Source organism: Mycolicibacterium diernhoferi (assembly GCF_019456655.1).
Taxonomy (GTDB): domain Bacteria; phylum Actinomycetota; class Actinomycetes; order Mycobacteriales; family Mycobacteriaceae; genus Mycobacterium; species Mycobacterium diernhoferi.
Window position 1 is genome coordinate 2,231,695 of record NZ_CP080332.1, and the last position, 56,085, is coordinate 2,287,779.

Genomic DNA, 56,085 nt, shown 5'->3' on the forward strand with positions numbered 1-56,085 from the left:
TCCACCATGGAGATCGGCCGGTGGGTGCACATCGGGGACAAGAACACCATCCGCTGCCACGAGGGTTCGCTGCGCATCGGGGACAAGGTGGTGCTGGGTCGCGACAATGTGATCAACACCTATCTGGACATCGAGCTCGGCGACTCGGTGCTGATGGCCGATTGGTGCTACGTCTGCGATTTCGATCACAAGATGGACAGCCTGGAGCTGCCGATCAAGGATCAGGGCATCATCAAGAGCCCGGTGCGGATCGGCCCGGACACCTGGGTCGCGGCGAAGGTGACCGTGCTGCGCGGCACCTCGGTCGGCCGCGGCTGCGTGCTGGGGGCGCACGCGGTGGTCAAGGGCGAGATCCCGGACTACTCCATCGCGGTCGGCTCCCCGGCCAAGGTGGTCAAGAACCGCAAGGTCGCCTGGGATGCGTCGGCCGCCGCGCGGGCCGAGCTGGCCGCCAACCTCGCCGACATCGAACGCAAGAAGGCCGCCCGCTCGGGTCGCTGACCCCGGCGGGTTCAGCCGTAATCGGGGAGCGGGCGCTCCTCGATCAACCGGCGCGGCTGCGGTTGGCGTTCGGCCCGCTTGGCGGCCAGGTACACCTGACTGGTGTTGTCGGCCACCGTCGGCCAGGCGAAGTCGGAGGTGAGTCGTTCCCGCGCGGCGACGGCACGGCGCTGCGCGGCGGCCGGGTCGTCCAGGACGCGCCGTACGGCGTCGGCCAGACCCGCCACACTGCGCGGCGCACACGACACACCGGTGATGCCGTCGATCACGGCCTCACCGAGTCCGCCGGCGGTCGAGGTCACCAGCGGGGTGCCGGTGGCCGCGGCCTCCAGGGCGACGATGCCGAACGGCTCGTAGTGCGAGGGCAGCACCGCGGCGTCGGCCCGGTGCAGCAGCTCGACCAGACCCGAATGGTCGGTACGGCCAACGAATCTGGTGGCCTTGAGCACCTTGTGCTTGCGGGCCTGCTCGACCAGGAAATCCAGCTGGGTGCCGTCACCGGCGATGGTCAGTGTGGTGCCCGGGTGGGTCTTGCGGATCCGGGGGAGCGCGGCGATCGCGTCGTGCACGCCCTTCTCGTACTCCAGCCGGCCGAAGTACAGCAGCTCGGCCGGCCCGGTGTGCGGGCGCCGGGGCGCGAAAGGCCATCCCTCGGTGTCGATCCCGTTGGGGATGACGGTGGTCTCGGCCAGCCCGGGGCCGAACAGCGCGTCGATCTCCTCACGCATGGAGGCCGAACAGGTGATCAGCGAGTCGGATTCGTGCACCAGCCAGGATTCCAGAGCATGCACCTGACGGCTCACCTGTCCGGACAGCCAGCCGGAATGCCGTCCCGCCTCGGTGGCGTGGATGGTGGAAACCAGTGGCACATCGAAGTATTCGGCCAAGGCGATGGCCGGGTGCGCGACCAGCCAATCATGGGCGTGCACCAGATCGGGCTGCCAATCGCGCAGCGTCAAGCCGCACCGCACCATCGAGTGGCCCATGGCCAGTGTCCACGCCATCATGTCGGTGCCGAAGGTGAACTCGTGCGGGTCCTGCGCGGCGGCGATCACCCGCACGCCCTCGGTCACCTCGTCGGTGGTCGGGTGGGTGCAGGGGTCGGTGCCGGTGGGGCGCCGGGACAGCACGACGACCTCGTGCCCGGCGAGCACCAGCTCGGTGGCCAGATGATGCACGTGCCGGCCGAGGCCGCCGATGATCACCGGCGGGTACTCCCAGGACACCATGAGGATCTTCACGCACACGCACCTTCGACGGCGCACGACGGTGCGCAAACTGCGGGGGAGGGGCGGCGTGTCGCGCAGCAGACGCGCACGCTCGCGGCAAAGGGGGTCATCGGGGGAGCCGCCGGGCGTCCAGGGCGCCGAACAGGCCGTCGGCCCGGTTCCAGTCGGCAGCGAGTCGCTCGGCCTGCTCGCGCCGGCCCGAGGCCAGCGCCGCGGAGATCTCGCGGGTGGCGTGCGCGTGCAGATGGGCGCGGTAGCGCGCGTATTCGGCGGCCGAGTCCTTGCTCACCATGAACGGCCAGTCGCTGGAGACCGTCAGCAGCGTCTCGCGCAGGATCTGGTCGGCGACCGCGTCGCGGCCCGCGCCGCGACCGCGGTGCGTCAGCGCCTTGTCCACCGCCGACAGTGCGGTGTCGACCACCTCGGCGTTGAGCGCCACCAGATCGGAGACCTTCTCACCGTTCCAGACCTGCCAGTCCTTGCCCGAACCCCAAGAGCTGGGCGGCAATTCGACTGTGGACCCGACGTAGCCCTCGGCGATGGCATCCGACAGCGTGCCGACCCGGACACCCGCCTCCGGCAACGCGCGCAGCAGGCGTTCCAGCCACCGCGGGCCCTCGTACCACCAGTGCCCGAACAGTTCGGTGTCGAAGGCGGCCACCACATGCGCGGGCCTGCCGATGCGATCGGACTCCGTGCGCAACCTGCGCCGCACCATCCCGACGAAGTCGGCGACGTGCTTGTCGATGGCCGCGTCGGCCCGTTCGGGTTCATACGGCGCCTTCGATTCCGAGGGCACATTGCGGCCGGTCACCCGGGCCGGTTTCAGACCGGTCCGATGATCGTAGGTGTGGAAGTCCCGGTAGGCGGCGTGCCCGGGGTAGCCGGATTTCGGTGACCACACCCGGTAGCTGACCTGCAGATCGCGCCCGAACGCCACCACATCGGTGTCACCCACCGGGCGGCCGAGTGCGGTGTCCCCGTGCAGGGACGGGCCGTCGACCATGAAATGCCCGACACCGGCTGCGGCGTAACCGATCTCCATGCCGGGTGCGTACGCGCATTCGGGGGCCCAGATGCCCGTCGGCGTGTGCGCGAAGCGCTGCCGGGCATCGGCCAGGCCTTCGCGCAGCGCGAACTCACGCAGCCGGGGGTTGAGCAGCGGCTGGAACGGATGCGAGAGCGGCCCGCCGAGCAGTTCGATGGTGCCCGCGTCGACGAGTTGGCGCAGCAGCGGGCTGCCGCCGTGGCGCCACAGGGTGGTGAAATCCTCCAGCGCCTCGGTGGCGGCCGCGTATTCGCGAATACCGAACTGGCGCATGGCCTCCGGTGAATTGAAGGTGCCTTCCGCACCGGCTTGCGCGGTGCCGGCCGCAGTGCTCGCTTCCAAAGCTCGCAACTGCCAGTTGGCCAGCCAGTGGTGCATGCCGGTCAGGCAGTACGGGTCGTCGAGCTGGGCGGTGACCACCGGGGTCATGCCGAGGCTGACGAGGTGGCTGCGGTCCTCGGCGGCCAGGGTGCGCAGCACCCGCATCAGCGGCAGGTAGGCCGCGGCCCAGGATTGGTACAGCCATTCCTCGCCGACCGGCCAGCGACCGTGGTGGGCCAGCCACGGCAGGTGCGTGTGCAGCACCAGCGTGAACATCCCGGGAGTGGCGTCACCGGTCGGTTTGCCGGTCACGTTCGTACCGCAATCGCCACCAGATCGAGGCTGGCATCGATATCGGAATCTTTCGCGTCGAGCAGATCGAAATCCTCGGCGCGCACGGCGGCGACGTCGGCCAGCAACTCCGGCGACCACGGGGCATCGGCGACGGCGCGGGCGATCTGGGCGTCGATGATCGAGCCGTCGTGGCGGGCGTCCATCGCGGCCAGGCCGGCGCCGTGGAACACCCCGTACACGCCCTCGATTTCGAAGCCGCCCTGCTCCAGCAGCTCGGTCAGATCGGCCGCGTTCAGCTCACGGGTGTGGAACGGGTTGAGCGGGGTGTCCCGGCCGGGGGAGAAGGTGATCCGGTTCGGGGTGGACATCAGCAGCAGTCCGCCCGGGCGCAGCACCCGCGCGCATTCGCCGACGAACTGGCCCTGGTCCCAGAGGTGCTCGATGACCTGGAAGTTCACCACCACGTCGACCGAGCCATCGGCTAATGGCAGATCGGCCAGATTGCCGAGATGCATCTGCACCCGCGGATACTTCGCCCGGATGTGGGCGACGGCCTGCTCGTCGTAGTCGACCCCGACGACGCTGCGGGCAACTCCGGCGATCAGATCGGCGCCGTAGCCCTCGCCGGGCCCGGCTTCGAGGACGTCGCGACCGGCGCACCGGTCGGCGAGACGCTGATAGACCACCTCGTGGCGGCGGAACCAGTAGTTCTCCTCGGCCAGGCCGGGGATGGTGCGCTCGCCGGTCAAGGGCAGGGAAGCGTCAACTCCCTCGTTGGAGCCGGTGCTGTCGACGGAACCGATTGTGCTCATTGGAAGGCAGGCTAACCCGTAATGGCCGGTTCGCGAACGGATGCCCTAGTGACCGTGTGGTCTGAGCGAACGGATTGACCAGTTATGGTGTCCTTGCGTGCCGTCAAAGTTACTCGCGGGTAACATGGTGGCCGATTCGTAAATCGTGATATGCCCAGGCCGGCTGCCGGCCTCATCGAGGAGGACGAACCACAGTCATGACGAACATCGTGGTCCTGATCAAGCAGGTCCCTGACACCTGGTCGGAGCGCAAGCTCACCGACGGCGATTACACGCTGGATCGCGAGGCGGCCGATGCCGTGCTCGACGAGATCAACGAGCGCGCCGTCGAAGAAGCGCTGCTCATCAAGGAGCGCGAGGGCGGCGACAGCACGGTGACCGTGCTGACCGCGGGCCCGGAACGCGCCACCGAGGCCATCCGCAAGGCGCTGTCCATGGGCGCCGACAAGGCTGTGCACCTCAAGGACGACGGCCTGCACGGCTCCGACGTCATCCAGACCGGCTGGGCGCTGGCCCGCGCGCTGGGCACCATCGAGGGCACCGAGCTGGTCATCGCCGGTAACGAGGCCACCGACGGTGTCGGCGGCGCCGTGCCGGCCGTCATCGCCGAGTACCTGGGTCTGCCGCAGCTCACCCACGTGCGCAAGCTGAACGTCGAGGGCGGCAAGGTCACCGCCGAGCGCGAGACCGACGAGGGCGTCTTCGGCCTGGAGGCCACCCTGCCGGCCGTGGTCAGCGTCAACGAGAAGATCAACGAGCCGCGCTTCCCGTCCTTCAAGGGCATCATGGCCGCCAAGAAGAAGGAAGTCACCGTCCTGACGCTGGCCGAGATCGGCGTGGAGCCCGACGAGGTGGGTGTCGCCAACGCCGGCACCAAGGTGCTGTCCTCGACCCCGAAGCCGCCGAAGACGGCCGGCGAGAAGGTCACCGACGAGGGCGACGGCGGCACCAAGGTCGCCGAGTACCTGGTTGCCCAGAAGCTGATCTAGCCCACCTCTCCCAGACACTCACGAAGGACATAAGACATGGCTGAAGTACTTGTGCTCGTCGAGCACGCCGAAGGTGCGCTGAAGAAGGTCAGCACCGAACTCATCACCGCCGCCCGCGTGCTGGGCGAGCCGTCCGCGGTCGTGGTCGGCGCCGAAGGCACCGCCGCCGCCCTGACCGACGGCCTCAAGGCCGCCGGCGCGGCCAAGATCTACGTCGCCGAGTCGGCCGACGTGGACAGCTTCCTGGTCACCCCGAAGGTCGACGTGCTCGCCGCGCTGACCGAGACGGCCGCCCCGGCCGCCGTCGTGATCGCCGCCAGCGCCGAGGGCAAAGAGGTTGCCGGCCGGCTGGCCGCGCGGCTGGGCTCGGGCCTGCTGGTCGACGTCGTCGAGGTCAAGGACGGCGGCATCGGCGTCCACAGCATCTTCGGTGGCGCGTACACCGTCGAGGCTCAGGCCACCGGCGAACTGCCGGTGATCACCGTGCGTCCCGGCGCGGTGGAAGCCGCCCCGGCCGACGGTGCGGGCGAGGTCATCTCCGTCGAGGTTCCGGCCCAGGCCGAGAACGCCACCAAGATCACCTCCCGCGAGCCGGTCGTCGCCGGTGACCGTCCGGAGCTCACCGAGGCCAACGTCGTCGTCGCCGGCGGCCGTGGTGTCGGCAGCGAGGAGAACTTCAAGATCGTCGAGGAGCTCGCCGACTCGCTCGGTGCCGCCGTCGGTGCCTCGCGTGCCGCCGTCGACTCCGGCTACTACGGCGGTCAGTTCCAGGTCGGTCAGACCGGTAAGACCGTGTCGCCGCAGCTGTACATCGCGCTGGGCATCTCCGGCGCCATCCAGCACCGCGCCGGCATGCAGACCTCGAAGACCATCATCGCGGTCAACAAGGACGAAGAGGCTCCGATCTTCGAGATCGCCGACCTCGGCATCGTCGGTGACCTGTTCAAGGTCACCCCGCAGCTGACCGAGGCGGTCAAGGCCCGCAAGGGTTAAGCAACTCCTGTGAAGGCCCCCGGACACGCTGTGTCCGGGGGCTTTTTCGTGTCAAGGCTCCGCGAGAGGGACGTTTCTGCGCTCTCAACGGCCCGCAGACCGCAGAATCGTCGCTCTCGGCACGGATCTTCGAGCCCGGGATGTTCATCCGTCGTGCACGGACACGTCACACCGGCGATGCCCTGCGGAGATCCGGACCCGCAACCGTGCTCGGTATGAGCGACGCCTGCGGAGCGAATCAACTGGTGACATGCGGGACCCGAGCCTGCGAGGGGGCCGCATGAGCGACGCATCTGTACTCATACCCGCTGACAACATCGACCGAGCTGCGCCCGGACCGCGCTACACCCTGTTGCTGTCCACCGATCCGGCCCATATCGAGGCCGCCCAACGCCTGCGCCACGACGTGTTCACCGCCGAGCCCGGCTTCGCGCTCAACCCGGCGCGCCCCGGTTTCGACGTGGGACTCGACGCCGACCACTTCGACCAGTTCTGCGACCACCTGCTCGTCCGCGAGGACATATCCGGCGAACTCGTCGGGTGTTACCGGATGCTGCCGCCGCCGGGCGCGATCGCCGCGGGCGGGCTCTACACCGCCACCGAGTTCGACGTCCGGGCGCTGGACCCGCTGCGCCCCTCGCTGGTGGAGATGGGTCGCGCCGTGGTGCGCACCGAGCACCGGCACGGCGGCGTGGTGCTGCTGATGTGGGCCGGGATCCTGGCCTACCTGGACCGTTACGGCTACGAGCACGTCACCGGCTGCGTGTCCGTGCCGACGCACCCGAGCCGTCAGACGCCGGGCAGTCTGCTGCGCGGGGTGCGCGACGCCGTGCGGCGCCGGCACAGCGCACCCACCGAACTCACCGTGCGGCCCTACCGGCCGGTGGTGATCGACGGCCGCAGCCTCGACGAGATCGAACCCCCGGCCCGGCTCACACTGCCCGCCCTGATGCGGGGGTACCTGCGCCTCGGCGCACAGGTGTGCGGTGAACCCGCCCACGACCCGGACTTCGGGGTCGGGGACTTCCCGGCGTTGCTGGACAAGAGCCGGGTCGACGTCCGCTACCTGTTGCGGTTGCGCTCGGTCTCGCAGGCCGCGGACCTGGCGGCCGGGCAGTGAGCGTCACACCGCACCCGTGGCTGCCGAAGGCGTCCTGCGACGCCGCCTGCATGCACGCCGGCGCCGCCCCGAAGGGCTCCCGACCCGCGGTCTGGGCGCGCAGCGCCGTGCGCATCACCGGGGCGGTGCTGCTCCTGCTCGCGGTGCCGGTGCTGGCGGTGCCCCTGCCGGGGCGCTCCCATCTGCAGCGCGGCTACTGCCGGCTGATGCTGCGCTGCGTCGGGGTCCGGATCACGGTGTCGGGCGGACCGATCCGCAACCTGCGCGGGGTCCTGGTCGTCAGCGGCCACGTGTCCTGGCTGGACGTCTTCACCATCGGGGCGGTGCTGCCCGGATCCTTCGTCGCCCGTGCCGACCTGATCGACTGGCCGGCGCTCGGCGTCATCGCACGCCTGATGAAGGTTATCCCGATCGAACGGGAGAACCTGCGTCGGCTGCCCGCCGTGGTCGGCGCGGTGGCCGCCCGGCTGCGCAACGGCCAGACCGTGGTGGCCTTCCCGGAGGGCACCACCTGGTGTGGGCTGGGCCACGGCCCGTTCCGGCCGGCCATGTTCCAGGCCGCGGTCGACGCCGGCCGCCCGGTGCAACCGCTGCGGCTGACCTACCATCACCGCGACGGCAGGCTGTCGACCGTGCCCGCCTACGTCGGTGAGGACACCCTGGTCGACTCCATCCGGCGGCTGGTGACCGCGCGGCGCACGGTGGCGCACGTGCAGGTGCAGTCCCTGCAGTTGCCCGGCGACGACCGACGCGACCTGACCGCCCGCTGCGAGGCGGCGGTGCGCGGCGCCGGGGGACGTGACGTGGCACACGCCGGGCAGGCGCCCGCGCTGGTGGCCTGACCTCGACGGACAGGGCCGGGCACACCGGCGGCTATCCTGGATGGGCCATGACCGCCGCATACCTGGATCACGCCGCCACCACCCCGATGCACCCGGCTGCAATCGAGGCGATGGCCGCTGCGCTGGCCACGGTGGGCAACGCGTCCTCGCTGCACACCTCCGGGCGGGCGGCGCGCCGCCGGATGGAGGAGGCGCGCGAGACGCTGGCCGGATTGCTGGGCGCCCGGCCGTCGGAGGTGATCTTCACCGCCGGTGGCACCGAGTCCGACAATCTGGCGGTCAAGGGCATCTTCTGGGCCCGCCGCGGCGCCGAACCGCAGCGGCGCCGGATCGTGACCACCCCCGTCGAACACCACGCGGTGCTCGATGCCGTCGAGTGGCTGGTCGACCACGAGGGCGCCGAGGTGACCTGGCTGCCCGTCGCCGCCGACGGCTCGGTGTCGGCCGCCGCTCTGCGGGAGGTGGTGCAGGCCCACGACGATATTGCGCTGATCTCGGTGATGTGGGCCAACAACGAGGTCGGCACCATCCTGCCGATCCCCGAATTGGCAGCGGTGGCAGCAGAATTCGATATTCCTATGCACAGTGACGCGATCCAGGCGGTCGGGCACGTCCCGGTGGATTTCGCCGGCAGCGGGTTGTCGGCGATGAGCGTCGCGGCGCACAAGTTCGGTGGCCCGGTCGGCATCGGCGCGTTGGTCCTGCGTCGCGACACCGCGTGTGTGCCGATACTGCACGGAGGCGGTCAGGAACGTGACGTGCGTTCGGGCACACCGGATGTCGCCGCCGCAGTGGCGATGGCGGTCGCGGCCGAGGTTGCGGTGGGCGGACTCGTCGAGACCAGCGCGCGGGTGTGTGCGCTGCGGGACCGGTTGATCTCCGGGGTGCAGGCCCTGATCGAGGACGTCGACCTCAACGGTGCGACCGGTCACGCCCGGCTACCGGGCAACGCCCACTTCACTTTTCGCGGCTGCGAGGGCGACGCCCTGCTGATGCTGCTGGACGCCAACGGCGTCGAATGCTCGACCGGTTCGGCATGCACGGCCGGGGTGGCCCAGCCGTCGCATGTGCTCATCGCGATGGGCGCCGACCCGGCCGCCGCACGTGGATCGTTGCGACTTTCGCTGGGGCACACCAGCACCGAGGCTGACGTCGATGCGGCACTGGACGTGCTGCCGGCTGCCGTGGAGCGGGCCCGGCAGGCGGCGCTGGCCAGTGCGGGGACCAGGCGATGAAGGTTCTGGTCGCGATGAGCGGTGGCGTCGACTCCTCGGTGGCCGCCGCGCGGATGGTCGATGCGGGCCATGAGGTCGTCGGGGTGCACCTGGCGCTGTCGGCCGCACCGGGAACCCTGCGCACCGGATCGCGGGGCTGCTGCTCCAAAGAGGACGCCGGTGACGCGCGCCGGGTCGCCGACATCCTCGACATCCCGTTCTACGTATGGGACTTCGCTGACCGATTCAAGGCCGAGGTCATCGACGACTTCGTCGACTCCTACGCGCGCGGGGAAACCCCCAACCCGTGTGTGAAGTGCAACGAGACCATCAAGTTCTCCGCCCTGTCGGCGCGGGCGCTGGCGCTGGGCTTCGATGCCGTGGCCACCGGCCACTACGCCCGGCTGGCCGACGGACGGCTGCGACGTGCCGTGGACATCGACAAGGATCAGTCCTACGTGCTGGGTGTGCTGACCGCCGAGCAGTTGCGGCACGCGTTGTTCCCGATCGGGGACACCCCCAAGACGGAGATCCGCGCCGAGGCCGCCCGCCGGGGATTGGCCGTCGCCGACAAACCCGACAGCCATGACATCTGCTTCATCCCGTCCGGGGACACCCGCGCGTTCCTGGGCGCGAAGATCGGGGTGCGTCGCGGCGCCGTCGTCGACGCCGCCGGTGCCGTGCTCGCCGAACACGACGGCGTGCACGGCTTCACCATCGGCCAGCGCAAGGGGCTTGGCATCGAGGGGCCGGGTCCCGACGGGCAGCCCCGCTATGTCACCGGCATCGACGCCGAGACCGGTGTGGTGCGGGTCGGGCCGGCCGAGGATCTCGACGTGTCGTCGCTGACCGGGCAGGACCCGGTGTTCACCGCCGGCACCCCGCTCACCGGGCCGGTGGAGGGCGTGGTGCAGGTGCGTGCGCACGGCGGACTGGCCGAGGCGGTCGTGGAGCTACGCGAGGGCAAGCTGATCGCCGACCTGCGCACCCCGCTGCGCGGGGTGGCGCCGGGCCAGACGATGGTGCTCTACCGGCCCGACCGGGCCGGCGACGAGGTCCTCGCGAGCGCCACCGTCACCCGCTGATCCGCCATCGAATACGGTTGGCCACGTGAGTGTTTTCGCCGCCGCCACCGGCATCGGATCGTGGCCAGGAACATCCGTACGCGAGGCCGCCGAGATCATCGTCGGTGAACTGCACACCCTGCCGCACCTGGTCGAGCTTCCGGCCCGTGGTGTCGGCGCGGACCTGATCGGGCGCACCGGTGCGCTGCTGGTCGACATCGGCATCGACACCGTGGCACGGTCCTACCGGATCGCGCCGGGCCGCAGTTCGGTGCTGCGGCGTGCGGTCAGCATGCTCAACGAGGACCTGGATGCGCTCGAAGAAGCCTGGGAGAAGGCCGGGCTGCGGGGGTCGGGGCGGCCGGTGAAGGTGCAGGCCGCCGGACCGTTCACGTTGGCCGCGCACCTGGAGCTGGCCAACGGGCACCGCGCCATCTCCGACACCGGTGCGTTGCGGGACCTGGCCGGTTCGCTGGCCGAGGGGCTGGGCGCGCACCGGGCAGAAGTCGCCCGGCGGCTCGGCACCGACGTCGTGGTGCAACTCGACGAGCCGTCGTTGCCGGACGTCCTGGCCGGTCGGCTCACGGGGGTGACCAGCCTGTCGCCGGTGGCCCCGCTCGACGAGCAGTTGGCCGCGGCCCTGCTCGATGACTGCGTCGGCGCGCTGGGCGGTGAGGTCGCGCTACACAGCTGCGCCGCCGAACTGCCGTGGAAGCTGCTGCAGCGCAGCCGTTTACAGGCATTGTCGGTAGATGTATCGACGCTGCAGGCCGCAGATCTGGACGGGGTGGGGGAGTTCGTCGAATCCGGGCGGACCGTGCTGCTCGGGGTGATTCCGGGCGGCGCACAGCAACAGCGCTGGGAGCCCGAACACGTCGCCGAAGCGGCGGCGGCGATCACCGATCGGCTGGGGTTCGGGCGTTCGGTGCTGCGCGAGAGGATCGGCATCACACCTGCCTGCGGGTTGGCCGGAGCCACCGAAGCATGGGCCCGCACGGCGGTCGGACTGGCGCAGAAGGCCGCCGACGGATTGGCCGTCGATCCGGACGGAATCTGACCGGCAAACATCGCGGGGGCGTAAGCTGAGCCCGGCGGTGAGGGGGCACGTGTACTTGCGGAAGCAGTTGATGACAGCCGGCGCCGGGGCGGCGTTTGCGTTGACGCTGCTCATCGGGCCGGTCCCGGTCGCCGCCTCCGACCCGGGGTCACGCGGATCGCACTCCGGTCAGTCCAGCGCCCGGGATGACCCGAGAGGCCGCGGCGGCGACACGCCACGCGGGCGCGCTTCCAGCAATGAATCGGGCGGCGCCGGCGGGCGTAAGCCCGAAGGGGTCGAGACGCGCGACCCATCGGCACCGATCGAGACATCCACCCAGGGCGTGTTGCGCAGCACCGGTTCCGGCGCCCCCGAGACCTCCCGCACCGCCGAGTCGACGACCGCCCCCACAGGCGGATCGACGACCGCCCGCACCGGCGGATCGACCACCGCCCGCACCGGCTCGGGGGAGGCCGATCGGCCATCGGTGACCACCGCTGACGGCGCCAGAACCGTGCGGACGGCCAGATCCGCCCGTGGCTCCGACACCACCACCGGTGGTTCGGACCGGCGTCCGGTCGCCGAGCCCGGGACGGCGGGGCCGGGCCGGCCGGAACCCGTGAGTGCCGACGACCTGATCGCCGATCCCGCATCGCAGCCGCCTCGTCCGCAGCCGTTGGCCGATACACCCGGCGGCATCCCCGCCGTCGTCCCGGCGGTGCCGCCGGCGCCGGCTCCCGTCCTGCTGTCGCCGGGGCGGATCTGGGCCCCGCAGGTCGTCGGGGTACCACGGCTGACGGCGCCACGGCTGGCGTCGGATCGGCGCCCGGGCCAACCCATGACCTCGCTGTTCGGTGTTCTGGGGTTGCTGCTGATCCCGCTGGCCGGCGCGGCGCTGGGCTACCGGCAGGCCCGGGCGGCGCGCTCGGTCGGCGCGCTGCCGCACGTCTAGCGGTTACCTGCTCCGCAAGTCCTTGCGCAGAATCTTGCCCGCCGCCGATTTCGGGATCGCATCGATGAACGCCACCTGCCGGACCTTCTTGTACGGCGCCACCTGCTCGGCGACGAACGCCATCACGGCGGCTTCATCCACCTCGGCGTCGGGCTGACGCACCACGAACGCCTTGGGCACCTCCTCGCCCGACTCCGGCTCGGTGACCCCGACGACGGCCGCGTCGGCGATCGCGGGGTGGGCCAGCAGCACAGCCTCCAGCTCGGCCGGCGGCACCTGATAACCCTTGTACTTGATCAGCTCCTTGAGCCGGTCGACGATGAACACACAGCCGGTCGAATCGATCCGGGCCAGGTCACCGGTGTGCAAGAAGCCGTCCGCGTCGATCGTCTCGCGGGTGGCCACCTCGTTGTTCAGGTAGCCGACCATCACGTTGGGCCCCCGGAACCACAGCTCACCGGTCTCACTCAGCCCTGTCTCGGGCAGCCCGATCTCCTCCCCGGTCACCGGGTCGATGAGCTTGGACTCCGAGTTCGGCACCGTCCACCCGCACGAGCTGACCGGCGCGGCCGCACCCACCAGCGCCCGGCCACGGTCGAACGGTGTGACGTGGCTGACCGGGCTGAGCTCGCTCATCCCGTAGCCCTGCACGAGCGCGCAGCCCAGGCGGGCGGTGACGGCGGAGCCGAGCTCCTCGTCCAACGGCGCGGCGCCGGACATGATGGCGCGCAACGAGGACAGGTCGAATCGGTCGACCATCGGATGCTTGGCCAGCGCCACCGCCACCGGTGGGGCGATGAAGACGTGCGTGCACGAGTGCTCGGCGATATTGGTCAGGAAGTCGGTCAGGTCGAACGCGGGCATGATGACCAGTCGGGCGCGGGCGTGCAGCGCGGCGTTGAGCAGCACCGTCATTCCGTAGATGTGAAAGAACGGGAGCACGGCCAGCACCACGTCATCGGCGGTCATGCTCTGCAGCGGCCGGATCTGCGCGACGTTGGACACCAGATTGCGGTGGGTGAGCATCACCCCCTTGGGGTTGCCCGTCGTCCCCGAGCTGTACGGCAGCACGGCCAGGTGGGTGGCCGGGTCGAAGCTCACCCGCGGCGCCGGGTGCCCGGCCCCGAGCAGATCGTCGGCGTTGGGGTGCCCGTCGGTGGCCGCCCCCGGGCCGTCGAGCACGATGACCGCCGACTCGGCCAGGCCCGCACGTGCGGCGCCCTCGACGGCCTGCGCGCGCAGCGCGGTGACGGTGATCAGCAGCGTCGCCCGGGAGTCGGTGAGCTGCTTGGCGATGTCCTTGGCGGTGAAGAGCGCATTGATGGTGGTCGCGGTCGCCCCGGAACGCAGAATGCCGTGGAACGCGACGGCGAACGCCGAGCTGTTCGGGGCGAGCAGACCCACCACGTCCCCGGGTCCCAGGCCGCGGGCCGCCAAGGCTCCGGCGAAGGCGTCGATCCGCTGGACCAGCTGCCGGTAGCTGATGGTGTTGCCGGTCGGGGCGTCCACCAGTGCGATCTGGTCGGCCACCGTGGGGTCGAGGTCTGCGAACAGATAGTCGTAGACGCTGGCTGAGGGGATCTGGACCGGGGGATACGGGCTCTCGATACTCATGGCACTCCTTATCGAACCACGCCGTCGGGGCGGGTGGGCGAGCCGAGAACGCCCAACGCGTTACCAGCGGTACTGGATAACGTACATTGTCGTCATGGACAACCCGCCCGACCTTCCCGGGGTGACGCACCACTTCGTCGACCTCGGTGCCGGCGTGATCATCCACGTGGCCGACGCCGGTCCGGCCGACGGCCCGCCGGTGATGCTGGTGCACGGCTTCCCGCAGAACTGGTGGGAGTGGCACGAGCTGATCCGGCCGCTGGCCGAGGATGGGTACCGGGTGCTGTGTCCGGACCTGCGCGGCGCGGGCTGGAGCTCGACACCCAAGGACCGCTACCTCAAGAACGACATGGCCGACGATCTCGCCGCGGTGTGCGACCGGCTGGGGGTCGGGCCGGTCAAACTGGTGGCCCACGACTGGGGCGGGCCGGTCGCCACCATCTTCATGCTGCGCCATCCGGAGAAGGTGGCCGCGTTCATGGGTCTCAACACCGCGGTGCCGTGGCTCAAGCACGACCGCACGGCGCTGATCAACATCTGGCGGATGTGGTACCAGATTCCGATGCTGCTGCCGGTGATCGGCCCGAAGGTGATCGCCGACCCGAAGGCCCGGTTCTTCAAGATGCTCGCCTCGTGGGTGGGCGGCGATTTCGAGACCCCGCCGGAGGACATCGCGTTCTACGTCGCCTGCATGCGCCGACCTGGCTACGCCGAGGCGGGTTCACGCTGGTACCGCACCTTCCAGACCCGGGAAGCGGCCCGCTGGATGCGCGGCGAGTTCGACGATCACCACGTCTCGGTGCCGGTGCGCTGGCTGCACGGCACCGACGACTCCGTGCTCACCCCGGAACTGCTGCGGGTGCTGCCCGAGCACTGCTCGGACTTCCAGCTGGAACTGGTGCCCGGGGTGGGGCACTGGATCGTCGAGCAACGCCCGGAGTTGGTGCTCGACCGGCTGCGCGGATTCCTGACGTCCACCTAGCTGCGCCCGGCCCGCTGTACCGCCTGCGGTCAGGCCGCCTTGTCGTTCGAGTCGGCGCCGCCGGCGGACTCCGAATCGCCCGAACTGTCCGTCGAGTCGGCGCCGCTGGTGCCCCGCGGTGCGGTCCCGCCGGCCGGCTCCGTGCCACGCCGCACCTCGGCCGGGCCGTCATCGTCCTCGGCCGCCAGATCGTCCGCGCCGAGGTCGGCGTCGGCCTCGCGGGAGCGCTGGCGCGTGGTGATCGGGGTGGCCTCCGGCAGTTCGGATTCGAGTTCCGCGGCGATCGGCTGCTCGTCGGTGATGTCGGCCTCTTCGGTGACCTCGGGGGTTTCGGCGACCACTTCGGCGGCTTCCGTGATTTCCGTGGTTTCAGCGGGACCTGCGGTGACTTCGGTGATGGCAGGCTCGCTGTCCACGCCGCCGGCCCCGCCCGGACCGGTGACGTCGGCAGCCACCGCCGCCGGCCGCAGATCGGCGGCGTCGTCGTCCGACGTGGACAGCGCCGCCATCGCGGTCAGACCCGCCTCGACCTCGGGGTTCGACGGGGCGACCCGATCCCAGTTCGGGTTCAGAGCGTGCCGGATCCCGACCCCGATGGCGTTGAGCAGTTCGAACGGCAGCGCGAGCAGTCGCTGCGGTGTCGGCAACAGCGAGGCCGGGGTGGGGGTGCCCGGATTGATGGCCCGGTTATACCCCAGATCGACGAGCACCTTCAGCGCCGGTTCGACCAGGTCGATCAACGGCTTGGGCACCCCGAGCAGGCGCAGCGGCAACAGCAGCGGCAGATACGGTGCGGCGAGCGTGACGTAGGTGATGTTGCTGTCGGGGTCCTTGTAATCCGGGCGGGCCCGCGGGGCGTCCAGGCCGGCCGGCAGATAGTTGATGTGCAGCGTGAACCCCATGAGCGCGTTCAGCGTCGCCAGCAGATTGAGCGGGTAGTTGGGGAAGTCCGAGATCGTGTCGTATTCCCAACTGATATCCAGCGTTTCGTACTGGGTGTCGGTGGGTGTGGAGCCGTCGAGTCTGATGCCGAAGAACGGCACGAACAGCCCTGGGAAGCGTTGTGCCAGACCGCCGTTGGGCCGGTTCATGCCGGCGACCATGATGAAGGTCAGCTTGTCGGCGTCCGGGGAGCCGACCGACTTCAGATGCCGCAACTCGCGGACGACGACATTGGCACTCGATGAGTAGCCCACCACGGTCACAGGTTCGCCGGTCTGCAGCGCGGCGTCGATCGCGGTCTGCAGTGCGGTGAGGCCGCCGCGTTGGGATTGCTCGAAGGTGGTCTTACCGTCCCAGCCGGTGGTGAGCGGAAGTTGGGACGGCCACGCCACCGGCTGATAGTCGTAGCCGAAGTACGGTGAGTCCGGATTGTTCGGGTCGAAATAGCCCTTGCCGGGCACCCCGGACGGGAATCCGGTGTTGTTGGGGGTGCCGGGTGGCAGCGGACTACCGCCGAGGCCATGCTCCATGCCCACACTGGTGGGATTGCTGTTCCCGCCCATCACCAGCAGCGTTCCGGCCATCAGGCGCACGCCGGCGCCGATGCTGGACAAGAACACCAACACGCCGATGGCGACGAAAACCACCGCGACGTTTGCCGTGCGTGACAGATACGGCATGAACCGCGGCACCGATAACGTGCGCATCCCAATCCTCCCCAACCCGAATGCGATGCCGATCATCCCCGGTGACCGGTCTGTGCTGGGAAATATCTACCATGCAAACGCGGTGCTCAGCGGGAGATTCGGGGAGGTTCCGAGTTTTCTGCGCCAATCGACCCAGCCGTGCGGCTACCGCGCGTCGAGTTCCTTGATCAGTCTCTTCTGGGCCACCATCCGGTAGGACGCGTCGAGTAACTCGATGACCTCGTCCCAGTCCACCTTCGCTGCGGTCAGGTCCAGGCCCAGCCAGCCGAACGGCCCCAGGTAGGCGGGAAAATAGAACCGCGCGTCCTGCTCCAGTGCCCGGCGGTCGGATTCGTCGACCTTGACCAGCAAGGAGTAGGGATAGGGCACCATCCCGTCGGGACTCTTGAGATTGCCGCCGTAGATCGCGAACATCTTCGTCGCGCAGAACACCGGCCGGCCCCAGGCGATCTTCTCGAACGCCCCGGGGAAATCCAGTGCCCGGGCACGCACCTCGGCCAGGCCGAAATCATCGTCGGAGAACATCACCGGGTGCGGCACAGGTCGCAGTTTAGCCGTGTCGGCGGGCTGCACTAGCCTGGCCAGAGTGAGCTCACCGGACGCCGATACACGTGGTCGCTGGCAGGAACTTGCCGAGGAAGTGCGTGGCCATCAGTTCCGGTACTACGTCAAGGATGCTCCGATCGTCTCGGACGCCGAATTCGACGCCCTGCTGCGCGAGTTGCAGGCCATCGAGGACCAGTATCCGGAGCTGCGTACCCCGGACTCGCCGACCCAGCTGGTCGGCGGCGCCGGCTTCGCCACCAACTTCGGTGCGGCCGACCATCTGGAGCGGATGCTGTCCCTGGACAACGTGTTCGACACCGATGAGCTGTCCGCCTGGGCGGCGCGGATCAGTGCGGAGACCGGAGCCGATACCGAGTACCTGTGCGAGCTGAAGATCGACGGTGTCGCCCTGGCCCTCGTCTACCGCGACGGGGTGCTGGTGCGCGGCGCCACCCGCGGTGACGGCCGCAGCGGCGAGGACGTCACTCTCAACGCCCGCACCATCGAGGACGTCCCGGAAAGACTCACCGGCACAGACGAATTCCCGGTGCCATCGGTGCTGGAAGTCCGGGGCGAGGTGTTCTTCCGGCTCGCCGATTTCGAGGAACTCAACGCCGGCCTGGTGGCCGAGGGCAAGCCGCCGTTCGCCAACCCGCGGAACAGCGCGGCCGGTTCGCTGCGCCAGAAGAACCCGGCGGTCACCGCGCGGCGCCGGCTGCGGATGATCTGCCACGGCCTGGGCAAGGTGGAGGGGTTCACCCCCGCCTCCCTGCACGATGCGTACCGGGCGCTCGGGGCCTGGGGACTGCCGGTGTCCACGCACACCACGAAGGTGCGGGGCATCGGCGCCGTCGCCGAGCGCATCGCCTACTGGGGCGAACACCGCCACGACGTCGAGCACGAGATCGACGGCGTGGTGGTCAAAGTCGACGACGTATCGCTGCAACGCCGGTTGGGTGCGACCTCCCGGGCGCCGCGCTGGGCGGTGGCCTACAAGTACCCGCCCGAGGAGGTCACCACCAAGCTCCTCGATATCCGGGTCAGTGTGGGGCGCACCGGCCGGGTCACCCCGTTCGCCTACATGGAGCCGGTGAAGGTGGCCGGGTCCACCGTCGGGCTGGCGACCCTGCACAACGCCACCGAGGTCAAGCGCAAGGGCGTGCTGATCGGCGACACCGTGGTGTTGCGCAAGGCCGGTGACGTCATCCCCGAGGTGCTGGCCCCGGTGGTCGACCTGCGTGACGGCACCGAGCGTGAATTCGTCATGCCCACAACGTGTCCGGAATGCGGCACGCCGCTGGCGCCGGCCAAGGAGGGCGACGCCGACATCCGGTGCCCCAACACCCGCAGCTGCCCGGCGCAATTGCGTGAGCGGGTGTTCCACGCCGCCGGTCGTGGCGCCTTCGACATCGAGGGGCTGGGCTACGAGGCGGCCACCGCGCTGCTGCAGGCCGGGGTGATCGCCGACGAGGGCGATCTGTTCACCCTCACCGCCGAGGATCTGTTGCGCACCGACCTGTTCACCACCAAGAAGGGTGAGCTGTCGGCCAACGGCAAACGGTTGCTGGCCAACCTCGGCAAGGCGAAATCCCAGCCGCTGTGGCGGGTGCTCGTCGCGCTGTCCATCCGGCACGTCGGGCCGACCGCGGCGCGCGCACTGGCCGGTGAGTTCGGCAGCCTGGACGCGATCATCGCCGCCTCCGAGGCCGAGCTGGCCGCGGTGGAGGGCGTCGGGCCCACCATCGCCGCGGCGCTGATCGAATGGTTCGAGGTGGACTGGCACCGGGTCATCGTGGACAAGTGGCGCGCCGCCGGGGTCCGGATGGTCGATGAGCGTGACGCCGGGATCGAACGCACCCTGGAGGGCCTGTCGATCGTGGTGACCGGGTCGCTGACCGGGTTCTCCCGCGACGAGGCCAAGGAAGCCATCCTGGCCCGGGGCGGGAAGGCCGCCGGGTCGGTGTCGAAGAAGACGTCGTACGTGGTCGCCGGGGACGCCCCGGGTTCCAAGTACGACAAGGCGATCGAACTCGGGGTGCCGGTGCTCGACGAGGAAGGGTTCCGCAGGTTGTTGGACGAGGGGCCCGAACCGGAACCGGAGACGGAGCAGAGCTAGCGGTAGCCCGCGCGCATGTCCTCGACGATCCTCGGGTTGTCCAGCGTCGAGGGCGGCAGATCCCGGCGGGCGTTGTCCGGGGCGAACACCGTTGCCGCGTCGAGCACCTGTTGGGTCAGAAACCGCAGCGGGGGAGCGTCCGCGGGCACCGTGGGTGTGGGTGCCGAGGCGCCACGGCGCCCCAGGGCGAAACCCCAGTCGCCGAACGTCGGCACGTGCACGTGATAGGGGGTCACCGCGAAACCGGCCGAACCCAGCGTGGACACCGTCCGCCAGAACGCGTTCGGTGTGGAGAACGGGCTGCCGGCCTGCACCACCACCAGGGCATCGGGGGACAGCACCCGGGTCACCAGCACATAGAACTCGGTTGAATACAGCCGCCCCAGTACCGGATTGTCCGGGTCCGGCAGGTCGATGACCACCGCGTCGAACCCACCCGCAGGCAACTCGCCGGGGGCGCGCAACCACGTCATCGCATCATCGACCACCACCTCGACCCGCGGGTCGTCCAGCGCGCCGCCGTTGGTGCCCCGCAGGGCCCCGCGCGCCAGCTCGATCACCGCCGGATCCAGTTCCACCTGAACGATGCGCCGCACCTGCGGCATCCGCAGCAGCTCGCGGGCGGCCAGCCCGTCCCCGCCGCCGAGGATCAGTACCGACCGGGCATCCTCGCCGAGGGCGGGATACACCAGGCTCTCGGTGTAGCGGTATTCGTCGCGGGTCGAGAACTGTAGTCCGCCATCGAGATACAGCCGGGTGTCGGCGCCACGGCGGGTCACCACGATCTCCTGGTAGGCGGACTGCTGGTAGGAGATGATCGGGTCGGCATAGAGCCGTTGGCGGGTGGTGCTCTGGATACCGTCGGAGGCCACGATCAGCGTGCTCAGCGTCAGTGCCGCGACGGTGAGCACCGCCAGCGCCGAGGCCAGCTGGTGGCGGCTGATGATGCTGCGCAACAGGAAGATCGAGACGATCGCCGCGGCGGCCAGGTTGATCAGGCCGGTCACTGCGGCGCCACGGATCATCCCGAGTTGCGGCAACACCAGGAACGGCCACGCCAGGCCGCCGATCAGGGCGCCCAGATAGTCCGCGGCGTTCAGATTGGCCAGCACCCGGCCGGCGTCGGCCGCCCCGGCCGTGCGGCCCCGCTGCAACAGGGTCATCAGCAGCGGCACCTCGGCGCCGACCAGCGCTCCGATCACCGCCGTGCCCAGCACCAGCACCCACAGGGAACCGCCGATGAACGCGAACGCCACATACATTGCGGCAGCCGATAACCCGCCGATCACACCGAGCAGGGTCTCGACCGCGATGAAGGTGATCGCGGCATGGCCGAGGAACGGTTTGACCAACAGCGCGCCCGCCCCGAGGGCGGCCACGTAACCGGCCACGATCAACGACGTCGCCACGATGCCGCCGCCGTGCAGGCTGGTCGACAGCGTCAGCAGGGCGAGTTCATAGATCAGCCCGCACGCCGCGCAGGCCGCCACCGCGGCCAGCAACAGCGCTCGCCAACGCGTCGTCCCGATCATGACAGCGCGGCGGCGTTCACCCCTCCGACGCACAGCAGGATCACCGCGGTGGCGATCGCCGCCGGGTGCAGCTTCTCATCGGCGATCAGATCCCGAAAACGCCCCGGCACCAGCACTTCCAGCACCACCAGCGCCGCACCCTGCAGCAGCACCCCGACCAGTCCGTACACCAGCGCGTCGACCAGGCCCTGCCCGAGCTCGGCGGAGCTGGCGATGATGGCGGTGGCGGTGACCAACGCCAGCGCGGCGTACATCCCGGAGGCGACGGCGACGGCGTTGGGCCGGTGCTCGACGAACACCAGGTGGCGCAGGCTGCCCGGCGTGAGCAGATCGGCCATCAGGAATCCGGCACCGAGCACCGCGATTCCGACGATGAAGTACAGGATGGCCGCGACCACGTTCTGGGCCAGTGCGCCACCGTCGACGGTGCCGAACTCCAGTGCCATCAACATCGGCTGCTCCTTCTCATCAGTGCGGTTACTTCGTGCCGCCGGGTCCACCGGGACTGCCGCCCGAGCCACCTGCCGGCGAGCCCGGCGTGAAACCCGGACCCAGAAAGATGAATCCGCCACCGCTGTAGCGGGAATTGACGTCCTCGACGCGGATGCTGCACGGGTAGGTCCCGTCCGGTCCGACGATCACGATGTCGTCGGGGTAGCGCAGGTATTCGCTGCCACGGTCGCCGGCCCGCGATTCGGGCTCGTCGTAGCCGGCCAGGTCGTCGGCCACCGACATCGGCGACCCACTGCATTCGTAGCGTCCGTCACCACCGTCGGCCGAATACTGCCGGTAGTTCTCACTGACGTGGCTTCGGATGTCCTTGTCCAGCATCGCCATTCCGGCGATCAGCAGCAGCGCGCCGAGCGCGACCAGCAGACCGGACACGGCGAACAGCCCGTTGCGGCTCACGGTCGCCACCGGCTCTCGGTGTGCACGACGGTCCCGCCGCCATTGTCACCGTCCGGGTACAGATGCCAGGTCTGCCAGTGCCAGCCGGGACCGTCCGGAACAGCCCACAGGGCGGTAAGCGCGGCCTCGTCACCGGGGAAGCTGCCGCCCAGCCAGCCGGTCTCCTGCTCGCAGCGGTGCCGTAGGTCGGCGGCAATGCCGCGGAAGGCGGTCTCGCCGTGGGTGCGGGTGTCCGAGCGCAGCCGGTACCCGGGCGCCTCGGCGGAGCCGGGCAGCGCCGTGCCGGTGGCGTGCAGCGTGCACGAAACCTGTTCGGAGAACGGCCGTGCCGGGTCGGTGACGCTGATGACGTGCGAGGCGCCGAGCACCCCGAGGACCAGGTCCGCGCCATCGGGGTGGGGCAGCGTGCAGGCCGCGAGCGGGGCCGGTGCGGGGGCGTTGAGGGTCAAGCGCAGACCGGCGCCACTGACATCGGCGGGGACGACACGCAGTTGGTGCAACGGCAACGCGGTACCTAGGAACCGGCCGGTGGGGCCGGGTAGACGGTCAGCTCGCCGGGGCGCACGGGGGTGCCGTGAGATACCTCCCAGGCCATGGTCGGCGCCCACCGCTCGTAGCCGAGCCTGGCTTCGCCGCCCGCGGTGCTGTAGTCGATGTAGTCCATCTCGCCGCCGGCGGGCAGCCCGGTGGTGCCTTCGGTGGTGTAGGACGCCCGGCCGTTCTCGTCGACGGAGTAGGTGACCCCGTCGACGTCGATGCTGCTGCCCGGTTCAGAAGGCAATCCAGGGGGCAGTCCGGTGCTCTTCACCCACCACACCAGTTCGAGTCGGCCCTCGTCCTCCTCGACGCTGAACCAGACCGGTTCCGGGCCACCTTCCAACAGGTGCTCCCACCACACGAACGGACCTTCGCGCAGGGTCACCGAGCCGCGCACCACGTAGTCGATGCCGCCGTGGCTGACGATGGCGCCCGGCCCCAGCTGGCGCGGCCCGAAAGTCTCGGTCTGGGAAGCGAACCGGAGCGGATCCTGACGGGCGGCAGGTTGCGCGGGCTGCTTGGGCCGGTTGCGTGCGACGAGAAAGACGATGACGCCCGCGGCGAGCAGTGCGATGGCCAGGATGACCAGTAGTTCCCCCACGCAACACCTTTCATCGGGTCCGGCAGCGGATGCGTTTTCTCCACCGTACCCGGTCGTTCACAGCAACCGCACAGCTGTGCTCAGCGCACGATGGTCGCCACGATGCCGGCCAGGTACCCGAGCCGGGCCACTTCGGAGGGCCGGAACTCCGGGCCGCCCGCGCGGCCGAGGACGACCGCGGTGTGCGGGTCGCCCAGCGGCGCGGCGGCCAGGGCGATGTCCATGTCCCGCCAGACCTGCGGTACCCATTCGCCGCTGCCGTCGAGCGCCACGGCGTGCTCCAGCGGTAGCCACGGAGCGGTCTCGGCCGGGGTTTCCGGGGCGCCGCTGCTGGCGGCGATGCGCTCCACACCGGATCCTGCGGTCCGGACCACGGTGCACCAGCCCACCCGCAGCACTCGGGGCGCCTCCTCGGCCAGCACCCGCAGCCTGTCGGCGCGGCCGTGCGCCGCGGCGATGTGGTCGATCAGCTCGAGCTCGCGGTGCGCCTCCAGGAGCCCGGTGTGCGGACGGACGCTGTCGACACGGACACCTTTGATGTGTTCGGCGGCGGTGATCAGGGAATCCGGCATGGCGCCCTGAGGCAGTTCGACGACCAGATCGTCGATGGCGTATCCCGTTCCGCGCTCGACGACGTCGAGGGACAGGATGTCGGCGCCCACCGAGCCGAGGGCGACGGCCAGGGAGCCGAGGCTGCCCGGTCGGTCCTCGAGCTGGACCCGCAGCAGATAAGACGGCACGGCCATCACCCTGTCACAGGCGTGGGGGCGGGGCACCCGGGGGATTATCTGCCAGGTGACGACGACTAGGCTGTTTTGTCGTGTCACAGATTTCCCGGGACGAGGTAGCGCACCTGGCGCGACTGGCCCGGCTCGCCCTGACCGACGGTGAGCTGGACAGTTTCGCAGGCCAACTCGACGCCATCCTGGCCCACGTCGGCCAGATCCAGTCCGTCGACGTCACCGGCGTCGAGCCGACCGACAATCCGTTGAAGAGCGTCAACGTGACCCGGCCGGACACCGTGGTGCCCGGTCTGGCGCAGGACCAGGCGCTGGCCGCCGCGCCGCGTGCCGAGGACGGCCGGTTCGCCGTGCCCAGGATTCTTGGGGAACCCGAATGACGAGTCGAGGCATGAGCAACGACCTGATCCGCGAGGATGCCGCCGCCCTCGGTGCCCGGATCGCCGCCAAGGAGGTGTCCTCGACCGAGGTCACCCGGGCGCATCTGGACCAGATCGCCGCCACCGATGAGCGGTATCACGCGTTTCTGCACGTGGCCGCCGACCGGGCGCTCGCCGCGGCCGCCGAGGTGGATGCCAAGGTGGCCGCCGGTGAGCAGCTGCCGTCCCCGCTGGCCGGCGTGCCGCTGGCGCTCAAGGACGTGTTCACCACCACGGACATGCCGACCACCTGCGGGTCGAAGATCCTGGAGGGCTGGAACCCGCCGTACGACGCGACGGTCACCGCGCGGCTGCGCGCGGCCGGTATCCCGATCCTCGGCAAGACCAACATGGACGAGTTCGCCATGGGCAGCTCGACCGAGAACTCGGCGTACGGGCCGACCCGCAACCCGTGGGACACCGACCGGGTGCCCGGCGGCTCGGGTGGCGGCAGCGCCGCGGCGCTGGCCGCGTTCCAGGCGCCGCTGGCCATCGGCACCGACACCGGTGGTTCGATCCGGCAGCCGGCGGCGCTGACCTCCACGGTCGGGGTGAAGCCCACCTACGGCACGGTGAGTCGGTTCGGTCTGGTCGCGTGCGCGTCCTCGCTGGATCAGGGCGGGCCGTGCGCGCGCACCGTGCTCGACACCGCGCTGCTGCACCAGGTGATCGCCGGCCACGACGCGCGGGACTCCACCTCGGTGGACGTCGCGGTGCCCGATGTGGTGGCCGCGGCCCGGGCCGGCGCCCAGGGTGATCTCAAGGGTGTCCGCGTCGGCGTGGTCAAGCAGCTGCGCGGCGAGGGCTATCAGCCCGGCGTGCTCGCCTCGTTCAACACCGCCGTCGAGCAGCTCACCGCGCTCGGTGCCGAGGTCAGCGAGGTCGATTGCCCGCACTTCGACCATGCGATGGCCGCGTACTACCTGATCCTGCCCTCGGAGGTGTCCTCCAACCTGGCGCGTTTCGACGCGATGCGGTTCGGGCTGCGGGTCGGTGATGACGGCACGCACAGCGCCGAAGAGGTGATGGCACTGACCCGTGCGGCCGGTTTCGGCCCGGAAGTCAAGCGCCGCATCATGATCGGCACCTACGCGCTGTCGGCCGGCTACTACGACGCCTACTACAACCAGGCGCAGAAGGTTCGCACGCTGATCGCGCGCGACCTCGACGAGGCCTACCAGAAGGTCGACGTGCTGGTGTCGCCGGCGACCCCGACCACCGCCTTCCGGCTGGGGGAGAAGGTCGACGATCCGCTGGCGATGTACCTGTTCGACCTGTGCACGCTGCCGCTGAACCTGGCCGGGCACTGCGGTATGTCGGTGCCCTCGGGTCTGGCGTCCGAGGACAATCTGCCCGTCGGTCTGCAGATCATGGCCCCCGCGCACGCCGATGACCGGCTGTACCGGGTGGGTGCGGCCTACGAAACGGCGCGGGGAGCGCTGCCCACCGCGCTGTAGCTCAGTCCAGGATCCGGCGCGCCACGTTGGTGCTGACCAGGTCCAGCAACTCGTCGGAACGCCCGGCCATGATGGTCCGGATCGCGTACAGCGAGAAGCCTTTCGCCTGCTCGACGGTGATGGCCGGTGGAATGGACAGTTCCTGGCGCGCGGTCACCACGTCGATCAGGGCCGGACCGTCGTGGGCGAAGGCGTCGGCCAGCGCCGACTCCAGATCCCCGGGGTGTTCCACCCGTCGCCCGAACAGGCCGAGCGATTCGGCGACCGCCGCGAAGTTCGGGTTGTGCAGGTCGGTGCCGAAGGTGACGATGCCTGCCGCCTTCATCTCCAGTTCGACGAAGTTCAGCGACGAGTTGTTGAAGACGACGATCTTCACCGGCAGCCGATTCTGGGTCAGGGTGATCAGTTCGCCGAACAGCATGGTCAGCCCGCCGTCACCGGCGAAGGCCACCACCTGCCTGCCGCGGTCGACGGTCTGCGCGCCGACGGCCAGCGGTAGCGCGCACGCCATGGTGCCGTGATTGAACGAGCCGAGCAGGCGCCGGCGCCCGTTCATGGTGAGATAGCGGGCCGCCCACACCACCGGGGACCCGACATCGACGGTGAACACCGCATCGTCGGCGGCGAGTCGATCTGCCACGGCGGCAAGGTGTTCCGGTCGGATCGGGGTGCGGTCACGGTCGTTGACGGCGAGCTCGTCGAGCCGGCGCCGGGTCTTGCGGTAGTGGTTCAGCGAGCGGTCCAGATGGGCGTGGCCGGCCTTGCTGCGCAGCAGCGGTTGCAGCGCGGGCAGGGTGTCGGCGACGGAGCCGACCAGGCCCAGATCGATCCGGGTGCGCCGGCCCAGGTTCCGGCCGCGGATATCGAGTTGGATGACGATGGCGTTCTCGGGATAGAACTGCCGGTACGGGAAGTCGGTGCCCAGCATCAGCAGCACCTCGGCCTCCTTGATGGCCTTGTAGCCGGAAGCAAAGCCCAGCAGACCGGTCATCCCGACGTCGTAGGGGTTGTCGTATTCGATGAACTCCTTACCGCGCAAGGCATGGACCACCGGGGCCGCCAGGGTTGCCGCCAACCTCACCACGTCGTCGTGGGCGCCTTCGACCCCGGCGCCGGCGAGGATGGTCACCTTGTCGGATGCGTTGAGAATCGTTGCAGCACGCGCCAGTTCGTCATCGGCGGGTCGGATGACCGGGCGGGTCGGCAGCACCGGGGTGGCGGGGGCGTCGGTCTTGTGCAGGAACACCTCGCCCGGGACGACGATGACGGCCACCCCGTTCTCCTCGACGGCGGCGCGCATCGCCATCTCCAGGATCCGCGGTGCGGACTCGGCGGTGTTGACCATCTCGCAGTACACGCTGCACTCACGGAACAGTTCCTGCGGGTGCGTCTCCTGGAAGTACTCCGAGCCGATCTCGGACTGCGGGATGTGCGCGGCGATCGCCAACACCGGCACCCGGCTGCGCTGGGCGTCGAACAGGCCGTTGATCAGATGCAGGTTGCCGGGCCCGCAGCTGCCCGCGCAGACCGCGAGCCGGCCGGTGAGCGTCGCGTCGGCGGCGGCGGCGAACCCCGCGGCCTCCTCGTGGCGGACATGTTCCCAGCTGAAGTTCTCGGCGCGCCGGATCGCGTCGGTGAGCCCGTTGAGGCTGTCCCCGGGCAGACCGTAGACGCGGCTGACCCCGCTGGCCTGCAGTGTGGAAATGACGTGATCGGCAACGGTCATGGAAGCCACAATTACATGTCGAGAAGCAGGAACACGCCCGTCGCGACAAACAGGCTCAAGAAAACCGCCAGAGCGATCAGGCTCACGACCGCCGCGGGGGAGAGTTTCCGGCGTGCCGTCGGCGCGGCCGGCTCGCCCAACCCCGAGGTCTGCGCGGAATCCGGGGGTGTGCTGCCGGGCGGGACGCCACCTCCGGGTTCCAGTCCGGGGGTGGAGCGCGGGTCGGGGTCGGGAGGTAGGGCGGTCATGGCTGCTTTCGGTAGATGCGAGTCAGCCCCGGGTACCCGACTGCCGGAATCTCACACGTTGTCCGGTGACCGCGCCGCGCGGCACCGAAGCTGGCAAGATTGCGGACATGCGGATCGGAATCCTGACCGGGGGCGGTGACTGTCCGGGCCTGAACGCGGTGATCCGGGCCGTCGTACGCACCAGTGATGTGCGATACGGCTCGACGGTCGTCGGCTTCCAGGACGGCTGGCGGGGACTGCTGGAGGACCGCCGGATCCAGCTGCGCAACGACGACCGCAACGACCGGTTGCTGGCCAAGGGCGGCACCATGCTGGGCACCGCCCGGGTCAATCCCGACAAACTGCGTGCCGGCCTGGACCAGATCAAGCAGACCCTCGAGGACAACGGCATCGACGTGCTGATCCCGATCGGCGGCGAAGGCACCCTCACCGCGGCGCACTGGCTGTCCGAGGAGAACGTCCCGGTGGTCGGCGTCCCCAAGACCATCGACAACGACATCGATTGCACCGACGTCACTTTCGGTCATGACACCGCGCTGCAGGTCGCCACCGAGGCCATCGACCGGTTGCACAGCACCGCGGAATCCCATCAGCGGGTGATGCTGGTGGAGGTGATGGGGCGCCATGCCGGCTGGATCGCCCTGAACGCCGGTCTGGCCTCCGGTGCGCACATGACGCTGATCCCCGAGCAGCCCTTCGACGTCGAGGAAGTCTGCCGGCTGATCAAAGCACGCTTCGTGCGCGGGGATTCGCACTTCATCTGTGTGGTCGCCGAGGGCGCCAAACCCGCCGAGGGGTCGATGCAGCTGCGCGACGGCGGAATCGACGAGTTCGGGCACGTGCGGTTCACCGGTGTGGCCCACCAACTCGGTGTCGAGATCGAGAAGCGGATCAACAAGGAGGTCCGCACCACGGTGCTCGGCCACGTGCAGCGCGGCGGCACGCCGACCGCCTATGACCGGGTGCTGGCCACCCGGTTCGGGGTGAACGCCGCCGACGCCGCGCACGCCGGCGAGTTCGGGATGATGGTGTCGCTGCGCGGGCAGGACATCGGCCGGGTGTCGCTGGCCGACGCGACCCGTCAGCTCAAGCTGGTGCCGCAGAGCCGCTACGACGACGCCGCCGAATTTTTTGGTTGAGCGGACTCCCGCCCACCAGGGGCGTTCTCCGGTTCACTGCCCCCATTAGGATCGGTGCCATGTCTGTCGATACCGCCGAACTTCTGGACTACGACGAGGTCATCGCCGAGTTCGATCCCGTGATGGGCATGGAAGTGCACGTCGAACTGTCCACCGCCACCAAGATGTTCTGCCCGTGCGCGAACCGGTTCGGCGCCGAACCCAACACCCAGGTGTGCCCGGTGTGCCTCGGCCTGCCCGGCTCGCTGCCGGTGCTCAACCAGGCCGCGGTGGAGTCGGCGATCCGCATCGGGCTGGCGCTCAACTGCGACATCGCGCCATGGGGCCGGTTCGCCCGGAAGAACTACTTCTATCCGGACCAGCCGAAGAACTACCAGATCAGCCAGTACGACGAGCCGATCGCGGTCAATGGTTACCTGGACGTGCCGCTCGAAGACGGCACCACCTGGCGGATCGAGATCGAGCGCGCGCACATGGAGGAGGACACCGGCAAGCTCACCCACCTGGGCAGCGACACCGGCCGGATCGCGGGTGCGACCACCTCGCTGGCCGACTTCAACCGCGCGGGCGTGCCGCTCATCGAAATCGTCACCAAGCCGATCGAGGGCACCGGCGAACGCGCCCCGGAGATCGCCCGGGCCTACGTGACCGCGCTGCGCGATCTGCTGCGGGGCCTGGGGGTGTCCGATGTGCGGATGGATCAGGGCTCGATGCGCTGTGACTCCAACGTGTCGCTGAAGCCCAAGGGCGCAGGAGAATTCGGTACCCGCACCGAGACCAAGAACGTCAACTCGCTCAAGAGCGTCGAGGTCGCGGTGCGCTACGAGATGCGCCGGCAGGCCGCCGTGTTGCGCGCCGGTGGCACCGTGACCCAGGAGACCCGGCACTTCCACGAGGACGGGCACACCACCGCGGGCCGCAGCAAGGAGACCGCGCAGGACTACCGGTACTTCCCGGAGCCGGACCTGGAACCGGTGGCGCCCTCGGCCGAGTTGGTCGAGCAGCTGCGCACCACCATCCCCGAGCTGCCCTGGCTGACGCGCAACCGCGTGCAGCAGGAGTGGGGGATCTCCGACGAGGTGATGCGCGATCTGGTCAACAACGGGGCGATCGACCTGGTCGCGGCGACCGTCGCGGCGGGTGCCTCCAGTGAGGCCGCCCGCGCCTGGTGGGGGAACTTCCTGGTGCAGAAGGCAAACGAGGCCGAGGTCGAGCTCGACACGCTGCCCATCACGCCCGCCCAGGTGGCCGCGGTGGTCAAGCTGGTCGACGAGGGCAAGCTGTCGAACAAGCTGGCCCGCCAGGTCATCGAGGGCGTGCTGGCCGGGGAGGGCGAACCCGAGCAGGTGATGAACGACCGCGGTCTGGTTGTGGTGCGCGATGATTCGCTGATCCAGGCCGCCATCGACGAGGCGCTGGCGGCCAGCCCCGACATCGCCGAGAAGATCCGTGGCGGCAAGGTCCAGGCGGCCGGCGCCATCGTCGGTGCGGTGATGAAGGCCACCAAGGGTCAGGCCGACGCCGCCCGGGTGCGTGAACTGGTGCTCGCGGCCTGTAGCTGATCAGCGGATTCGGCGCGTTCGCCGCAACTCCGGCGAACGCGCCGAACTCGCTAGGTCTTGTCGGCGTTGCTGCGCGGGAACCCGCCGCCGGACGGGAACAACGGGAAGACCACATCGTCGTGGCTCTCCGCACCCCCGGCGGTCCTGTTCACCGTGGCGCCCCAGATGTTGCCGTCCGGGGACACCGCCAGCGCCCACGCGTGACCGTGCGTGTCCTGACGGACCACCTCCGGTTCACCGGTGACCGCCCCGGTGTCCGGGGCGAGTCGCAGCGCCACCGTCTGCTTGGTGTTCACCAGGTTCACCAGCACGGTGCCGTCGAGCGCGGCGCAGCCGGCGACGCCGGGACGGTCCGGCCACGTCCACACGGTGGAGACGACGGAATCCTTGGTGATGCGCTGGATCCGGTCCGCGGACGGACCCCGGTCGGTGACATAGAGCGCGCCGTCGGCCGGGTCGACGCACATGCTGCCGCCGGCGCCCAGCCCGGACAACGCGGTGGTCTGCGGTGCCTGGTCGACGGTCGTCGGCTGCTCGATGCGCAGCACCTTGCCCGCCATCGAGCCCGGATCTCCTGCCAGGGCAGGGTCCCCGGCGTCCCCGGTGAGCACCAGCAGGGTGGTCGGGCTGGTGAACACCAGCGCGCCGGCATTGCCGGTGGCGCCCTTCGGGATCCCGGTCAGGATCGGCTTGGGCGGGTCGCCGTCGGCGATACGCACCACCCGGTTGTCGGTCGGCGTGCTGATGTAGGCGTACATCAGCCGGTCCTGCTGATAGGTGGGGGATTTCACGATGTCGAGCAGCCCGCCGTCGCCGGCCGGATCGACCGGGATGACGAGCTCCACCACCGGCTCCGCCCTGGTCGCGACCTTCTTGACCGCGCCGGTGGTGCGCTCGGCGACCAGGGCCGACTGACTGTCGCCGCCCATGATGAGGCCGCTGGTGCTCTGCAGGCAGCCCTGCAGCACGCCGGTCGCTTTGCACTCCTTGGGGAACGGCGTGGCCGGCAGCGGCGGGGGTGGCTCGGGCTTGGTGGACGGCGGGGGCGCCATCTGTGGCTCGGTGGTGAATGGTTGGGACTGGGCGTCGTCGAAACGCGCGCATCCCGATCCGACCAGCAATGCCGCACACAGCAGCACGGCCAGTCGCGCCGGCATGCTTCGCGTCGGTCCGCCCAGACTCATGCAGGCCAGGTTACGGATCGCCGCCCGGTCCGCGCCACGAAGGGGCGCAGTGCCCCCGTCGTGTCACAACTCGGCAACGGTGTGGATACGCTGCGCAAAGCGCCGCGCCAATCCATTGTTCTGCGGTGACTTGCACTTACCCTGGCATCCGTGACCGCTGAATCTCAGAACCTGACCGACTGGCAACGGCCGGCGTCGGCGCAGTTGGTCGACCCTGAAGAGGATCTGCCCTCGTCGAGCTACGGGGGAGACTTCGAAACCACCGCCATCCCCCGCTACGACACCACCGGCGCGGCCAAGCCCGAGCAGAACGCGTTCGCGCTGCTGAACGATCCCGAACCGCTGCCCTACGTCTCTCCGGCGCAGCCCAACCCGTACGCGACGGCGCCCGTGGCGCCGACCGAAATCGGCCCGCACGACGCTGACCAGCAGATCCGTGCCGCAGGCCGGCGCGGCACCACCGACCTCGGGCTGCTGCTGCTGCGTGTCGGTCTGGGCGCCCTGCTCATCGTGCACGGCCTGCAGAAGATCTTCGGCTGGTGGGGCGGCGCGGGCCTGAGCGGTTTCGAGAGCTCGCTGTCCGAGCTCGGCTACCAGCACGCCGGTTTGCTCACCTATGTCGGTGCCGGCGCCCAGATCGTCGCCGGTCTGCTGCTGGTGCTGGGGTTGTTCGCCCCGCTCGCGGCGGCCGCCGCGCTGGCCTACCTGGTCAACGCGCTGCTGGCGTCCATCGCCGCCGAACCCGGGGTGGGCTTCGCCGACTTCGTCATCCCGACCGGCCACGAGCACCAGGTCAGTCTGGTGTTGGTCGCTGCGGCGCTGACCCTGACCGGCCCGGGCCGTTACGGCCTGGACGCCGGCCGCGGCTGGGCCCGCCGGCCGTTCGTCGGCTCGTTCCTGGCGCTGCTGCTGGGCGTCGGCGTGGGCATCGGCATGTGGGTGCTGCTCAACGGCGCCAACCCGCTGGGCTGAGGCCGACGCGTTTTTATTCGTAGGGGTTCGGAACTCGTCCGCCGCTGGCCGCGGTGAGCAGCGGCAACGTCGCGAAGGTCACTGCGGGCAGCGTGATCTCGCTGCCGTCGGTGAGCCGGGCCCGGGCCCACGAGGACCGGGTGAAGCGCAGGCCCTCGATGCGCGTCCACGGCACGGTCCGGCTGCCCAGCAGGGTGCGCGCGGTCACCTCGTCGCGGCCGGCCACCGTGCGGTAGCGGGCGATGGTCACCGAGGCAAGCACCGGAAACACCATCAGGATCCAGCTCCAGGACGGCAGCGCGTAGATCAGCGCGAAGATTCCGAGAGTCAGGAAACCGACCGCGATGTGGGCCATGGGGGAGATGCGAATTACGAGCGGGGAGGGCTGACTCACCGGGACATCTTCGCATCGCCACCCGTGAGCGGTTCCGGGTGCGGGCGCAATTTGACCTTTGAGCAGTGCGGAGGCTACCGTCAGGGTCTATGTACACCCCGGACAAGCTCGTAGTACTTGGTTGGCGCGTTGATGCCGCGCTAGCTCTCTGCCGGGCTTAGCCAACAGCATCGACGCGCCAACCCTCGTACAGCGGACTCCGCTGACGGGGGTTTTTTGCTGTCACAGAACGTCACAACATCACCTGAACCAACCCGATACGAGGAAAAAGTGAGCGCACCCACCACGCGACCGCCGGAACCCACCCAGCGCGCGAACGGCGTCCAGGCCTCCGCCAAGACGGAACCAAAGGCCAATGTTGTTGCACCGGAACAGATGACGGGCGCGCAGTCGGTGGTGCGGTCGCTCGAGGAGATCGGTGTCGAGGTGATCTTCGGGATCCCCGGTGGCGCCGTGCTGCCGGTCTACGACCCGCTGTACGACTCGAAGAAGCTGCGCCACGTGCTGGTGCGCCACGAGCAGGGTGCCGGCCACGCCGCCAGCGGCTACGCCCACGCCACCGGCAAGGTCGGTGTGATGATGGCGACCTCCGGTCCGGGTGCGACCAACCTGATCACCCCGCTGGCTGATGCCCAGATGGACTCCATCCCGGTCGTGGCCATCACCGGCCAGGTGGGACGGGCCCTGATCGGCACCGACGCCTTCCAGGAAGCCGACATCACCGGCATGACCATGCCGGTCACCAAGCACAACTTCCTCGTCCGCAGCGGCGAGGACATCCCGCGGGTCATCGCCGAGGCCTTCCACATCGCCCAGAGCGGACGGCCTGGCGCTGTCCTCGTCGATATCCCGAAGGACATCCTGCAGGGGCAGTGCACCTTCTCCTGGCCCCCGGTGATGGATCTGCCCGGCTACAAGCCGAACACCAAGCCGCACAGCCGGCAGGTGCGTGAGGCGACCAAGCTGATCGCCGAGGCCCGCAAACCGGTGCTGTACGTGGGTGGTGGCGTCATCCGCGGCAACGCCAGCGCCGAACTGATGGAACTGGCCGAGCTGACCGGCATCCCGGTCGTCACCACGCTGATGGCGCGCGGTGCGTTCCCCGACAGCCACCCGCAGCACATGGGCATGCCCGGCATGCACGGCTCGGTGTCCGCAGTCGCCGCGCTGCAGAAGAGTGACCTGCTGATCGCCCTGGGCACCCGCTTCGACGACCGCGTCACCGGCCAGCTGGAGTCCTTCGCCCCGGACGCCAAGGTGATCCACGCCGACATCGACCCCGCCGAGATCGGCAAGAACCGGCACGCCGACGTGCCGATCGTCGGTGATGTGCGCAACGTCCTGGCCGACCTGCTGGAGGTGCTGCGCCGTGCGGGCACCACCCGCGACTCGCTGCAGCTGGGCCCCTGGTGGGACTACCTGAACAGCATCAAGGCGACCTACCCGCTGAGCTACGGGCCGCAGAGCGACGGCAGCCTGAGCCCCGAGTTCGTCATCGAGAAGCTGGGCCAGATCGCCGGACCGGAAGCGGTGTACGTCGCCGGCGTCGGACAGCACCAGATGTGGGCCGCGCAGTTCGTGAAGTACGAGAACCCCAAGACCTGGCTGAACTCCGGCGGTCTGGGCACCATGGGCTACGCCGTCCCCGCGGCGATGGGCGCCAAGTTCGCCCGGCCCGAGGCCGAGGTGTGGGCGATCGACGGTGACGGCTGCTTCCAGATGACCAATCAGGAACTGGCCACCTGCGCGCTGGAGGGTGCGCCGATCAAGGTCGCCCTGATCAACAACGGCAACCTGGGCATGGTGCGGCAGTGGCAGACGCTGTTCTACGAGCAGCGCTACAGCCAGACCAACCTGTCCACGCACAGCCACCGGATCCCGGATTTCGTGAAGCTGGCCGAGGCGCTGGGCTGTGTCGGATTGCGTTGTGAGCGTGCCGAAGATGTCGAGGACGTGATCAACCAGGCCCGGGCCATCAACGACAAGCCGGTGGTCATCGACTTCGTCGTCGGCGCCGACGCCCAGGTGTGGCCGATGGTCGCCGCCGGTACCAGCAACGACGAGATCCAGGCCGCCCGCGGCATCCGTCCGCTGTTCGACACCGAAGAAGGGCACGCCTGATGAGCGCGCGAAGACGAGCACGAGTGAGGATCGCAGTGAGGAACGAACGAGGACCGCAGCGAATGGGAGTCGAGTCATGAGTAGCGTCTCCACGCACACCCTGTCGGTGCTCGTCGAGGACAAGCCCGGCGTGCTGGCGCGCGTCGCGTCGCTGTTCTCCCGGCGCGGCTTCAACATCCAGAGCCTCGCCGTCGGGGCCACCGAGCAGAAGCACCTGTCCCGGATGACGATCGTCGTCGAGGTCGAGGACTTCCCGCTGGAACAGGTCACCAAGCAGCTCAACAAGCTGGTCAACGTGATCAAGATCGTCGAGCAGGACGAGAGCCAGTCGGTCTCGCGTGAGCTCGCGCTGATCAAGGTGCGCACCGATGCGACCACCCGCAGCCAGGTGATTGAAGCGGTCAACCTGTTCCGTGCCAAGGTTGTGGATGTGTCCACCGAGTCGCTGACCATCGAGGCGACAGGGACCCAGGAGAAGCTCGAGGCATTCCTGCGAGTGCTCGAGCCGTACGGTATCCGGGAGATCGTGCAGTCCGGCATCGTCTCGTTGTCGCGCGGGCCGCGCGGTATCGGCACCGCAAAATAGCTTCAGAGAACGAATCACAGAGACAAAAGAGAAGGAAAATCAGTGGCAATCGAACTGTTCTACGACGCCGACGCGGATCTGTCGATCATCCAGGGCCGCAAGGTCGCGGTGATCGGCTACGGCAGCCAGGGCCATGCGCACTCGCTGTCGCTGCGCGACTCGGGTGTGCAGGTCAAGGTCGGCCTGAAGGAGGGCTCGAAGTCCCGCGTCAAGGTCGAGGAGCAGGGCCTGGAGGTCGGAACCCCGGCCGAGGTCGCCAAGTGGGCCGACGTGATCATGGTCCTCGCGCCGGACACCGCGCAGGCCGAGATCTTCACCAACGACATCGAGCCCAACCTGGAGGACGGTAACGCGCTGTTCTTCGGGCACGGCCTGAACATCCACTTCGGCCTGATCAAGCCGGCCGAGAACATCACCGTCGGCATGGTCGCCCCCAAGGGCCCCGGCCACCTGGTGCGCCGCCAGTTCGTCGACGGCAAGGGTGTGCCCTGCCTGATCGCCATCCACCAGGACCCCAAGGGTGAGGGCCAGGCGCTGGCGCTGTCGTACGCCTCCGCCATCGGCGGTGGCCGCGCCGGCGTCATCAAGACCACCTTCAAGGAAGAGACCGAGACCGACCTGTTCGGTGAGCAGGCCGTGCTGTGCGGTGGCACCGAAGAGCTCATCAAGACCGGGTTCGAGGTCATGGTCGAGGCCGGTTACGCGCCCGAGATGGCCTACTTCGAGGTGCTGCACGAGCTCAAGCTGATCGTGGACCTGATCTACGAGGGTGGCATCGCCCGGATGAACTACTCGGTCTCCGACACCGCCGAGTTCGGTGGCTACCTGTCGGGCCCGCGGGTCATCGACGCCGACACCAAGAAGCGTATGCAGGACATCCTCAAGGACATCCAGGACGGCACCTTCGTCAAGCGCCTGGTCGCCAACGTCGAGGGCGGCAACAAGGAGCTCGAGGCCCTGCGCAAGGAGAACGCCGAGCACCCGATCGAGGTCACCGGCAAGAAGCTGCGCGACCTGATGAGCTGGGTCGACCGGCCCATCACCGAAACCGCCTAGGTTTTTCTGCGACGTGTGGAGCGTTACCCGTACTCAGTGCGGGTAACGCTCCACAGGTCTTTCTAGGGTGTCGCCTCGTGTCCGGGCCGGCCGTGGGTGCGCCGGCGTTCCTTCATCTCGGCCTCGAAGACGTGCCGCCGGCCGCCCATGAGTTCCTCGCGGACCCGCCTCTCGTGGTCGCGGAACCGGGACCAGTAGGTGTCGTCGAATTCCTCGACGACCTGAAACGTCCAGCGCCCCTGCACGATGTTGCGGCCGACCATGTCCTCTTCGAGCCGGTCGGCGATGGTCTCGTGGCCGGCCTCGCGCAGTCTGTCGCAGGTGTCGCCCAACAGCAGGTCGGCATGGCCCATCAGCTGATGGAACGCATACAGGTGCCCGCGGGCGCGTTCGACGTACTCCAACGCCTCCGACAGTGAGCCGACCGCCTCGACGGTGTCATCGTCGACGCCGTCGGGCCGGGCGTGGATGGCGTCGAGCGTGGGGTACCGCGCGTTGTCACGTTTTCTCACACCATCGCCCATGTGCCGTGGTGTACCCGGGTTGCGGCGATTTCAGACTTGCGGCCGTCAGGCCAGCCGCGATGCGACACCGACCACCCGCCGGGCCAGATGATCGAGTGCATCAGCGGTCGCGTCGTCGAAGGCGGTGATGTTCTCCCGGTTGGCGATCAGCCCCACCCCGTAGGGATTTCCGTCGACGAACTTCACCGGGTCGGTGTATCCGGGCGCAACGATGATCCCACCGAAATGCATCAGCGTCACATACAGATTCAGCAGGGTGGACTCCTGGCCGCCATGCGCGGTCTGGGTCGAGGTGAAACCCGCGTACACCTTGTCGGCCAGCTTGCCCTGCGACCACAACCCGCCCAACGAGTCCAGGAACGCCCGCAGGGGTGCGGCGGGGGAGCCGAATCGGGTGGGGGAGCCGAAGATCACCGCGTCGGCCCACACGATGTCCTCACCGGTCGCGGCCGGCTTACCAACGTGGGCTTCGTAATTCGCGGTCCACGCGGGGTTGTGCGCGAACGACTCCGGGTCGGCGGTCTCGGCGGCATGGCGCAACCGCACCTCGGCGCCGGCGGCCTCGGCGGCGGTGGCCACCCGGGCCGCCATCGAGGTGCCGTGCCCGGTGGCCGAGTAGTAGATGATCGCGAGTTTGGGGTTGGCGGAGGTCACGGCGCCAGCCTAATCAGATCAGGGCGTCAGCTCGGGAAGATCGCGGATACCGAACTCCCGTTTGAGCACCGTGCGGGCCGCGTAGAAGCCGGCCATGCCGTGCACGCCGCCGCCCGGTGGGGCCGCCGAGGAACACAGGTACGCCTTGGGGATCGGGGTGGACCATGGGTTGATCCGCGGTGTCGGCCCGGCGATGGCACTGAGCATGTTGTTGCCGCCCACGCCGATGTCTCCGCCCACCAGGTTGGCGTTGTGCTCCGAGAGCCGGGCGGCCGGCACGCTGCGCACCGCGACCACCACATCGCGGAAGCCGGGCGCGAAGCGTTCGAAGATGCCGGTGACGGTCTCGGCCATGTCCACCGTCGATCCGGCAGGCACATGGGCGTAGGCCCACAACGGCCGCCGGCCCTGCGCGTCGATGCGAGCCGGGTCGGCGATGTGCGGCAGGGCGGCCAGCACCATCGGCCATTCGGGGTGCCGGCCGGCGGCGATCTCGGACTCGGCCAGCGCCATCTGGGATCGGTTGCCGCCGAGATGCAGGGTGGGGGCCAGGTTCAGACGCGAGTCACGCCAGGGGATCTCACCGGACAACACGAAGTCGACCTTGGCCACACCCGGCCCGTAGCGGTAGCGGCGCAAGGCTTTTGCGTAGCGCGGCGGCAGCGCGGCACCATAGATGGACAGCAGTGCGGTCGGTGCGGTGTCGTAGAGCACGACGCCGCCCGGCGGGGCGGTGACCTCTTCGCCGAGCACGAGTTCCCCGCCGTGGATGCGCAGATCGGCGATCAGCGCATCCGGGATGGCCTGTGAGCCGCCGACCGGGATCGGCCAGCCGACCGCATGCGCCAGGGTGGCCAGCATCAGTCCCGCCCCAGAGGCGACCAGGGAGGGCATCTGCGAAATCGTGTGTGCGGCAACGCCGGTGAACAACGCGCGGGCGTCCTCGCCCTTCAGGGTCCCCCACAGGGGGCTGCCCTGCGCCAGCAGTCGGGGCGCCACCTTGAGCGCGGCGGGAATCGACGGCGGGAGGGACCGCTTGTCGCCGAGCAGCAGTCCGACGACGCCGTCGCAGTCGTCCGACAGCGGGCCGAGCAGGCGTCGCCACGAATTGCCGTCGGACAGTTCGGCACAGGTGCGGGCGATGTCGCGGTAGCCGATGGCGGCGGGCCGGTCGGTCAACGGATTCGCATACGAGATGTCGGGTACCGACAGCTGCACCCCGCGCGCGGGTAGGTCGTAGTCGGCGAAGAACGGCGAGGCCAGGGCCAGCGGATGCACCGCCGAGCAGATGTCGTGGGCCACCCCGGGATACTCGGGGTCGGGCAGGGTGCGCGCACCCCCGCCCGCGGTGCTCTCGGCCTCGATGACGCGCACGGACAGACCTGCGCGGGCCAGGATGACGGCTGCGGTCAGGCCGTTGGGCCCGCTTCCGACGACGGTGACGTCCACCACTCCAGTAGACAGCATCGGTCGCAGTGCCCGCTCGTTTCGGTGCTGAATGCACGCGGCCTGTGGTATCGCCGACGTCACACACTAGGCTGTAACCCCGTGAGTCTTCCCGTAGTGCTGATAGCCGACAAGCTTGCCGAGTCGACCGTTGCCGCCCTCGGCGACCAGGTCGAGGTCCGCTGGGTAGACGGCCCCGACCGTCCGAAACTGCTGGCCGCCGTCGCCGATGCCGATGCCCTGTTGGTGCGTTCCGCCACCACGGTGGACGCCGAGGTCATCGCCGCCGCGCCCAAACTCAAGATCGTCGCCCGTGCCGGCGTCGGACTGGACAACGTCGACGTGGACGCCGCCACCGCGCGCGGTGTGCTCGTCGTCAACGCCCCGACCTCCAACATCCACAGCGCCGCCGAGCACGCCGTGGCCCTGCTGCTGTCGGCGGCCCGGCAGGTCCCGGCCGCGGACGCCACGCTGCGCGAGCACACCTGGAAGCGGTCCTCGTTCAACGGCACCGAGATCTTCGGCAAGACCGTCGGCGTGGTCGGGCTGGGCCGCATCGGTCAGCTGGTCGCCGCGCGGCTGGCCGCGTTCGGCACCCACGTGATCGCCTACGACCCCTACGTGTCCACGGCGCGCGCCGCCCAGATCGGCATCGAGCTGGTCGACCTGGACGAGCTGCTGGGCCGCGCGGACTTCATCTCGGTGCACCTGCCCAAGACCAAGGAGACCGCGGGCCTGCTCGGCAAGGAGAACCTCGCCAAGACCAAGCCCGGGGTCATCATCGTCAACGCCGCCCGCGGCGGACTGATCGACGAACAGGCCCTGGCCGACGCGATCAACAGCGGACACGTGCGCGCCGCCGGCCTCGACGTGTTCGCCACCGAGCCGTGCACCGACAGCCCGCTGTTCGATCTGCCGCAGGTCGTGGTCACCCCGCATCTGGGCGCATCGACCGCCGAGGCGCAGGACCGGGCCGGCACCGATGTGGCCGCCAGCGTGAAGCTGGCCCTGGCCGGTGAATTCGTGCCCGACGCCGTCAACGTCGGCGGCGGCGTCGTCGGCGAGGAAGTGGCGCCCTGGCTGGATCTGGTGCGCAAGCTCGGGCTGCTGGTGGGCGCGCTCTCCGATGCCGCCCCGGTGTCGCTGGCGGTTCAGGTCCGCGGCGAGCTGGCCGCCGGCGGTACAGAGGATGTGGGCATTCTCAAGCTCTCGGCGCTGCGTGGCCTGTTCTCCGCGGTCGTCGATGAGCAGGTGACCTTCGTCAACGCGCCCGCCCTGGCCAAGGACCGCGGTGTCACCGCCGAGATCAGCACCGCCAGCGAGAGCCCCAACCACCGCAGCGTGGTGGACGTGCGCGCGGTGCACGCCGACGGCAGCTCCATCAACGTCGCGGGCACCCTGTCGGGTCCGCAGCTGGTGGAGAAGATCGTCCAGATCAACGGTCGCAACCTGGACCTGCGTGCCGAGGGCCACAACCTGATCGTCAACTACACCGACCAGCCGGGCGCGCTCGGCAAGATCGGCACCCTGCTCGGCGGGGCGAACGTCAACATCCTGGCCGCGCAGATGAGCCAGGACGCCAGCGGCGACAGCGCCACCGTGATGCTGCGCCTGGATACCGATGTGCCCGAAGATGTGCGCGCCGCGATCGCTTCGGCGGTCGGCGCCACCACACTGGAAGTGGTCGACCTGACATGACATCACTGAACAAGCTCGCCGTCATCGCCGGTGACGGCATCGGCCCGGAGGTCATCGACCAGGCACTGCGGGTGCTGGACGCGGTGTTGCCCGGGGTGAACCGCACCGAGTACGACCTGGGTGCGCGGCGCTACCACGCGTCCGGGGAACTGCTCACCGAGGAGACCATCGACGAGCTGCGCGGCTACGACGCGATCCTGCTCGGGGCGATCGGCGATCCGTCGGTGCCCAGCGGCGTGCTGGAGCGCGGGCTGCTGCTCAAGCTGCGTTTCGCGCTCGACCATCACGTCAACCTGCGCCCGGGACGGTTGTATCCCGGTGTGGCGAGCCCGCTCTCGGGTGTGACCGGGATCGACTTCGTCGTGGTCCGCGAGGGCACCGAGGGGCCCTACACCGGTAACGGCGGCGCGCTACGGGTCGGCACCCCGCACGAGGTGGCCACCGAGGTGAGCGTGAACACCGCGTTCGGTGTGGAGCGTGTCGTGCGTGACGCCTTCGCCCGGGCACAGTCCCGCCGCAAGCATCTGACGTTGGTGCACAAGACGAATGTGCTGACCTTCGCCGGCAGCCTGTGGTCGCGGGTGGTGGCCGAGGTGGGTGCGGAGTACCCCGACGTCGAGGTCGCCTACCAGCACATCGATGCCGCGACGATCCACATGGTCACCGATCCGGGCCGCTTCGACGTGATCGTCACCGACAACCTGTTCGGCGACATCATCACCGATCTGTCGGCGGCGGTGTGCGGTGGCATCGGTTTGGCCGCCAGCGGCAACATCGATGCGACGCGCACGAATCCGTCGATGTTCGAGCCCGTGCACGGCAGCGCGCCCGATATCGCCGGACAGGGCATCGCCGATCCGACGGCCGCGGTGATGAGCGTGGCGCTGCTGCTCTCGCACGTCGGCGAGGACGCCGCGGCGGCCCGGGTGGACAAGGCCGTGGCCGAGCATCTTGCGACCCGCGGCGAGGCGAAGCTGTCGACCAGCGAGGTCGGCGACCGGATCCTGTCGCTGCTCTGACTGTCGAGGGTGGGTTCGCGACGCTGAGCCGGCAATGCCGGCTGTTCGCGATCGGTTCGATGTTCTTCGCCGTCGCCACCGCGCCGGGATTCGCCGCTGCTGCCGGGGCGGGTGCGACGAACGTGCTGTGCTTCGTGGGCTCGTGGTTCTTCACCACCGCCGCGTGGATGCAACTTCGGCTTTCTGATCGCGGGGGCGGCTGGTGGTCGTCGGCCATCCAGTTCGCCGGCACCATCCTGTTCAATGTCAGCACCGGGGCGTCGGTGTGGACGCACACGATCCACGGTGAACAGCGTTACGTGTGGGTGCCGGACGCGACCGGGTCGCTGGCATTCCTGGTCAGCGGTGTGCTGGCGGTGGCGCTGGTCGGTTGGTGGGCCCCGAAGTCCGTTGACTGGCAGGCGAGCTGGATCAACCTGGCCGGTTGCATCGCGTTCGGGGTATCGGCGGTGGGGGCGTTCGTCCTGAAATCCGGGGTGACCGAGGATCAGTGGCTGGCCAACCTGGGTACCTTCATCGGGGCGCTGTGTTTCCTGACCGCGGCCATGCTGGTGCTGCCACGGCGATGAGTCCGTCGGCACCGGCCGGTCTACCCGTCATGGGACTCATCGACATCGAGCTGTTCGCGACACTGGACCTGGTAGGGCAGGCGCCGGGCGGGCCGGAGGAGGATCCCATCGGATTCCCGTTCGGCGGCTGGCAGGCGCCGCTGATGAACGAGGTCGCCGGAGCGCAGGTGGCGGCGGCCTACGAGGGCACCGATGCGCTGCTGCTCGGCCGGCGCACCTACGACATCTTCGCGGCGTACTGGCCGCACCAGGATGACGAATTCGGCGCGCTGTTCAACCGCATCCCGAAGTATGTGGCCTCCCGCGGCAAACCCGATCTGTCCTGGGCGGGGTCCACTCTGCTCGGGAACGATCTGGTCGCGGCGGTACGCGAGATCCGGGATCGGCACGCGCAGGTGAAGGTCGTCGGGAGCCTGAATCTGGTGCAGACCCTGTTGCGGGAGAAGCTCTTCGACCGCATCGACCTGTGGCTGCATCCGATCATGCTCGGCGTCGGCAAGAAGGTGTTCGCCGACGGTGTGGTGCCCACCAACGTCGCGCTGCTGCAGCCGCCGGTATCCGGTCCGGCGGGCACGGTCTACCTGCGCTACGGGCTGGCCGACGGCGTCCCGGAGACCGGCGTTATGGCTGAGGTGCCCTGAAATCAGTTCCGGTAAAGGCTAGTTCGATTCCTCGGCCGGCGACGGGTCGGCGGGCACCAGGGGGATGGCGGCCAGCGGGAACAGTGCGCACACGGCGAAGGCGACCGGGAAACCGGCGGCGGCGATCAGCGTGCCGAACAGCGGTGCACCGACGGCGGTGGCCAGATGCTGGCTGGTGTTCTGCGTGCCCAGCGCGCGCCCGCTCCAGAACGGTCCGGCGATCTCCGCGATCGCGGTGAACGCCAAACCGTTGTCGGACACCGTGACAACCGAGGCGACGATCATCAGCGCGACGGCGATCGGGGAATCCAACGCATCGGTCACCGCCAGCAACGCCATCGTCACCGCGGCGGCCGCCGCGATGGAACGGATGGGCCGCAGCCGGGATCCGACCACGTCCGACCACCGCCCCGCCGCGATCCGCCCGCCGGCGCCGAGGACCTGTGCGACGGTGACCAGGGTGCCTGCCGATGCCGCCGACCATCCGCGTTCGGTCATCAACCAGACCAGGGTGAAGGTCCAGATGAACCCCTGCGGGACCACCAGCAGCACCGAGACGGCATGGATGCGCCACAGCATCGACGAACCGCGGTAGGGGTTGGCCAGGTGTTGCGGCGGTGCGTCGGCGCGGTGCGGCCGCGGCGGATCCAGCACACCGATCGCGCAGATGACCGCGGACAGCACGCACACCGCCGCCGGGAACACCAGCGCGGTGGCCACCCCGTGGCTCTCGGCGAGCCGGGGGATGACCAAGGCGCCCAGTCCGACTCCCAACGGGGTGGCGGTCTGGCGGATTCCCATGGCGAGGCCGCGCTGTTCCGGCGGGAACCAGCCGACGACCACCCGCCCGCTGGCGGAGTTGCTGCTGGCCGCGGCCATCCCGCCGAGGAGCAGGAACGCGCCGACCGCGAACAGTGAGTCCACCGAGGCCGCGCCGAAGGCGAATGCGGCGGTCAGCGCCGAGCCGACGGTCAGCACGATCCGTTCGCCGACCCGGTCGACCAGCCAGCCCCAGGCGATCAGGGTCAGTACCAGCCCGAAACTCGGCATGGCCGCGAGCAGTCCGGCCGCGGCGAGGTCCACGCCGTGCTCGCTGCGCAGTGTCGGGATGAGAAAGGCGGCGCCGTTGATGAACACGTTGGCGCATGTCGTGGCTGTGAGTGCGATCACCAGCATCGACCACCGCCGCGCGGTGCCGATGGATGCCGTTCCCATGACGGCCATCGTGCCACGGGAATCTCAAGATATTGAACTCACATCTCAATATATGGAAGAGGTGGGAGGTATTGCGGGATGGACCGACGCCGCGCGCCGAACTGTGGCGGGGCGTCATTAGGCTGGACGAATGCGCCTCGGTCGAATCGCCAGTCCTGACGGGGTCGCCTTCGTAGTCATCGAAGGCGACTCGAACTCCGATGCGGTGTGCCGCGAGATTGCCGAACAGTATCTGTCGCGCAATCCCACGTTCACCGGCCGCAGTTGGCCGCTGGCCGACGTGCGGCTGCTGGCGCCGATCCTGGCCAGCAAGGTGATCTGCATGGGCAAGAACTACGCCGCGCACGCCCACGAGATGGGTGGCGAGCCGCCGGAGGATCCGGTGATCTTCCTCAAGCCCAACACCGCCATCATCGGGCCCAACGTCCCGATCCAGTTGCCGGCCGACGCCAACCCCGTGCATCACGAGGGCGAGCTGGTGATCGTCATCGAGCGGCCCTGCAAGGACGTGCCCGCCGCGAAGGCGGCCGACTACATCCTCGGCTACACGATCGCCAATGACGTGTCCGCGCGCGATCAGCAGCGCAAGGACGGCCAGTGGATGCGGGCCAAGGGGCACGACACCTTCTGCCCGGTCGGGCCCTGGATCGAGACCGCCGTGGATCCGTCCGATCTGGACCTGCGTACCGAGGTCATGCGCCAGGGCGAGGATTCGAAGCCCGTGGTGGAGGTTCGTCAGCAGTCCAACACCTCGCTGTTGCTGCACGATGTGGGCGCCATCGTCGAATGGGTGTCGGCGGTCATGACGCTGCTGCCCGGCGATCTCATCCTCACCGGAACCCCGGAGGGCGTCGGCCCGATCGAGGACGGCGACACCGTCAACATCACCATCGAGGGGATCGGCACCCTCTCCAATCCCGTTGTGCGCAAGCAGAAATAAAGGACCAAGGGAAGACAAATGACATCCGCCACTGATGCTGTCCGGGTACGGTTCTGCCCTTCTCCGACGGGCACCCCGCACGTCGGGTTGGTGCGTACCGCGTTGTTCAACTGGGCCTACGCCCGGCACACCGGCGGCACCTTCGTGTTCCGCATCGAGGACACCGACGCCGCCCGCGACACCCAGGAGAGCTACGACGCCATCCTGGACGCGCTGCGCTGGCTCGGGCTGGACTGGGATGAGGGGCCCGAGGTCGGCGGCCCGCATGAGCCGTACCGGCAGTCGCAGCGCTCCGATCTGTATCGGGACGTGATCGGCAAGCTGCTCGCCGCGGGGGAGGTCTACGAGGCCTACTCCACACCCGAAGAGGTCGAGGCCCGCCACCTCGCCGCCGGCCGCAATCCCAAACTGGGCTATGACAACTACGACCGTGATCTCACCGACGAGCAGCGGGCGGCGTTCGCGGCCGAGGGCCGCAGGCCCGTGCTCCGGTTGCGGATGCCCGACCAGGACCTCACCTGGACCGATCTCGTGCGCGGCGAGACCACCTTCGCCGCCGGGGTGGTGCCCGATTTCGCGATCACCCGCGCCAACGGAGATCCGCTCTACACCTTGGTCAATCCCGTCGACGACGCGTTGATGAAGATCACACATGTGCTGCGCGGTGAGGACCTGCTGCCGTCCACCCCGCGGCAGATCGCCCTGTACCAGGCGCTGATCCGCATCGGAGTCGCCGACCGCATCCCCGAATTCGCGCACCTGCCAAGCGTTCTGGGCGAGGGCAACAAGAAGCTGTCCAAGCGCGACCCGCAGTCGAACCTGTTCCTGCACCGTGACCGGGGTTTCATCCCGGAGGGGCTGCTCAACTACCTGGCGCTGCTGGGCTGGGGGATCGCCGACGATCACGATCTGTTCAGCCTCGACGAGATGGTGGCGGCGTTCGACGTCGTGAACGTCAACTCCAACCCGGCCCGCTTCGACCAGAAGAAGGCCGACGCGATCAACGCCGAGCACATCCGGCTGTTGACCCCGGAGGACTTCACCGCCCGGCTGCGGGCCTATCTGGACGCCCACGGGCACGACACCGGCCTGGACGAGGCCGCCTTCGCCGAAGCCGCGGCGCTGGTGCAGACCCGCATCGTGGTGCTCGGCGATGCGTGGGATCTGTTGAAGTTCTTCGACGATGGCTCCTACGTCCTCGATGAGAAGGCGGCGGCCAAGGAACTCAAGCCCGAGGCGGCGCCGGTGCTGGACGCCGCGCTGACGGCTCTGGAGGCCGCGCCGCAGTGGTCCACCGCGGCGATCGAGGAAGCGCTCAAGGCGGCGCTGCTGGACGGGCTGGAGCTCAAACCCCGTAAGGCCTTCGGCCCGATCCGGGTCGCGGTCACCGGGTCGACGGTCAGCCCGCCGCTGTTCGAGTCCCTGGAACTGCTCGGTCGGGAGCGCAGTTTGGCCCGGTTGCGCGCCGCAAGGGCAGGGGTGTGAAAAGTGGTCCGAAATCTTTGGTAGTCTGCTCGTCGGCCCGGAAAGCACAGCGGAGAGTCAGACCGCCGCGCTGAAAGAGCCGAAACGATGCCTTGAGCTGCAGCGATAGGCATCAAATGGGGTATGGTGTAATTGGCAACACAGCGGTTTCTGGTACCGCCATTCTAGGTTCGAGTCCTGGTACCCCAGCTGTCCGGCCCGGAACAGCGGATTAGGTGAGAACGACTGCCTGAGCTATGCTTTCCGACCGGAAGATGTTCTAGCCCCCGTCGTCTAGCGGCCTAGGACGCCGCCCTCTCACGGCGGTAGCGTGGGTTCGAATCCCATCGGGGGTACGCGATAGAGGCCCAGGAGAAATCCTGGGCCTCTTCTTCGTTTTCGGGTGTATTCGGTCGCCCGAGAGGGAGTCCGGCCGTGATTCAGGCCACGTACCGATCCCCGGCGGCGGAGCTAGAGGCGGCGGGTCAGTGCCTCGGACGCCGCGAGCAGATCGGCGGCCCAACGGGCGCCCGGCCGGCGACCCATCCGGTCGATCGGACCCGACACCGACACCGCCGCGATCACCGCGCCACGTCCGTCGCGCACCGGGGCCGACACGCTGGCGACGCCGGACTCCCGCTCTGCCGCGCTCTGGGCCCAGCCCCGGCGGCGAACCTCGGCGAGGGTGCGTTCGGTGAACTTGGCGCCCGCGAGCACCGCCTGCTGGGTGGCGGGATCGCTGTAGGCCAGTAGCACTTTGGCCCCCGAGCCGGCGGTCATCGGAAGCCGGGTGCCGATCGGGACGGTGTCGCGCAGGCCGGCCGGCGGCTCCAGGGAGGCGACGCAGACCCGCGAGCTGCCCTCCCGGCGATACAGCTGCACGCTCTCGCCGGTGAGTTCGCGCAGTCGGGGCAGGACGATGGCGCCGGCGGCCAGCAGTGCATCGTTGACCTGCCCGGCCAGTTCGGTCAGGGCCGGGCCCAGCCGCCATCGTCCTTCGTTGTCGCGGGCGAGCAGTCGGTGCACTTCCAGGCCCGCCGCCAGCCGGTGCGCGGTGGCGCGCGGCAGCCCCGTGCGTTCGCACAGTTCGGCCAGACCGCAGGGTGACTCGGCCACCGTGTGCAGGACGCCCACCGCTTTGTCGAGGACGCCGATACCGCTATCCTGTCTCACAGGGAGATACTAGCGTCCCGCATCGTGAGATGACCAGCCCGTCACGGCAGGACGCCCGAGTTGAATCGAGATACCCATGGAGCAGAACAAGCCCCGGACTCTGGCCGAGAAGGTGTGGGACGACCACGTCGTGTCCCGCGGCGCCGGAGAAGGTGCCGCCAAGGAACCCGACCTGATCTACATCGATCTGCACCTCGTGCACGAGGTCACCAGCCCGCAGGCGTTCGACGGTCTGCGGTTGGCCGGGCGTCCCGTCCGCCGGCCCGATCTGACCATCGCGACCGAGGACCACAACGTGCCCACGATCGACATCGACAAGCCGATCGCCGATCCGGTCTCGCGCACCCAGGTGGAAACTCTGCGCCGCAACTGCGCGGAGTTCGGCATCCGGTTGCATCCGATGGGCGACGCCGAACAAGGCATCGTGCACATCATCGGCCCCCAGCTGGGTCTGACCCAGCCGGGAATGACGGTGGTGTGCGGTGACAGCCACACCTCCACCCACGGCGCGTTCGGCGCGATCGCCATGGGTATCGGCACATCTGAGGTCGAGCACGTGATGGCCACCCAGACCCTGCCGCTCAAACCGTTCAAGACCATGGCGGTCAACGTCGACGGGGACCTGCCCGCCGGGGTGAGCGCCAAGGACATCATCCTGGCTGTGATCGCCAAGATCGGGACCGGTGGCGGTCAGGGCCACGTCATCGAATACCGGGGCAGTGCCATCGAATCGTTGTCGATGGAGGGCCGGATGACGATCTGCAACATGAGCATCGAAGCGGGCGCCCGAGCCGGCATGGTGGCACCGGATGCCACCACATTCGAATTCCTCAAGGGCCGCCCGCACGCGCCGACCGGCGCGGATTGGGATGCCGCGGTGCAGGCGTGGAGCCAGTTGCGCACCGATGAGGGCGCCGAATTCGACACCGAGGTCTACATCGATGCCTCGACCCTGAGCCCGTTCGTGACCTGGGGGACCAACCCGGGGCAGGGTGTGCCGCTCTCGGCGGCGGTGCCCGACCCCGAGATGATGCTCGACGACGATGCCAAGCAGGCCGCCGAGAAAGCCTTGGCTTATATGGATCTTCGAGCGGGTACCCCGATGCGTGAGATCGCGGTCGACACGGTGTTCGTCGGCTCGTGCACCAACGGCCGCATCGAGGATCTGCGGGTGGTCGCCGAGATCCTGGACGGCCGCAAGGTCGCCGACGGCGTCCGCATGCTGGTGGTGCCCGGATCCATGCGGGTCCGCGAGCAAGCCGAATCCGAAGGTTTGGGAGCGATCTTCACCGCCGCGGGAGCCGAGTGGCGTCAGGCCGGCTGCTCGATGTGTCTGGGAATGAACCCCGATCAGCTCGCCCCGGGGGAGCGTTGCGCGTCGACCTCCAACCGCAATTTCGAAGGACGGCAGGGCAAGGGCGGTCGTACCCACCTGGTGTCACCGGCTGTGGCAGCCGCCACAGCGGTGCGCGGCACCCTGTCTTCCCCTGCCGATCTGGCCCCCGTCGGCCGATAAGCCGCCCCCGGCTCAGCCTCAAACCGCTAGGAGTACCAGGACATGCAAGCTTTTGACACCCACACCGGGATCGGCGTTCCGCTGCGCCGGTCCAATGTCGACACCGACCAGATCATCCCGGCGGTGTATTTGAAGCGGGTCACCCGAACGGGTTTCGAGGACGGTCTGTTCGCGGCATGGCGCACCGATCCGTCCTTCATTCTGAATTTGGCGCCATTCGACAAGGGATCCGTTTTGGTGGCCGGCCCCGATTTCGGCACCGGATCCTCCCGGGAACACGCCGTCTGGGCGCTCATGGATTACGGCTTCCGGGTCGTCATCTCGCCGCGGTTCGCCGATATTTTCCGGGGCAATGCCGGCAAGGCGGGCCTTTTGGCGGCCGAAGTTTCCCACGACGATGTCGAACTTCTTTGGAAGCTGATCGAGCAGAATCCGGGCCTGGAAATCACTGTCAATCTTCAAGATCGAACCATTGCCGCCGGAACGGTCCTGCTGCCGTTCACGATTGATGACTACACCGCCTGGAGGCTGCTCGAGGGGCTCGACGATATAGGCCTTACGCTGCGGAAACAGGCCGAAATCGAGGAATACGAGCGGCACCGTCCGAGCTTCAAACCGAGGACTCTTCCGGCCTGAATTCGCCGGTTCCGGGCCCCCAAATATGGCCCGGCAACCTCATTCTCGGACGCCGGTACCACTGTCGGTGTGGGCCAACCGGATTGCAAAAATGTTCGCTAGCTACGCTTGAAACCGCGCGTGGCTCTTGGAAATATGTGCCCAATGGGTTTACCGTGTCCTCTAGTCGGTCCAAGGTGGACCACTGGACTTCGGAGGGTTTGCATGAACAAAGCAGAGCTCATCGACGCACTCACAACCAAGTTGGGCACCGATCGTCGACAGGCTACTGCCGCGGTTGAGAACATCGTCGACACGATCGTGCGTGCGGTGCACAAGGGTGAGAGCGTCACGATTACCGGCTTCGGCGTTTTCGAGCAGCGTCGCCGCGCCGCCCGTGTGGCTCGCAACCCGCGCACCGGTGAGACCGTCAAGGTCAAGCCGACGTCGGTTCCGGCCTTCCGGCCCGGCGCTCAGTTCAAGGCGGTTGTCTCTGGCGCGCAGCGTCTCCCGGCAGACGGCCCCGCCGTCAAGCGCGGTGTGGCCGCGGCTCCGGCCAAGCGTGGCGCCGCCAAGAAGGCTGCTGTCAAGAAGGCTGTCGCCAAGAAGGCCGCTCCCGCGGTGAAGAAGGCTGCTGTCAAGAAGGCTGTCGCCAAGAAGGCCGCTCCCGCGGTGAAGAAGGCTGCTGTCAAGAAGGCTGTCGCCAAGAAGGCCGCTCCCGCGGTGAAGAAGGCTGCTGTCAAGAAGGCTGTCGCCAAGAAGGCCGCTCCCGCGGTCAAGAAGGCTGCTGTCAAGAAGGCTGTCGCCAAGAAGGCCGCTCCCGCGGCCAAGAAGGCTCCGGCCAAGAAGGCTCCCGCCAAGCGCGGCGGCCGCAAGTAATTTCGGCAAGTACTGCAAAAGCACCCCAGAACTTAGGTTCTGGGGTGCTTTTGCGTGTGCCGGCGGGCTGGGGGTACCTCCCGCTTGCGGGGGAGAGCGCAGCGACCGGGGGAGTCGCGTGGCTCAGGTCTTGACGGCCAGCGGGCTGCCGATGTGGTCGGCGGCGACGAGTCGCCCGCCCACCGAGGACAGCACCCAGGTGCTGCCCTTGCGGTTGCGCGATTTGTCCGGACGCACACCGTCGCGTTCGCACCACCACGCGATGAGATCGGGAATCACCTTGCCCTGGGTGCAGATCACCGGTGTCGCTTCGGCGGACGCGGCGGCGATCTCCAGAATGCGGGCACGGGCGGCCTTGCGGTTCTGGGCGTAGGCCTCCTCGGTCAGCGAGGGCTCGACACCGATCTCGGTACCGAGTTCCTGGGCCAGTGGTGCCAGGGTCTGCTGACACCGCACCCGAGGCGCGGCGTGCAGTTCGGTCGCTCCGAACGCGAGCAGTTGCCCCACCAGCGATTCGGCCTGCGCGCGTCCGAGCTTGTCCAGGGGCCGTTTCCAGTCCTCACCTTTGTACTTGGATCGGGACCCGGCCCGGGCATGGCGCACGATGATCGTCGTCTGGGTATCGGCCGGCACTTTGGCGAAGCGTCGCAGTACCTTCCGGTCGTGGGCGTACTGCAGCCGCTTCATCGCCTCCTTGGGGGTGAGCCAGAGCAGCTCGTCGACTTCCTCGTTGGCGATGAACTCACCGTCACCGGCACCGGCGGCCCAGTACACGACCCGTTTCACGGTGTCTTCCACCGGATAACTGATGACGGCCAGCCGGCGGCCGAGACGGCTGTGAAAACCGGTCTCCTCCCGGATCTCCCGCACCGCGGTGACCGGATGGGCCTCGCCCGGGTCCACCTTGCCCTTCGGTAGGGACCAGTCGTCATAGCGGGGTCGGTGCACGATGGCGACCTCGGTTCGTCCCGCATGTTCGCGCCACAGCACGGCGCCGGCGGCGTGCACCACCGCACCAGCGGAGTGTGGCCCCGTCGCGGTCTTGCGGGTCGAGCTGTCCGACACATCAACTCCCATACGTTGTCAGTGGCCGACAGGTCGACGATCTAGGGCGATCGGTGTTTCGCCATCAGCGCGACCTGGTGGTCGCGCACGGTGTGGCCGGGCAGCGGCAGCGCCGTCCACCGCCCATCCGATTGGAGCTCCCAGCATCTGGTCGCCGGATCCATGGTGGATTCGAACATCTCGTCCAACTGGGCGGTCAGACGGGGATCCTTGACCTGTGCCATCACCTCGACCCGGCGGTCGAGGTTACGGTGCATCATGTCCGCGCTGCCGATCCAGAACTCGTTGATGGCGTGGAAGTGAATAATTCGGGAGTGTTCCAGAAAACGGCCGAGGATCGAGCGCACCACGATGTTCTCGGAAAGATCGGGCTGGCCCGGACGCAGCGCGCAGATCCCGCGCACCACCACCTCGACCCGGACCCCGGCGGCCGACGCCCGGTACAGCGCGTCGATCACCTGCTCGTCGACCAGAGCATTGGCCTTCAGCCGGATTCGCCCGTTGCCGCGCTCGCGGTGCGCGACGGCCTCCCGTTCGATGCGCTCGACGATGCCCCTGCGGACACCGTGCGGGGCGACCAGCAGATTGCGGTAGGAATCCTTGCGGGAGTACCCGGTCAGCGAGTTGAACAGATCTGTCAGGTCCGCGCCGATGTCGGGTGAGGCGGTCAGCAAACCGACATCCTCATACAGCCGAGCGGTTTTCGGGTTGTAGTTGCCGGTGCCGATATGGCAGTACCGGCGTATGGTCGACCCCTCCCGGCGCACCACCAGCGCGGTCTTGCAGTGCGTCTTCAGTCCGACGAGCCCGTACACCACGTGCACGCCGGCCTGCTCAAGCTTGCGGGCCCACTTGATGTTGGCCTGCTCGTCGAAGCGTGCCTTGATCTCGACGAGCGCGACCACCTGCTTGCCGGCCTCGGCGGCGTCGATGAGCGCGTTGACGATCGGGGAGTCACCGGATGTGCGGTACAGGGTCTGCTTGATCGCCAGCACGTTCGGGTCCGCGGCCGCCTGCTCGACGAACCGCTGCACCGTCGTGGAGAAGGAGTCATACGGGTGATGCACGAGCACATCGCCGTCGCGCAGTGTGGAGAAGATGCTCTTGGGTGTCTCGCGCTCGCCGAACGCCGCCGGGGTGGCGGGCACGAACGGCCGGTCCTTGAGGTCGGGCCGGTCCACCCCGTAGATCTGCCACAGCGACGAAAGGTCGAGCAGTCCCGGCACCTCGATCACATCACCGGGATGCACGTCGAGTTCGCGCAACAGCAGCTCGAGCATGTTCTCGGTCATGTCGTCGGCGACCTCGAGGCGCACCGGTGACCCGAACCGGCGTCGCGCCAGTTCGCGCTCCAGCGCCTGCAAAAGGTCCTCGTCACGGTCCTCGGCGACCTCGAAGTCGGCGTTGCGGGTGATGCGGAATGCATGCTGCTCCACGATTTCCAGACCCGGGAACAGCACCGACAGGTACGCGCCGATGAGTTCCTCCAGCGGCAGGAACCGCAGCGGGCCGGGGGTGCCGTCGGCGCCCTCACGCCGGGGCAGTTCCACGAACCGGTCCACGTTGTCGGGCACCTTGACGCGGGCGAAGTGCTGGGTGCGGTCATCGGGGTTGCGCACCGTGACGGCCAGATTCAGGCTCAGACCGCTGACGAAGGGGAACGGGTGCGCCGGGTCCACCGCCAGCGGTGTCAGCACCGGGAACACCTGCTCGGTGAAATAGGAGGACAACGCCGCGTGCTCGTCGTCCTCCAGGTCCGACCAGCTGACGATGAGGATGCCCTTCTCGGCCAGCGCGGGGCGCACCGATTCCCGGAACACCTGCGCATGCCGGCTGGAGATCTGCTGGGTCCGCTCACCGATGCGGCGCAACTGTTCCCGCGGTGACAGGCCGTCGGCCGAGCGCACCGACAGACCCATCTCGTCGCGGCGCTTCAGGCCGGCCACCCGCACCATGTAGAACTCATCGAGATTGGAAGAGAAGATGGCCAGGAACTTCGCCCGCTCCAGCAGCGGCAGCGAGGTGTCGGCGGCCAGTGCGAGCACCCGGGCGTTGAAGTCCAGCCAGCTCAGCTCCCGGTTGAGATAGCGGTCCTCGGGCAGGGCGTCCTCGACGGCGGCGGCGGTGGCCGCAGGCGGCACATCGGGGGCCGGGTGCACCACGGCGTCCACACCGTTCGTCGCTGTCCGGTCGGAGTCAGCAGTCGTCGTCTCGGCGTCCGTCATGACTCGATCATTGCCTATCGCCACCGTGCTTACCAGTGCTCAGCCATCGCTGCCGGTGCAGGGCAGTGCGCCCACCACCCGCCGGGTGGCCGGACCGAGCCCCAGCGTCAGCGCGGCCGTGAGGTCATCGGGGGTGTCGATGTCGCAGCGCAACCCCGGCCAGCTGCCGGTCAACGGCACCGCCCCCGAATCCGTATGCCGCTGTGTGGATTCCGTGCCGAAGCACGGGTCCAGCGGCACCCCGAACGCGAACAACGCCGAGGTTCCGGTGCCGTGCCGGTCCCCGACGAAACTGCGCGCGTGCCGCTCGGCGGAGGCCAGTGCCTCGGCCAGCTCGTGCGGTTTGAGGGCCGGCAGGTCACCTTGCAGGACAACGGTGTTGGCGGTGGTACCGGCGGTTTCGGCGGCGCGCAGCGCGTTGTTGAGCGGGTCGGGATGGCCGGCCGGGGTCGGATCGAGCAGGGCGTGGGCACCGAGGTCGCGGGCCGCCGCGGCGGCATCCGGGTCGGGGGTCACGACGGTGATCGAACTCACGGCCGGAACCGCGGCGGCCGCCGAGACGGTGTCCATCAGCATGGCCAGCACCAGATGCTCCCGCGCCGAAGCGGAGAGCACCGGTGCCAGCCGTGTCTTGGCCGCGGTCAATCGCTTCACCGCGATCAGCAAGCCGACCTCCGGCCGCGCGCTGGTGCCCGTCATATCCGCCATCCTGCCAGCCTTCCCGATGCAGCTAGGGTGAAGCGGTGGTCGAAGCCGCAGTAATGGGAGCCGGTGCGTGGGGGACAGCGCTGGCCAAGGTGCTTGCCGATGCCGGGAACGACGTGAGGTTGTGGACCCGCCGGGCCGAGCTCGCCGACGAGATCAATGCCACCCGGCGCAATCCGGACTACCTCGGGGACATCGCGCTGCCGGCCGGCATCCGGGCCACCGGTGACGCGGCCGAAGCGCTGGACGGCGCCTGCACGGTGCTGCTGGGTGTGCCGTCGCAGACGCTGCGTCCCAACCTCGAGTCCTGGAAGCAGCTGATCTCCCCGGACGCCACCCTGGTCAGTCTCGCCAAGGGCATCGAGCTGGAGACCCTGATGCGGATGAGCCAGGTGATCACCCAGGTCACCGGCGCCGACCCGGCGCGGGTCGCGGTGGTGACGGGGCCGAACCTGGCCAAGGAGGTCGCCGACGAGCAGCCTGCCGCCACCGTGATCGCGTGCACCGACTCCGGCCGTGCGGTCGCGCTGCAGCGGGCCATGTCCACCGCCTACTTCCGGCCCTACACGAACTCCGATGTGGTCGGCGCCGAGATCGGCGGGGCCTGCAAGAACGTCATCGCGCTGGCCTGCGGGATGGCCGCCGGCGTCGGCCTCGGCGAGAACACCTCGGCCGCCATCATCACCCGCGGGTTGGCGGAGATCATGCGGTTGGGAATCGCTTTGGGGGCCAAGGGGTCAACGCTGGCCGGCCTGGCCGGCGTCGGTGACCTGGTGGCCACCTGCACCTCACCCCAATCGCGCAACCGGTCCTTCGGTGAGCGGCTGGGCAAGGGCGGGTCGATGGAGTCGGCGCTGAGCGCCGCGCAGGGCCATGTCGCCGAGGGCGCCACGTCGTGCCAGTCGGTGCTGGCGCTCGCCTCGAGTTACGACGTGGAGATGCCGCTCACCGATGCCGTGCATCGGGTGTGCCATCGCGGGCTGTCCGTCGAGCAGGCGGTCATGCTGCTTCTGGGTCGCAGTACCAAACCGGAGTGACCGGAAAGGGGTACCCCATGGACGGATACGGTGACTCCACCCGAACCGTGAATGCTGTTGGTGCACACGCTGTTCCGGGTGAGCCGGTGGCGCCGGTGCCGTTTCCGGCCTCGGCGTACCACTTGTCCCCGGACGAGGCCGAGCCCATGGACACCTATGGCCGGGCCTCGAATCCGACGTGGCGGCAGCTGGAAT

54 protein-coding genes and 2 tRNA genes (2 of these 56 cut by a window edge) are annotated in these 56,085 nt (G+C 68.9%); 32 read left to right on the plus strand and 24 right to left on the minus strand.

Features of this window, described 5'->3' with window-relative positions; genetic code table 11:
- Window positions 1-501 carry the 3' portion of an acyltransferase gene (locus tag K0O62_RS10480; RefSeq protein WP_073855940.1) on the plus strand. The gene continues 246 nt to the left of window position 1, outside the view, so only the last 501 of its 747 coding nucleotides appear in the window; its start codon lies beyond the left edge, outside the window; its stop codon occupies window positions 499-501.
- 11 nt (window positions 502-512) lie between these two features.
- On the opposite strand, the gene K0O62_RS10485 is transcribed toward K0O62_RS10480, so the two are convergent.
- The 3 genes from K0O62_RS10485 to K0O62_RS10495 all read right to left on the minus strand — a co-directional run bounded on the left by K0O62_RS10485 (window position 513) and on the right by K0O62_RS10495 (window position 4,205).
- Window positions 513-1,742, minus strand: a complete 1,230-nt coding sequence (locus tag K0O62_RS10485; RefSeq protein WP_073855941.1) for a glycosyltransferase family 4 protein — start codon at window positions 1,740-1,742, stop codon at window positions 513-515.
- Between the two features lie 94 nt (window positions 1,743-1,836).
- Complete coding sequence (locus K0O62_RS10490) at window positions 1,837-3,375, minus strand: 1,4-alpha-glucan branching protein domain-containing protein (RefSeq protein ID WP_073856191.1); 1,539 nt, start codon at window positions 3,373-3,375, stop codon at window positions 1,837-1,839.
- A gap of 32 nt (window positions 3,376-3,407) precedes the next feature.
- The gene (locus tag K0O62_RS10495; RefSeq protein WP_073855942.1) at window positions 3,408-4,205 is read right to left on the minus strand and encodes a class I SAM-dependent methyltransferase; all 798 of its coding nucleotides are present in this window, start codon (window positions 4,203-4,205) and stop codon (window positions 3,408-3,410) included.
- 197 nt (window positions 4,206-4,402) lie between these two features.
- On the opposite strand from K0O62_RS10495, the gene K0O62_RS10500 reads away from it, so the two are divergent.
- From K0O62_RS10500 to K0O62_RS10535, 8 genes are all read left to right on the plus strand, one after another.
- Window positions 4,403-5,194 carry an electron transfer flavoprotein subunit beta/FixA family protein gene (locus K0O62_RS10500; protein ID WP_073855943.1) on the plus strand — a complete coding sequence of 264 codons (792 nt, stop codon included), beginning with the start codon at window positions 4,403-4,405 and terminating at the stop codon, window positions 5,192-5,194.
- 36 nt (window positions 5,195-5,230) lie between these two features.
- Entirely contained in the window at window positions 5,231-6,187 is a 957-nt protein-coding gene (locus K0O62_RS10505) for an electron transfer flavoprotein subunit alpha/FixB family protein (RefSeq protein ID WP_073855944.1), read from the plus strand.
- Between the two features lie 280 nt (window positions 6,188-6,467).
- On the plus strand, window positions 6,468-7,307 hold the full coding sequence (locus tag K0O62_RS10510; RefSeq protein WP_073855945.1) for a GNAT family N-acetyltransferase: 840 nt from the start codon (window positions 6,468-6,470) through the stop codon (window positions 7,305-7,307).
- Window positions 7,304-8,149, plus strand: a complete 846-nt coding sequence (locus tag K0O62_RS10515) for a lysophospholipid acyltransferase family protein (protein ID WP_073855946.1) — start codon at window positions 7,304-7,306, stop codon at window positions 8,147-8,149. Before K0O62_RS10510 ends, K0O62_RS10515 begins: the two co-directional genes overlap by 4 nt.
- 47 nt (window positions 8,150-8,196) lie before the next feature.
- Window positions 8,197-9,384: a cysteine desulfurase family protein gene (locus K0O62_RS10520; RefSeq protein ID WP_073855947.1), complete on the plus strand. Its 1,188-nt coding sequence runs from the start codon at window positions 8,197-8,199 to the stop codon at window positions 9,382-9,384.
- A complete protein-coding gene (gene mnmA, locus K0O62_RS10525) occupies window positions 9,381-10,448 on the plus strand; it encodes a tRNA 2-thiouridine(34) synthase MnmA (RefSeq protein ID WP_073855948.1) in 1,068 nt (355 codons plus the stop codon). The genes K0O62_RS10520 and mnmA overlap by 4 nt, the downstream gene beginning before the upstream one ends.
- 25 nt (window positions 10,449-10,473) lie before the next feature.
- Window positions 10,474-11,484 carry a uroporphyrinogen decarboxylase/cobalamine-independent methonine synthase family protein gene (locus K0O62_RS10530; RefSeq protein ID WP_073855949.1) on the plus strand — a complete coding sequence of 337 codons (1,011 nt, stop codon included), beginning with the start codon at window positions 10,474-10,476 and terminating at the stop codon, window positions 11,482-11,484.
- A 70-nt stretch (window positions 11,485-11,554) separates the two neighbouring features.
- Window positions 11,555-12,415, plus strand: coding sequence for a hypothetical protein (locus K0O62_RS10535; RefSeq protein WP_131817389.1), 861 nt, complete (start codon window positions 11,555-11,557; stop codon window positions 12,413-12,415).
- 3 nt (window positions 12,416-12,418) lie between these two features.
- Here K0O62_RS10535 and K0O62_RS10540 read toward each other — a convergent pair whose 3' ends face one another.
- Window positions 12,419-14,029, minus strand: coding sequence for a 4-coumarate--CoA ligase family protein (locus K0O62_RS10540; protein WP_073855951.1), 1,611 nt, complete (start codon window positions 14,027-14,029; stop codon window positions 12,419-12,421).
- Window positions 14,030-14,123: 94 nt separating this feature from the next.
- Here K0O62_RS10540 and K0O62_RS10545 point away from each other — a divergent pair, with 94 nt between their 5' ends.
- Window positions 14,124-15,011: an alpha/beta fold hydrolase gene (locus K0O62_RS10545; RefSeq protein ID WP_073855952.1), complete on the plus strand. Its 888-nt coding sequence runs from the start codon at window positions 14,124-14,126 to the stop codon at window positions 15,009-15,011.
- A 29-nt stretch (window positions 15,012-15,040) separates the two neighbouring features.
- Here the strand turns inward: K0O62_RS10545 and K0O62_RS10550 are convergent, their stop codons facing one another.
- Complete coding sequence (locus tag K0O62_RS10550; protein ID WP_073855953.1) at window positions 15,041-16,660, minus strand: PE-PPE domain-containing protein; 1,620 nt, start codon at window positions 16,658-16,660, stop codon at window positions 15,041-15,043.
- Window positions 16,661-16,804: 144 nt separating this feature from the next.
- Window positions 16,805-17,200 carry an MmcQ/YjbR family DNA-binding protein gene (locus K0O62_RS10555; protein ID WP_073856192.1) on the minus strand — a complete coding sequence of 132 codons (396 nt, stop codon included), beginning with the start codon at window positions 17,198-17,200 and terminating at the stop codon, window positions 16,805-16,807.
- Between the two features lie 46 nt (window positions 17,201-17,246).
- Here K0O62_RS10555 and ligA point away from each other — a divergent pair, with 46 nt between their 5' ends.
- Window positions 17,247-19,322 (plus strand): NAD-dependent DNA ligase LigA, encoded by a 2,076-nt coding sequence (gene ligA, locus K0O62_RS10560; protein ID WP_207550986.1) that lies wholly within the window; start codon window positions 17,247-17,249, stop codon window positions 19,320-19,322.
- Here ligA and K0O62_RS10565 read toward each other — a convergent pair.
- The 6 genes from K0O62_RS10565 to K0O62_RS10590 all read right to left on the minus strand — a co-directional run bounded on the left by K0O62_RS10565 (window position 19,319) and on the right by K0O62_RS10590 (window position 23,650).
- Window positions 19,319-20,854, minus strand: coding sequence for a polyamine aminopropyltransferase (locus tag K0O62_RS10565; protein ID WP_073855955.1), 1,536 nt, complete (start codon window positions 20,852-20,854; stop codon window positions 19,319-19,321). The two genes, ligA and K0O62_RS10565, sit on opposite strands and share 4 nt — an antisense overlap.
- Entirely contained in the window at window positions 20,851-21,306 is a 456-nt protein-coding gene (locus tag K0O62_RS10570; protein ID WP_073855956.1) for a DUF350 domain-containing protein, read from the minus strand. The genes K0O62_RS10565 and K0O62_RS10570 overlap by 4 nt, the downstream gene beginning before the upstream one ends.
- A gap of 25 nt (window positions 21,307-21,331) precedes the next feature.
- Window positions 21,332-21,763, minus strand: coding sequence for a DUF4247 domain-containing protein (locus tag K0O62_RS10575; protein WP_073856193.1), 432 nt, complete (start codon window positions 21,761-21,763; stop codon window positions 21,332-21,334).
- The gene (locus K0O62_RS10580; RefSeq protein WP_073855957.1) at window positions 21,760-22,269 is read right to left on the minus strand and encodes a DUF2617 family protein; all 510 of its coding nucleotides are present in this window, start codon (window positions 22,267-22,269) and stop codon (window positions 21,760-21,762) included. The genes K0O62_RS10575 and K0O62_RS10580 overlap by 4 nt, the downstream gene beginning before the upstream one ends.
- 8 nt (window positions 22,270-22,277) lie before the next feature.
- On the minus strand, window positions 22,278-22,901 hold the full coding sequence (locus tag K0O62_RS10585) for a DUF4178 domain-containing protein (protein ID WP_073855958.1): 624 nt from the start codon (window positions 22,899-22,901) through the stop codon (window positions 22,278-22,280).
- 80 nt (window positions 22,902-22,981) lie between these two features.
- Entirely contained in the window at window positions 22,982-23,650 is a 669-nt protein-coding gene (locus K0O62_RS10590; RefSeq protein WP_205870615.1) for an ACT domain-containing protein, read from the minus strand.
- A 71-nt stretch (window positions 23,651-23,721) separates the two neighbouring features.
- On the opposite strand from K0O62_RS10590, the gene gatC reads away from it, so the two are divergent.
- Window positions 23,722-24,021 (plus strand): Asp-tRNA(Asn)/Glu-tRNA(Gln) amidotransferase subunit GatC, encoded by a 300-nt coding sequence (gatC, locus tag K0O62_RS10595; protein ID WP_073855959.1) that lies wholly within the window; start codon window positions 23,722-23,724, stop codon window positions 24,019-24,021.
- Between the two features lie 11 nt (window positions 24,022-24,032).
- Window positions 24,033-25,517 (plus strand): Asp-tRNA(Asn)/Glu-tRNA(Gln) amidotransferase subunit GatA, encoded by a 1,485-nt coding sequence (gene gatA / locus K0O62_RS10600; RefSeq protein WP_073855960.1) that lies wholly within the window; start codon window positions 24,033-24,035, stop codon window positions 25,515-25,517.
- A gap of 1 nt (window position 25,518) precedes the next feature.
- Here the strand turns inward: gatA and poxB are convergent, their stop codons facing one another.
- Both poxB and K0O62_RS10610 read right to left on the minus strand, forming a co-directional pair.
- On the minus strand, window positions 25,519-27,243 hold the full coding sequence (gene poxB, locus K0O62_RS10605; RefSeq protein WP_073855961.1) for a ubiquinone-dependent pyruvate dehydrogenase: 1,725 nt from the start codon (window positions 27,241-27,243) through the stop codon (window positions 25,519-25,521).
- Window positions 27,244-27,254: 11 nt separating this feature from the next.
- Window positions 27,255-27,491 (minus strand): DUF6480 family protein, encoded by a 237-nt coding sequence (locus K0O62_RS10610; protein WP_073855962.1) that lies wholly within the window; start codon window positions 27,489-27,491, stop codon window positions 27,255-27,257.
- A gap of 107 nt (window positions 27,492-27,598) precedes the next feature.
- Here K0O62_RS10610 and K0O62_RS10615 point away from each other — a divergent pair, with 107 nt between their 5' ends.
- Both K0O62_RS10615 and gatB read left to right on the plus strand, forming a co-directional pair.
- Window positions 27,599-28,630 carry an ATP-dependent 6-phosphofructokinase gene (locus tag K0O62_RS10615; protein WP_073856195.1) on the plus strand — a complete coding sequence of 344 codons (1,032 nt, stop codon included), beginning with the start codon at window positions 27,599-27,601 and terminating at the stop codon, window positions 28,628-28,630.
- Window positions 28,631-28,689: 59 nt separating this feature from the next.
- Window positions 28,690-30,192 (plus strand): Asp-tRNA(Asn)/Glu-tRNA(Gln) amidotransferase subunit GatB, encoded by a 1,503-nt coding sequence (gene gatB / locus K0O62_RS10620; protein ID WP_073855963.1) that lies wholly within the window; start codon window positions 28,690-28,692, stop codon window positions 30,190-30,192.
- A gap of 50 nt (window positions 30,193-30,242) precedes the next feature.
- Here the strand turns inward: gatB and K0O62_RS10625 are convergent, their stop codons facing one another.
- A complete protein-coding gene (locus K0O62_RS10625; protein WP_372512828.1) occupies window positions 30,243-31,349 on the minus strand; it encodes a PQQ-dependent sugar dehydrogenase in 1,107 nt (368 codons plus the stop codon).
- A gap of 177 nt (window positions 31,350-31,526) precedes the next feature.
- Here K0O62_RS10625 and K0O62_RS10630 point away from each other — a divergent pair, with 177 nt between their 5' ends.
- A complete protein-coding gene (locus K0O62_RS10630) occupies window positions 31,527-32,348 on the plus strand; it encodes a DoxX family membrane protein (protein WP_079244185.1) in 822 nt (273 codons plus the stop codon).
- 13 nt (window positions 32,349-32,361) lie between these two features.
- On the opposite strand, the gene K0O62_RS10635 is transcribed toward K0O62_RS10630, so the two are convergent.
- Complete coding sequence (locus tag K0O62_RS10635) at window positions 32,362-32,703, minus strand: PH domain-containing protein (protein WP_073855965.1); 342 nt, start codon at window positions 32,701-32,703, stop codon at window positions 32,362-32,364.
- Between the two features lie 309 nt (window positions 32,704-33,012).
- On the opposite strand from K0O62_RS10635, the gene K0O62_RS10640 reads away from it, so the two are divergent.
- From K0O62_RS10640 to ilvC, 3 genes are all read left to right on the plus strand, one after another.
- On the plus strand, window positions 33,013-34,863 hold the full coding sequence (locus K0O62_RS10640; RefSeq protein WP_073855966.1) for an acetolactate synthase large subunit: 1,851 nt from the start codon (window positions 33,013-33,015) through the stop codon (window positions 34,861-34,863).
- Window positions 34,864-34,939: 76 nt separating this feature from the next.
- Window positions 34,940-35,449 carry an acetolactate synthase small subunit gene (gene ilvN, locus K0O62_RS10645; RefSeq protein WP_073855967.1) on the plus strand — a complete coding sequence of 170 codons (510 nt, stop codon included), beginning with the start codon at window positions 34,940-34,942 and terminating at the stop codon, window positions 35,447-35,449.
- Window positions 35,450-35,491: 42 nt separating this feature from the next.
- Window positions 35,492-36,505 carry a ketol-acid reductoisomerase gene (gene ilvC, locus K0O62_RS10650; protein WP_073855968.1) on the plus strand — a complete coding sequence of 338 codons (1,014 nt, stop codon included), beginning with the start codon at window positions 35,492-35,494 and terminating at the stop codon, window positions 36,503-36,505.
- 62 nt (window positions 36,506-36,567) lie between these two features.
- Here ilvC and K0O62_RS10655 read toward each other — a convergent pair whose 3' ends face one another.
- The 3 genes from K0O62_RS10655 to K0O62_RS10665 are packed head-to-tail and all read right to left on the minus strand — an operon-like array spanning window position 36,568 to window position 39,159.
- Window positions 36,568-37,029 (minus strand): hypothetical protein, encoded by a 462-nt coding sequence (locus tag K0O62_RS10655; protein WP_073855969.1) that lies wholly within the window; start codon window positions 37,027-37,029, stop codon window positions 36,568-36,570.
- Between the two features lie 45 nt (window positions 37,030-37,074).
- On the minus strand, window positions 37,075-37,683 hold the full coding sequence (wrbA, locus tag K0O62_RS10660) for an NAD(P)H:quinone oxidoreductase (protein WP_073855970.1): 609 nt from the start codon (window positions 37,681-37,683) through the stop codon (window positions 37,075-37,077).
- Between the two features lie 18 nt (window positions 37,684-37,701).
- A complete protein-coding gene (locus K0O62_RS10665) occupies window positions 37,702-39,159 on the minus strand; it encodes a phytoene desaturase family protein (protein ID WP_264002237.1) in 1,458 nt (485 codons plus the stop codon).
- 72 nt (window positions 39,160-39,231) lie between these two features.
- Between K0O62_RS10665 and serA the strand changes: the two genes are divergently transcribed.
- From serA to K0O62_RS10685, 4 genes are read left to right on the plus strand one after another with little or no spacing between them, the layout of a single operon-like run.
- Complete coding sequence (gene serA, locus K0O62_RS10670; protein ID WP_073855972.1) at window positions 39,232-40,827, plus strand: phosphoglycerate dehydrogenase; 1,596 nt, start codon at window positions 39,232-39,234, stop codon at window positions 40,825-40,827.
- Complete coding sequence (locus tag K0O62_RS10675; protein ID WP_073855973.1) at window positions 40,824-41,846, plus strand: 3-isopropylmalate dehydrogenase; 1,023 nt, start codon at window positions 40,824-40,826, stop codon at window positions 41,844-41,846. The genes serA and K0O62_RS10675 overlap by 4 nt, the downstream gene beginning before the upstream one ends.
- Before the next feature lie 59 nt (window positions 41,847-41,905).
- Window positions 41,906-42,415, plus strand: coding sequence for a hypothetical protein (locus K0O62_RS10680; RefSeq protein ID WP_073855974.1), 510 nt, complete (start codon window positions 41,906-41,908; stop codon window positions 42,413-42,415).
- Between the two features lie 29 nt (window positions 42,416-42,444).
- Window positions 42,445-43,056: a dihydrofolate reductase family protein gene (locus K0O62_RS10685; RefSeq protein WP_073855975.1), complete on the plus strand. Its 612-nt coding sequence runs from the start codon at window positions 42,445-42,447 to the stop codon at window positions 43,054-43,056.
- A gap of 18 nt (window positions 43,057-43,074) precedes the next feature.
- Here K0O62_RS10685 and K0O62_RS10690 read toward each other — a convergent pair whose 3' ends face one another.
- Window positions 43,075-44,271, minus strand: a complete 1,197-nt coding sequence (locus K0O62_RS10690; protein ID WP_073856197.1) for an MFS transporter — start codon at window positions 44,269-44,271, stop codon at window positions 43,075-43,077.
- A 130-nt stretch (window positions 44,272-44,401) separates the two neighbouring features.
- Here K0O62_RS10690 and K0O62_RS10695 point away from each other — a divergent pair, with 130 nt between their 5' ends.
- The 4 genes from K0O62_RS10695 (at window position 44,402) to K0O62_RS10710 (ending at window position 47,031) form a co-directional block, all read left to right on the plus strand.
- Window positions 44,402-45,211 carry a fumarylacetoacetate hydrolase family protein gene (locus K0O62_RS10695; RefSeq protein WP_073855976.1) on the plus strand — a complete coding sequence of 270 codons (810 nt, stop codon included), beginning with the start codon at window positions 44,402-44,404 and terminating at the stop codon, window positions 45,209-45,211.
- A gap of 18 nt (window positions 45,212-45,229) precedes the next feature.
- Complete coding sequence (gene gltX / locus K0O62_RS10700) at window positions 45,230-46,696, plus strand: glutamate--tRNA ligase (RefSeq protein WP_073855977.1); 1,467 nt, start codon at window positions 45,230-45,232, stop codon at window positions 46,694-46,696.
- A gap of 117 nt (window positions 46,697-46,813) precedes the next feature.
- Window positions 46,814-46,885, plus strand: a tRNA-Gln gene (locus K0O62_RS10705).
- Between the two features lie 73 nt (window positions 46,886-46,958).
- Window positions 46,959-47,031, plus strand: a tRNA-Glu gene (locus K0O62_RS10710).
- A 115-nt stretch (window positions 47,032-47,146) separates the two neighbouring features.
- Here the strand turns inward: K0O62_RS10710 and K0O62_RS10715 are convergent.
- Window positions 47,147-47,848, minus strand: coding sequence for an IclR family transcriptional regulator (locus K0O62_RS10715; RefSeq protein ID WP_073855978.1), 702 nt, complete (start codon window positions 47,846-47,848; stop codon window positions 47,147-47,149).
- A 76-nt stretch (window positions 47,849-47,924) separates the two neighbouring features.
- On the opposite strand from K0O62_RS10715, the gene leuC reads away from it, so the two are divergent.
- The 3 genes from leuC (at window position 47,925) to K0O62_RS10730 (ending at window position 50,858) form a co-directional block, all read left to right on the plus strand.
- Entirely contained in the window at window positions 47,925-49,364 is a 1,440-nt protein-coding gene (gene leuC, locus K0O62_RS10720) for a 3-isopropylmalate dehydratase large subunit (RefSeq protein WP_205870665.1), read from the plus strand.
- Window positions 49,365-49,406: 42 nt separating this feature from the next.
- Window positions 49,407-50,000 (plus strand): 3-isopropylmalate dehydratase small subunit, encoded by a 594-nt coding sequence (leuD, locus tag K0O62_RS10725; RefSeq protein ID WP_073855980.1) that lies wholly within the window; start codon window positions 49,407-49,409, stop codon window positions 49,998-50,000.
- Window positions 50,001-50,204: 204 nt separating this feature from the next.
- The gene (locus K0O62_RS10730) at window positions 50,205-50,858 is read left to right on the plus strand and encodes an HU family DNA-binding protein (protein ID WP_073855981.1); all 654 of its coding nucleotides are present in this window, start codon (window positions 50,205-50,207) and stop codon (window positions 50,856-50,858) included.
- A gap of 123 nt (window positions 50,859-50,981) precedes the next feature.
- Here the strand turns inward: K0O62_RS10730 and mutT1 are convergent, their stop codons facing one another.
- The 3 genes from mutT1 to cofC are packed head-to-tail and all read right to left on the minus strand — an operon-like array spanning window position 50,982 to window position 54,847.
- Window positions 50,982-51,935, minus strand: coding sequence for an 8-oxo-(d)GTP phosphatase MutT1 (gene mutT1, locus K0O62_RS10735; RefSeq protein ID WP_079244412.1), 954 nt, complete (start codon window positions 51,933-51,935; stop codon window positions 50,982-50,984).
- A 29-nt stretch (window positions 51,936-51,964) separates the two neighbouring features.
- On the minus strand, window positions 51,965-54,148 hold the full coding sequence (locus K0O62_RS10740) for an RNA degradosome polyphosphate kinase (RefSeq protein ID WP_073855982.1): 2,184 nt from the start codon (window positions 54,146-54,148) through the stop codon (window positions 51,965-51,967).
- A 39-nt stretch (window positions 54,149-54,187) separates the two neighbouring features.
- Window positions 54,188-54,847: a 2-phospho-L-lactate guanylyltransferase gene (cofC, locus tag K0O62_RS10745; RefSeq protein WP_073856199.1), complete on the minus strand. Its 660-nt coding sequence runs from the start codon at window positions 54,845-54,847 to the stop codon at window positions 54,188-54,190.
- 44 nt (window positions 54,848-54,891) lie between these two features.
- Between cofC and K0O62_RS10750 the strand changes: the two genes are divergently transcribed.
- Together K0O62_RS10750 and K0O62_RS10755 are read left to right on the plus strand one after the other, a co-directional pair.
- The gene (locus K0O62_RS10750; RefSeq protein ID WP_073855983.1) at window positions 54,892-55,890 is read left to right on the plus strand and encodes an NAD(P)H-dependent glycerol-3-phosphate dehydrogenase; all 999 of its coding nucleotides are present in this window, start codon (window positions 54,892-54,894) and stop codon (window positions 55,888-55,890) included.
- Between the two features lie 17 nt (window positions 55,891-55,907).
- Window positions 55,908-56,085, plus strand: the start of a protein-coding gene (locus K0O62_RS10755) for a cystathionine gamma-lyase (protein ID WP_073855984.1). It continues 923 nt past the right edge of the window; the window shows 178 of its 1,101 coding nt (coding positions 1-178); the start codon lies at window positions 55,908-55,910; its stop codon lies off the right edge, out of view.

Bases quoted from the DNA above. Each gene is read 5' to 3' on its own strand.
- K0O62_RS10500 (WP_073855943.1), top strand. From the start codon at position 4,403: ATGACGAACATCGTGGTCCTGATCAAGCAGGTCCCTGACACCTGGTCG.
- K0O62_RS10695 (WP_073855976.1), top strand. From the start codon at position 44,402: ATGCGCCTCGGTCGAATCGCCAGTCCTGACGGGGTCGCCTTCGTAGTC.
- K0O62_RS10740 (WP_073855982.1), bottom strand. From the start codon at position 54,148: ATGACGGACGCCGAGACGACGACTGCTGACTCCGACCGGACAGCGACG.
- K0O62_RS10535 (WP_131817389.1), top strand. From the start codon at position 11,555: ATGACAGCCGGCGCCGGGGCGGCGTTTGCGTTGACGCTGCTCATCGGG.
- K0O62_RS10610 (WP_073855962.1), bottom strand. From the start codon at position 27,491: ATGACCGCCCTACCTCCCGACCCCGACCCGCGCTCCACCCCCGGACTG.
- mutT1 (WP_079244412.1), bottom strand. From the start codon at position 51,935: ATGGGAGTTGATGTGTCGGACAGCTCGACCCGCAAGACCGCGACGGGG.
- K0O62_RS10565 (WP_073855955.1), bottom strand. From the start codon at position 20,854: ATGATCGGGACGACGCGTTGGCGAGCGCTGTTGCTGGCCGCGGTGGCG.
- K0O62_RS10495 (WP_073855942.1), bottom strand. From the start codon at position 4,205: ATGAGCACAATCGGTTCCGTCGACAGCACCGGCTCCAACGAGGGAGTT.
- K0O62_RS10550 (WP_073855953.1), bottom strand. From the start codon at position 16,660: ATGCGCACGTTATCGGTGCCGCGGTTCATGCCGTATCTGTCACGCACG.
- gatA (WP_073855960.1), top strand. From the start codon at position 24,033: ATGAGCAACGACCTGATCCGCGAGGATGCCGCCGCCCTCGGTGCCCGG.
- K0O62_RS10625 (WP_372512828.1), bottom strand. From the start codon at position 31,349: ATGCCGGCGCGACTGGCCGTGCTGCTGTGTGCGGCATTGCTGGTCGGA.
- poxB (WP_073855961.1), bottom strand. From the start codon at position 27,243: ATGACCGTTGCCGATCACGTCATTTCCACACTGCAGGCCAGCGGGGTC.
- K0O62_RS10730 (WP_073855981.1), top strand. From the start codon at position 50,205: ATGAACAAAGCAGAGCTCATCGACGCACTCACAACCAAGTTGGGCACC.
- K0O62_RS10680 (WP_073855974.1), top strand. From the start codon at position 41,906: ATGTTCTTCGCCGTCGCCACCGCGCCGGGATTCGCCGCTGCTGCCGGG.
- K0O62_RS10675 (WP_073855973.1), top strand. From the start codon at position 40,824: ATGACATCACTGAACAAGCTCGCCGTCATCGCCGGTGACGGCATCGGC.
- K0O62_RS10540 (WP_073855951.1), bottom strand. From the start codon at position 14,029: ATGAGTATCGAGAGCCCGTATCCCCCGGTCCAGATCCCCTCAGCCAGC.
- K0O62_RS10505 (WP_073855944.1), top strand. From the start codon at position 5,231: ATGGCTGAAGTACTTGTGCTCGTCGAGCACGCCGAAGGTGCGCTGAAG.
- K0O62_RS10490 (WP_073856191.1), bottom strand. From the start codon at position 3,375: ATGTTCACGCTGGTGCTGCACACGCACCTGCCGTGGCTGGCCCACCAC.
- ilvN (WP_073855967.1), top strand. From the start codon at position 34,940: ATGAGTAGCGTCTCCACGCACACCCTGTCGGTGCTCGTCGAGGACAAG.
- K0O62_RS10615 (WP_073856195.1), top strand. From the start codon at position 27,599: ATGCGGATCGGAATCCTGACCGGGGGCGGTGACTGTCCGGGCCTGAAC.
- K0O62_RS10570 (WP_073855956.1), bottom strand. From the start codon at position 21,306: ATGTTGATGGCACTGGAGTTCGGCACCGTCGACGGTGGCGCACTGGCC.
- cofC (WP_073856199.1), bottom strand. From the start codon at position 54,847: ATGACGGGCACCAGCGCGCGGCCGGAGGTCGGCTTGCTGATCGCGGTG.
- K0O62_RS10635 (WP_073855965.1), bottom strand. From the start codon at position 32,703: ATGGCCCACATCGCGGTCGGTTTCCTGACTCTCGGAATCTTCGCGCTG.
- gatB (WP_073855963.1), top strand. From the start codon at position 28,690: ATGTCTGTCGATACCGCCGAACTTCTGGACTACGACGAGGTCATCGCC.
- leuC (WP_205870665.1), top strand. From the start codon at position 47,925: ATGGAGCAGAACAAGCCCCGGACTCTGGCCGAGAAGGTGTGGGACGAC.
- leuD (WP_073855980.1), top strand. From the start codon at position 49,407: ATGCAAGCTTTTGACACCCACACCGGGATCGGCGTTCCGCTGCGCCGG.
- K0O62_RS10690 (WP_073856197.1), bottom strand. From the start codon at position 44,271: ATGGGAACGGCATCCATCGGCACCGCGCGGCGGTGGTCGATGCTGGTG.
- K0O62_RS10520 (WP_073855947.1), top strand. From the start codon at position 8,197: ATGACCGCCGCATACCTGGATCACGCCGCCACCACCCCGATGCACCCG.
- mnmA (WP_073855948.1), top strand. From the start codon at position 9,381: ATGAAGGTTCTGGTCGCGATGAGCGGTGGCGTCGACTCCTCGGTGGCC.
- K0O62_RS10510 (WP_073855945.1), top strand. From the start codon at position 6,468: ATGAGCGACGCATCTGTACTCATACCCGCTGACAACATCGACCGAGCT.
- K0O62_RS10685 (WP_073855975.1), top strand. From the start codon at position 42,445: ATGGGACTCATCGACATCGAGCTGTTCGCGACACTGGACCTGGTAGGG.
- K0O62_RS10655 (WP_073855969.1), bottom strand. From the start codon at position 37,029: ATGGGCGATGGTGTGAGAAAACGTGACAACGCGCGGTACCCCACGCTC.
- K0O62_RS10545 (WP_073855952.1), top strand. From the start codon at position 14,124: ATGGACAACCCGCCCGACCTTCCCGGGGTGACGCACCACTTCGTCGAC.
- gltX (WP_073855977.1), top strand. From the start codon at position 45,230: ATGACATCCGCCACTGATGCTGTCCGGGTACGGTTCTGCCCTTCTCCG.